Genomic DNA, 51,840 nt, shown 5'->3' on the forward strand with positions numbered 1-51,840 from the left:
GCACGCACTGGATTTAAATCTACATAAGCCATACAAGCAAGTAATGCCCCTTCATCGAGTAGCGCTTGTGATTTAAAGCGTCCTTCCCAAAAGTGCCCCGTGCATTTATCTTCTTTATTGGCTTGTCGAGCAATAGGCTCGTTTAATGCCCGCATAAACCAACTGATATCGATTAAACGCTGTTTATAGACCTGTGCTGTTTCTTCAACCATTTCCATTTCGAATGGAGTTAATGTAGTTAATGTAGTTAATGTAGTTAATGATTGCTCTTGTTGAAATTGACGGGTCAACAGGGTGCCTTTAAACAACTTATGCCAACGGGACAGTACCTCTAGCGTCGTCCAGTTGTTAGCTTGTTCACTATCAACATGAAGGACTAAATGTAAGTGATTATTCATGACAGCATGAGCACATATATCAATAGCAAAGACCTGAGATAATTTAAAAATGCGCTGTTCAATCCAATGACGCCTGTGCTCATAACTGACACCGGTTTCTTTATCAACACCACATAAAAAGGCTTTGCGAACGGTTTGACTGCAAATATGATAATACGGCGTATCAGATAAACTGATTTGTTGTGAACGAGGCTTAGGCATAACAATCACCACACTTATAAGAGGGTAATTTAAGTGTAGTTTATTGTTGAAAAAACAAACAAGTTATTATGGGTGGCTTAATTAGCGGCATTATGAATAATGAAGATGGTTTTCAATTGCCAAAGCTTAGCTCCAGTGTGTTAGAGGCTTACTTTAAGTTAACTGCACTAATGAATAAAAATAAACCATACACCAATACAGGAGAAAATGACTGACCGCAGTTGGTACTGATTTGACGTTAATGCATTGAAAAGGTTAATGTCTATCTAGAGCGAATAGCGGAAGTAGAATAAAGTACCCATAAATGAAGCATATAAACCTCATTGAAGAATTAGATATTGAAAACTATGAAATTGTTAAAGGTGAAAAAGCCTTGAGAATAGCTCATGAGTGGCTTTCTATTTTTCATCCTGAGAAGACACCTTTTAAAGGTATTTTGCGCGGTAAAACTTATATGTGGGATTTGCTAAAGTGTGAACATGACAGAGAAGAAGCTTTAGATCTTTATAACACTCATAATTCACCTAAATATGTTGTGATGGAAGATTGCTTCGGTCATGACGAGCAAGTGGTTTACATTACTAGAAACAAGCCCGAAAATAACAGTAAGCTCTTAGATTTCCATATTTACCCAACAAATCTGGCGTGGAGCATGGCTTTTACGCATGAGGATGGTTGGATTGGTCCAAAGTTTATTAAGCACTCTCAATATGAAAAACTAAATCATAAAAACATAAAGGCTTTGAGGACTATTAGCCAATATAGTTAACTTCTGAATATGAGAGGTATCGTTTCTTATTTCAGATAACTGACTGTCTCTCAATGTCACTCTTGAGTAAATCAGTGATATATCGTAATGTAATCAAGGGCTCACCAACAGGTTAGAGCGATTAGCGGACTGTCGTACTCCATAATTATCATCATATATTTTCAGAGAATCAATAGAGTATAAAATGAAAAACATTTCACCAAAGCATGTTGGTATCTTATTAGGTGTTGCCTATGGAGTTATCATTAGAGTTATTTGGGAATTAGACCAGCTTAATGGTTTTGGCGGATTAGTTACCATTTCATTTATGTTTATAGTGCCATTTGTCATTGGCTTTATACGTATCTATTTCGAATATAAAGTTAAAGATGAACTAACAGCAGGAGAGATGACTGTAATAGCTTGGCAGCCTATATTTGTTTTCTTATTAGCAAGTATAGTAACTTTATTAGAAGGTAGTATTTGTGTATTAATTGCATTACCTGCATTTATGTTCTTTTCCAGTCTAGGAGGCTTAACAGCAGGTTACGGATTAAAACACTTCAAGAATAAGCCGGGTACTTTATCTTGTGTCGCATTAATTCCACTTATAATTGCTCCTGTTGAAATAAATTACCTCCAACTATCAAATGTTTATACTATTGAAAATACAATTATAATTGATGCATCACCTTCACATGTTTGGGGTGAACTTGGCAATGTTAACCATATAGATAAAGATGAATTACCATTTTCATTTACACAGTTAATGGGAGTCCCAGCCCCTGTTTCCGCAAAAATGTCAGGAGCTAATGTGGGTAGTGTTAGAACTAGTATTTGGGAGAAAAATGTGAAATTTAATGAAGTTATTACAGAATGGAGCATTAACGAGAAAATGTCATACCGTTTTGAAATAGACCCCGACACTATTCCTGATACTTCTTTAGATAAGCACGTCAAATTGGGTGGTGATTACTTCTCTCCTTTAACTGGGTTTTATAAAATAAACCATCTAGAAAATGGGAAGAGTGAATTAATTCTCTCTACAACCGTTCAGGATAATACTAACTTTGGTGTGTATTCTAGAATTTGGGGGGAATTTATTTTTAGGGATTTTCATACATCCTTATTAAAACTTATGAAAGCTAGAGCTGAAGTTTAATGTTTTTTACTTCCACTTCTTGCACTATTTTGACGTAAAAAACTGATATTGTTATGGTCTGTAAAGAATGAACAGCGGAAGTTAGGATATAAGGGAATTATGAAAGCTATATTATACGTCGCCATTTTATTATTAAGCATGGGTGCAGTATCAAAAGAAATAAAAGACCCAAGTCACTCTGATTTACTCATTACATATCAAAAATTAAAAGCTAAAGCTGTTGATGGTGATGTAGACAGCCAATATGAAATTTGGCATTTTGCCAAGAACAATCGGCCTAAATTAGATAATAGCCTTCGTGAAGCGTTTAGTTTTATAACTAAAGCAGGACAAGCAGGACATGCTGGAGCACAATTTACTATTGGTTCCATGTATCAAACAGGAACAATGCGGGAAAAGAATAGTGATGTTGCTCTTACTTGGCTTCTTGGAGCGGCTAATAGTGGTCATATAAAAGCGCAACTCCTTACGGCCAATAATTATGCAAATAGAGCTGTAGACGCGGATGATGATGCAGAAAAAAGTAAAAATGAAAAACTAGCTGTATATTGGTATGAACAATCAATTAAAGAGAATGATGTACTCGCTATTAGAGTTTATGGAATATTTCTCTTTGTGCTTGATACATTTTCAGAAAAATCAAAAAATCTTCTAGAACGAGCAGCTAAAGAGAATGATTCTTCTGCGATGTACTGGCTAGGTAAAATGTATGCTCATCGGTGGAGTGACAAAAGAGGGGATATTGAGTTTAATCTTGCTCATTCATGGCTTGAAAAAGCTAAAAAAAATGGGTATAAATCTCAAGAATTTATCGATGGATTGAATGAAATGAAAAAGAACTACCTAGAAAGAATAGCAAAAGAAAATAGCAAATAGCTCAGACATCCTACAGTCCCCTAATGGCTGCTTTTTTATTTCTGCATTAGGTCATGTTTGTGGCAAAATTTTCCATTGAGACTCAATCATCATTTGATGAGTGCTAGTTTCGAACATTATCCGCAGCTACAATTTTCCTCGAAAAAAAACCACTCAATGAGTGGTTTTTTTATGCGTTGAATTTATGGTGAAAAGTCAGACTTATTCAACCATTATACTAAGCTTGTGAGATTAAATGAACGTCGCGTTGTGGGAACGGGATCTCGATATTGTTTTCTTTCAGGGCTAAGTAAATTGCTTTGTAGGCTTTAAATTTAGCATCATAATAATTAGCCGTGGGCGTCCATAAGCGTATCGAAATATTGATAGAGCTGTCAGCAAACTCGCTAATACCAATTTGTGGTTCGCGTGATTCTCCAACGATATTGAGTTCATCTATCGTTTTTTCTAAAATAGTAACCACTTGTAATGGGTCTTCTTTATAGGCGATACCCACCGTTAACTCTAATAATGAGTCATGTTTGGAATTGTGTAATATCTCGCCAACAATATGTTTGTTCGGTATGGTGATCGCAACACTGTCTTGGTCATGAATTATGGTATAAGCCAGAAGAACTTCTTTGACTATGCCGGTAACACCGCGCACCGTTATGGTATCACCAACCACGAAGGGGCGAATAATAATAATATTAAAACCAGCAGCATAGTTAGCTAATAAACCTTGTAAGGCTAAACCTGCGCCAAGAGAAATGGCACCAATGGCAGCTATAAATGGCGTAACACTAATGCCTAATTTACTTAGCGAGATAACGGTTATCATAATGACGATAAGCATTTTGGTGGTACTGGCCAAAAACTGACTTAAGGTGATATCAAGTTTATGTTTTGTACATAGTCTCAATACAACATTGGATATTTTGCCTGCGACGATATAACCGAGCGCGAAAATGATGAAGGCGCCAATTAATTGGAAGGTATAATTAGCAAAAAAATCAACAATGATATTATAAATATAACTTACCTGATCTATTTCTTGTCGTAATAAATCGGTTGGCGCTAGAGAGAGTGTTTTTTCTACTACTGGGCTTTCACTTGCTACTTTTTCAAACATATATTTTCCATGAGTTTTCGGTGTTAGATTATGTGGAGTTCAATTAACAGCATAGCGCTATTGGTTAATGTTAAGGGCGATAAAGCTAATAATATGCATGGTAATAGCCATAAATAAAGACTATCGCTTTATTTTATCTTTTTCACCCAATAGGTTATGCTTAAACTTCAGGTTGAATTCTACCCAGTAACGTATTAAAAAGCACTCAATTATTCATGAATGAACAAACCTCAATATGGCAAAGGGACTATCAATCAGCTGATTTTGCTGAGCTTTGTAATGCGCTATATGAAAGAGAGTTGGGGCAGTTGAGTATAGATCCTCTTTTAACAGCCTCATTGATGCAGGGGCGATTAAAAAGCTTGCCTCATTATATCAAGCGTACGGCAAATTCCATGTTACAGGTGCAAACACCCCTAAAGCTTGATGTGCAAAATGCAACTTGGTCAGCTAAACAAGGTGTACAGATGCCATTAAATGGTCAAGACAGCGAGTCAGTAAAACAGTGGTATTTATCGGCAACGTTGCATCATGGCCTAGTGGTGCCTATTGCCAAAGATTCCACGATATTATTAGACTCTATTGACAGAATTGATCTTGAGCAACAGCGTTTTCGAACCAATCTTCATGGTTGGTTCTCTTTAACCGAGCTTGAACAAAACCAGGCAATAGGGCAGTTACTCAAACCGAATAAGAAAGTGATGACGGCAGCTTGTAGTGGCCATTGTTGGTTAAATGCCCATCGAGCAAACCCTTTAACACCGAGTTTGCGTGAGTTGTTATTATCTTGTGCCATTAACTGGCGTAACTTTAAGCAATCGTTAGCAATTTAATTTTTAAAAATTATAAATGCGTTAATAATGTTTACACCAGCAAACACCCATTTATAATGGCAACCGTACTGGTACTTCTCTGACTAAATTTTAGGCTTTACATTAGGTTTTTATGCGCGCTATAACCGTACTATTACTGGTTTTTTTGATGTTATTACAATACCGACTATGGTTCGGGAAAAACAGTGTGCCTGACTATCTAGCTTTGGAACAAGAAGTTCAACGTCAAGTAGCAGACAATGACAAGCTCAAACAACGTAATAAATTATTATATGCTGATACCGACGATTTGAAATCAGGCGTCGAAGCTATTGAAGAGCGCGCTCGAAATGAGTTAGGGATGATAAAAGAAAACGAAACATTCTTTCGTTTAATACCCTCTGAAAAAAACACCATGCAAATAGACCCGGAATAATAACGTTATGCTAATTAATCCAACAGAGCTCACTCAACAATTTATTGCTGTTGTCCCTGCCGCTGGTGCAGGTAAACGTATGCAGGCAAATTGCCCTAAGCAATATTTAACTATTGATAATAAAACGATTTTAGAACACACCATTGAACGCCTGTTAAGTCATCCGTCGATAAATAAAGTCATTATCGCGCTTAGTGCAAATGATGAATATTACCCACAAACTTCATTGATCAATAATGCTCAGGTTGAAACGGTTATTGGTGGCAAAGAACGAGTTGATTCAGTACTGGCTGGATTAACAGCGATTGACCCTGAGCACTATTCTTGGGTCTTGGTGCATGATGCCGCGAGACCTTGTGTTACTCATGATGATATTTCAACGTTAATTGCTCGTTGCCTAGCAAAAGAAGTGGGCGGATTATTAGCTGCACCGGTGCGAGACACCATGAAACGATCGGTTTTGAGTACGTTAAATGGTCAGCAAGTTTTATCAACGGTAGCGCGAGAGCATTTATGGCACGCGCTAACACCACAAATGTTTCCCGTGCGAGAATTAAAAGCAGCGATTATTAATGGCCTTAATCAAGGAGCTGAACTCACTGATGAATCATCAGCAATTGAACGGGCTAATTTACCTAGTCTGTTAGTTTCGGCAAGCAGTGAAAATATAAAAATTACTCATCCAGATGATCTCGCTTTAGCCGCTTTTTTCTTAGCTAAGCAAAAACAACAGCAACAAAAACCAACATTACAGGAAACACCATGAGAATAGGTCACGGCTTTGATGTACACAAATTTGGTGGCAAAGGCCCTATTGTTTTAGCCGGTGTAGAAATAGATTATCCGCAAGGCTTTATTGCTCACTCGGATGGTGATGTTGCTATCCACGCCTTGTGTGACGCAATATTGGGTGCGCTTTGCTTAGCCGATATTGGTAATCACTTTCCCGATACAGATGGTCAGTATGAAAATATCGATAGTCGAATTTTATTAAAGCATGTGGTCGGTTTAATGATTGAAAAAGGCTATCAACTCGGTAATGCCGATATCACTATCGTTGCACAAGCCCCTAAAATAGCACCACATTTATTGGCGATGCGTACTTGCTTAAGTGAAGACTTACAAGCAGAGCTAGATCAAGTTAATGTAAAAGCAACCACGACTGAAAAGTTAGGTTATGCAGGTCGTAAAGAAGGTGTGGCTGTTCACGCTGTGGTCTTACTGACAAAATCTTCTGCAGCCGTTATAGAGAATAATCAATAAAATGAGCAAGTCATTACAATATTTATATACCCAACCGAATGCAACTGGCCAACTTCGTAGTGAAATGTCTGATTTTAAGGTCTTTGAAAAATTACCTTTTGAACCTTGCGGCGAAGGTGAACATTTATTTATTCACCTGAGAAAAACTGGCGCCAATACGCTGGTTGTTGCCCGAGAGTTGGCTAAATACTTTAAGGTAAAAGAAGGCTTAGTATCTTATGCCGGCTTAAAAGACAGATTTGCTGTTACCGAGCAGTGGTTCGGTATTCACCTACCAGGCAAAGCGATTTATGATTTAAGTGACTTGGCCATTGAAGGTGTTGAAGTTCTTTCCCAACAACGTCATAACAAAAAATTACGCATCGGTGCGTTGTCAGGTAATCGCTTCGAATTAGTGTTACGTAATGTCAGTAATACCGATGATGTCTTACGCCGCTGGGCTGCGGTTAGCCAATTTGGTGTGCCTAACTACTTTGGTGAACAACGCTTTGGTATTAATGGCGGCAACCTTGAAAGAGCGTTGGAGTTATTTCAAGGTAAGAAAGTAAAAGATAAAAAGAAACGAGGCCTGTATTTATCGGCGGCTCGCTCAGAAATATTTAATCAAATAATCAGTACTCGTATTGAAAAAAATCAGTTTGAATCTTTACAAACGGGTGATGTTTTTATGTTAAGCGGTACACAGTCGGTATTTTTGGCTGATGAAATTGACGCAACCATTCGTCAACGCTTTCAAGAAAAAGATATCGACCTAACGGCTGTGCTGTGGGGCGCTGGCGAATTAATGTCGCAAGGTGAATCACAACAGCTAGAGCAGCAGGTTGCCGATGGTTACGCTGACTTTTGCCAAGGTTTAGCTAAGTTTGGTTTAAAGCAAGAACGACGTAGAATTAGGTTGTCGTTAACTGAAGGCAGTATAAAGTCGGTTGATGACACCATAACATTGAGCTTCTTTTTGCCTTCTGGTTGTTATGCAACCACCATTTTGCGTGAATTAATCAGTTATCAAGATATGACAGAGCGAGCGGTAAACTAATGAAAATATTACTCAGTAATGATGACGGTGTTCATGCTTTAGGCATTAAAGTTTTATACGACGAATTAGTAAAAATGGCTGAGGTAACGGTAGTCGCACCCGATAGAAACTGTAGTGGTGCCAGTAACTCTTTAACGCTAATGAACCCGCTACGCATTCAAACGTTAGACAATGGTTTCATTTCAGTAAACGGCACGCCAACCGATTCAGTTCATCTTGGTATCAGTCAGCTGGTTACACCTGATTTGGTTGTTGCCGGTATTAACTGTGGCGCAAACCTAGGCGATGATACTTTATATTCAGGTACGGTAGCGGCGGCAACAGAAGGGCGCCATATGGGAATGCCAGCAATCGCTGTTTCCTTGGTGGGTCAAAGTGAACAAAATTACCAAACAGCTGCCGTGGTTACGGCAAAATTTATTCAACGTTTACAATCTCATCCATTAGCCGTCGATCAAATTATCAATATTAATGTCCCTGATATTCCGCTTAGTGAATTAAAAGGTGTCAAGGTGACACGCTTGGGTAATCGTCATAAAGCAGAAATGATGGAAAAAACGCAAGACCCATGGCAACGTGATATATATTGGTACGGTCGATTAGGCCAAGAGCAAGACTGTGGCGAAGGTACAGACTTTCATGCTATTGCCAATGGTTATGCATCGATAACCCCGTTAACTGTTGATATGACCGCCCATGATAGTTTGGCATCGATCACTCGTTGGGTCGGCGACTTAATCATTTAAGTTACCGTTGAGTTATTGCTAAATTTTAGATAAATCACATGTTAATTTTAAAATAAAAAAAATAAAAAGAGCAGGTTATGAATGTAAGGGTAGGGAGCAATGTGAGCGGTAAATCACGTCGTAGCGGCGAGCTATTAGCGCAAAAATTATACGCAGAAGGGATACGTGATCAGCGGGTGTTGCAAGCGATTGCTCAATCACCTCGTCATATTTTTGTTCCTGAAATTTTAGCGCATAAAGCATACGACAATACGGCTTTGCCTATTGGGCAGGGACAAACTATTTCTCAACCTTATATAGTGGCAAAAATGTCAGAATTATTATTAGCGGACGGTGTCCCTGACAGCATTCTAGAAATAGGGACAGGGTCTGGTTATCAAACATCCATCCTTACACAATTGGTTGCTAAAGTTTTTTCGGTCGAGCGTATTAAGGCATTACAATGGCAGGCGAAACGTCGCTTACAATCAATAGATTTAAATAACGTCTCAATGAAGCACGGTGATGGCTGGCAAGGGTGGAGTAGTAAGTCTCCCTTTCAAGCGATTATTGTTACTGCAGCGCCAACCGAAGTGCCTAAGGCATTACTGGAACAGTTAGCTGATGGTGGGCGCTTAGTGATACCTGTTGGCACAGATACGCAAATACTAAAAGTTATTACTCGTCATGGCGATGAGTATAAAGAACAACAAGTTGAAATGGTTAAATTTGTACCGCTTGTACCCGGCGCGTTAATTTAATTTTTCATCGCTTGATATAAAAAGTTGTGCCAGTACGTTACTGCCATAGCCCTAGATTAGCTGCAGAGTATTGTGGTCTTTGCATAAATAAACTAAACAATATTACTCACTCTTTATTATCTGAAAAAAAGGTATGATTTAATTGAAAATTTTTTCAAAAATGTATGAATGGACACTTCGTTTTGCTGAACATAAATTTGCGCCAAGAATGTTGGCACTATTAACTTTTGCTGAATCTATATTTTTCCCTATTCCCCCTGATGTGCTTCTAGCACCCATGGTGCTGGCTAAACCACACAAAGCATGGTCTTACGCCACATTAACAACGATAGCTTCAATTTTGGGAGGCTCTGTTGGTTATTTACTCGGTTATTATATGTTTGAACCTTGGATACAACCGGCAATTACCGCTATGGGTAAGCAAGACGCTTTTGACGCCGTTGTGCTGTGGTTTCAGCAGTGGGGTGTTTGGGTCGTCTTTATTGCTGGATTTTCACCGATCCCTTATAAATTATTCACAGTCAGTGCTGGCTTCTTACATATGGCTTTTCTGCCGTTTTTAATTGCTTCAGCAATTGGTCGTGGAATGCGATTTTTCTTGGTTGCCGGTATTATTCGCTGGGGAGGGGCCGCCATGGAACAAAAGATAAGACAATGGGTAGATATACTGGGTTGGCTAATTGTTGCGCTTATTGTTGTGGCCTATTTTGTTTTACGTTAAATGAATACAGACAACGCTAGGATGGTTTTTTGATTTTAAATCGTGAAAATTATGCTCTATTAAGCACTAAAAAAATCACTTATGTGGTTTTTTTAGTGCTTAGTTTGTCTGTGGTAAGTTGTTCTTCTAACCATAAACCGGCCCCCGTTGTTGATGTTCAAGGCTCAGTTCCATTAAGTAAGCGTGTTAAAAATAGCTTAAAAGGTCGCGAGTACATCGTTAAAAAAGGTGAAACCTTATATTCTATTGCTTGGCGAGCTAATGTTGATATTAGTAGCTTAGCCACTTTTAATAATCTGGTATCTCCTTACAAAATATTCCCTGGACAAAAATTATTTTTAGTTAAAAATTCGAGCCAAGCCACTAGTAATATAGCGCGCAATGAAAAGCCGAAAAGTAACATACCAACAAGGGTAAAAAAACCTGTTGCATCAAATAAAAAGCAGGCGTATGGTAAAAATGTAAGAGGGCAAAAAGTAAACAATAAAACCTCTGCAAATGGCACAAGTTTTTCTCAAAAAATAAGAAATTGGTTGTGGCCTGCTCAAGGAAAAGTTATTGAAGGTTTTTCTACAGCAAAACAAGGTAACAAAGGAATAAACATCGCAGGTATACGTGGTGACTCGATTAAATCGACAGCTGATGGCGTGGTGGTTTATGCCGGAGATGCTTTACGAGGATACGGTCAGCTAATTATTGTTAAACATAATGATGATTACCTTAGTGCTTATGCTCATAACGATAGTATCTTAGTGAAAGAACAACAGTCGGTAAAAGCGGGTCAGGTTATAGCGAAAATGGGTGATACAGACGCTGAAAGAGTCATGCTTCATTTTGAAGTTCGCTTTCGCGGTAAATCAGTAAACCCTATGAAGTACCTGTCTAAATAACAACAAATAATAATAATAATAAATTGGAGTTAGTGTGCATATTTAATCATTGATAGTTGGCTTTGCTAAATCTTGGGAGATACAGCATGAGTATAGAAAAAGAATTGGTAAGTACTAGTGTAGATAAAAAAGAATCAACTAGATCATCATCTAAAGATAGAGAAGATGTACCATCGAATTTAGACGCCACTCAATTGTATTTAAGCGAAATTGGATTTTCTCCATTACTTAGCGCTGAAGAAGAAGTGTACTTTTCTCGCCTTGCCCTTAAAGGTGATGAACCCTCAAGAAAACGCATGATCGAAAGTAATCTGCGTTTAGTTGTTAAAATTTCCCGTCGTTATAATAATCGTGGTTTACCCTTACTTGACCTTATTGAAGAAGGTAACTTAGGTTTGATCCGCGCAGTAGAAAAATTTGATCCCGAACGTGGATTTCGTTTTTCAACTTATGCAACATGGTGGATACGTCAAACGATTGAACGTGCCATTATGAATCAAACACGCACTATTCGTCTCCCTATCCATGTCGTTAAAGAACTCAATATTTATTTACGCACTTCGCGTGAATTAGTACAAAAGCTTGATCACGAACCTACCGCAGAAGATATTGCTGAAGCGCTTGATGTGCCAGTCGCTAATGTCACTAAAATGCTGCGTCTAAATGAACGTATGACCTCAGTCGATTCACCCTTCGGTGGTGAAAACGATAAAGTATTACTTGATGTTATCCCGGATGATAAAAGTGGTGGTCCAGAAGGTAGCTTGCAAACATCCGACATTAAAAATAATATTATTCACTGGTTAAACGAACTTAACTCTAAGCAACGTGAAGTACTTGCCCGTCGTTTTGGCTTATTAGGATATGAAGCGGCAACATTAGAAGATGTTGGCGTAGAAATTGGTTTAACACGTGAACGTGTTCGTCAAATTCAAGTTGAGGCGCTTAAGCGTTTACGCGATATTTTAAGTCAACAAGACTTATCGATTGAAGCCTTGTTTCAAGCGTAGATATTTTAGCTTCGATAAAACAAAAAACCAGCAATTGCTGGTTTTTTTTATTTAATATTAAGGGCTACATTTTACTTTTAAACTCAAATAATAAATCTAATGCTTGTTTGGGGGTTAAATCGTTTACATCAATTGATGACAATGACTCGAGTACGGGGTGAGTGTTATCAATAAATGAAAGTTGCTCAAAGGGTTGTTGTTCGACATTGATAACAGAAGGAGCCTGTTGTCTTTCCAGTTCAGCCAAGCGTTGTTTAGCCCGTTGAATAACGGTCTTAGGCACACCGGCAAGTTGTGCAACCTGTAAGCCAAAACTCTTACTTGCAGCGCCTTCTTGAACGGTATGCATAAAGACGATGGTATCACCATGCTCAACCGCATCTAAATGAACATTAACCAAGCTTGGTATCTGATCGGCTAACAGGGTTAGCTCAAAATAATGACTAGCGAATAAAGTAAAGGCTTTAGTTTTAATCGCCAGCATTTCAGCGCAAGCCCAAGCAAGAGATAAACCGTCATAAGTACTGGTTCCTCTGCCTATTTCATCAAGTAACACTAAACTTTTTTCTGTTGCATTATGGAGAATGTTTGCGGTTTCTGTCATTTCAACCATAAAGGTTGAACGACCACTCGCTAGGTCGTCAGAAGCGCCAATACGGGTAAATATTCGATCAACCAAACTAATGTTTGCCGCATCAGCAGGGACATAGCAACCAATATGAGCCAATAAAACAATGAGCGCTGTTTGACGCATATAGGTTGATTTACCGCCCATATTAGGACCGGTAATGATCAACATCTTACGTTCATTATTTAAGGTAACTGGATTAGCAATAAAGGGCTCACTAGTCATTAACTCAACGACAGGATGACGACCGGCTTTAATCTCAATACCGTCATTTTGGCTTAGACTTGGTTTAACATAATTTAGGCTTTCTGCGCGTTCTGCAAAGGTATTTAAAACGTCTAGTTCTGCGACAGCTTGAGCAAGTAATTGCAGTTTTTCTAAATCAGGTAACACTAAATCGAACAATTCATCATATAAACGTTTTTCTAAGGCGAGAAACTTACTCTGTGCGCTAAGCACTTTTTCTTCATGTTGTTTTAGTTCATTAGTAATAAAACGTTCGTTATTTTTTAAGGTTTGTCGGCGAATATAATCATCAGGTACATCGTTCGCGGCAGTACGACTCATTTCAATAAAGAAGCCATGAACCCTGTTATAGCCTACTTTTAAGGAACTAATACCGGTACGTTCTTTTTCACGCGCTTCGAGTTGGGCAAGAAATTCAGTTGCTCCATCACTTAAGTCACGTAAGACATCAAGTTCTTCATGATAGCCTTTGGCAATAACGCCACCATCACGGATAAGAACGGGTGGGTTTTCAACTAAAGCATGCTGTAATAAGTCATGTAAGTCGGGTATTGGAAAGCTTTTTGACGCTAATTCAGTGATATGTGCTTGCTGACAAGTTTGTAAATGTTGCTGAAGTTCAGGCAATTGACTTAAAGCATTACGTAAACGAGCAAAATCTCTTGGACGCGCAGAACGTAAGGCAATGCGAGAAACAATACGCTCAATATCACCAAAAGATTTAAGTTGGCTAAATAATTCAGTCGTTAAATCTTGTGACAATAGTTCACTAATTGCATTTTGACGTGCAGTTAATATGTTTAAATCACGTAAAGGAAAATGTAACCAACGTTTTAGTAATCTAGAACCCATTGGTGTCGCTGACTTGTCTAATACCGATGCTAGGGTATTTTCAAAGCCACCTTGTAAGTTTTGCGTGAGTTCTAAATTACGACGAGTTGCCGCATCTAAAATGACACCAGAAGCAGAAGACTCACAAATAATGGCTCGAATGTGAGGAAGCGCACTGCGTTGACATTCTTTTACATATTGAAATAAACAACCAGCGGCCATTAAGCCTAATGATTTATCACCAACACCAAAGCCAGAAAGTTCTTTAGTGCCAAATTGTGTATTTAGTAAATTAGTAGCTGTGTCTAAATCAAACTCCCATTCAGGTCTTCTTCTTAATCCTTGATAGCCTTTTAGTAACTCTGGCGCTGAGAACGATTCACTGTAGAGTAATTCAGCAGGAGATAAACGCTGTAGTTCAGCTTGTAACTGTTCAATGGTATTTGGCTCAGTCAGTACAAAGCGACCACTGGTCATATCAAGATAAGACAGCCCAAAGCGTTGCGATGACTTATTATTACCTTCACTTACCGCAACAATTAGGTTGTCATGCTTATCAAGTAATAATGCTTCATCACTCACCGTACCTGGGGTAATAACTCTAACAACTTTACGTTCAACAGGGCCTTTGCTGGTTGCTGGGTCACCAATTTGTTCACAAATGGCAACAGATTCACCCAATTGTACTAATTTTGCTAGATAATTTTCCACCGCATGATAGGGAACGCCCGCCATAGGTATTGCATTACCCCCTGTCTTGCCGCGAGCGGTTAATGAAATATCGAGCAAATCAGATGCTTTTTTCGCATCATCAAAAAATAACTCGTAAAAGTCACCCATGCGATAAAAAATTAAAATATGAGGGAACTCAGCTTTAATGGTTAAGTACTGGCGCATCATAGGGGTGTGTGAGGATAAGTCTAAGTTTGCTGTCGTCATTTCTATGCGGTAACTCATAAGTTCAATGAAAGAGTAAGGTGGCAATTATGTCATAACTGGCAAATTTAGACTCTATTTATTTAACTAAAGTTTTTACTGAATACGATAATGTTTATGCAATTATTTTACCGTGATAATATAAATAGTAACTTTTTGTCGGGTAATGGCTAAAAGTTACTGTAGCTGTTTATTCTCATTTTTATCAATAACTTAAAAGTCTCCTTATTTTACTTTTTATAATATAATTAAAATAGTTGTAAAAAAGCTTGATACTGTACGGTCATACAGTATACTTGCTTCATCAAAACGAAATCTTAGCAACATCGGCGGAACAAACATGAAAGATGATAAAGAAAAAGCATTAGCAGCAGCATTAAGTCAAATTGAAAGACAATTTGGTAAAGGCTCAATTATGAAGCTTGGTGATAATAACACCATGGATGTTGAAACCATTTCTACAGGTTCATTGGCGCTTGATGTTGCACTCGGTGCGGGTGGTTTGCCACTTGGGCGTGTTGTTGAAATTTATGGTCCTGAATCAAGTGGTAAAACTACGTTAACGCTTGAAGTTATTGCTGAAGCTCAGCGTAACGGTAAGGTTTGTGCCTTTGTTGATGCTGAGCATGCACTTGACCCTATTTATGCTGAAAAGTTAGGTGTTAACATTAACGAATTACTTGTTTCTCAGCCTGATACCGGTGAGCAAGCATTGGAAATTTGTGACATGCTAACGCGTTCAGGTGCTATAGACGTTATTGTTGTCGATTCTGTTGCTGCCCTTACACCAAAAGCAGAAATTGAAGGCGATATGGGTGACTCTCATATGGGATTACAAGCCCGTATGCTTTCACAAGCAATGCGTAAGTTGACAGGTAACTTGAAAAAATCAAATACCATGATTATTTTCATTAACCAAATTCGTATGAAAATTGGTGTAATGTTTGGTTCTCCTGAAACCACAACGGGTGGTAATGCACTTAAGTTTTATGCTTCTGTTCGTTTAGATATTCGACGTATCGGTGCTGTAAAAGCAGGCGACGAAATTATTGGTAACGAAACTCGCGTAAAAGTGGTTAAAAACAAAATAGCGCCTCCTTTTAAACAAGCAGAATTTCAGATTTTATATGGCGAAGGTATTAACAGCTTAGGTGAATTAATTGATTTAGGCGTTTTGCATAACATGGTTGAAAAAGCCGGTTCTTGGTATAGCTACAATGGCGATCGTATTGGCCAAGGTAAAGCAAATGCGGCTAAATCTTTAGCAGAAAAACCTGAAATGGCAAAAGAACTTGATAAGCGTTTACGCGACTTACTGTTAATTAAAAGTGTAAGAGCAAGTGAAAAACCAGCTAAAGAAGAAGAAGCTGTAGAATAAACATTACACATTAAACATAAAAGTTTAAACAATTATTAAGCCACTGTATTTACAGTGGCTTTTTTATATCTAATTAATGACTTTGCTCTCTTATGCCATCGTTCTTTAATAGGCTGATATAGTGTTTTACCTAAGCATCTTTACTGCCCGAATACCTCCCCGTTTTTCTACGTAGCACTCTATTAGGTTAGTTCCACCAATATTTACTCGCTAGGGTTATAGATGACAAATAATATTAACGTAAAAAACATTATAGACGTCTATACGTTTAGATGTTGACATAGCTAAAAATACACGTACCATAAAATGATAATATTTATATATCCGTTATCATTCGTAGTGCTTGAGTTAGTCGAAACCTGTATGTTGATTGGTAGCCATAATATAAGTTAATAAATGAAAGTAGAGAACGAAGTGTTCATGCTTGTTTGACATTATTTGATTAGGTAAACGCTATGCCCATTAAAATTCCAGATTTATTACCTGCTTTGTCTATTTTAGGTGAAGAAAATATTTTTGTAATGTCTGAGCGTAGAGCGGCAAGTCAAGAAATTCGCCCAATGAAAGTCGCTATTCTCAATCTAATGCCTAATAAAATTGAAACAGAAGTTCAAATATTACGGGTATTGTCTAATACACCTTTACAAATAAATGTCGATTTTGTACGTATTCACGCCAATGAATCCAAACATACGCCGAAAGAGCACTTAGATAATTTTTACCGTCTCTTTGATGACATTAAAAATACTCAATACGATGGCTTAATTATAACCGGTGCACCATTGGCGTTAATGGAATACGAGAAAGTAACCTTCTGGGATAAAATTTGTGAAATATTTGATTGGGCTGAAGAAAATGTCACCTCAACAATGTTTTCTTGTTGGGCTGCTCATGCCGCTCTATATCATCACTATGGATTGCGACGACATTTAAGAAAAGAAAAATTATCTGGTGTTTTTCAGCATAGCCCCATCGACCAAAAAGAACAGCTTACCCGCGGCTTTGAAGAATTTTTTAATGTCCCACACTCACGATTTGGATATATTGATAAGTCTGATTACCTGTCAATTCCTGAATTAAAGATTATTGCTGAATCTCCACAAGCAGGCGTTTATGTGGTCGCGAGCAAAAATAAACAACAAGTCTATTTAACCGGACATCCAGAATATGACTCAACCACGCTAGATGAAGAGTTTCAACGTGATCTTAAGGCTGATGTTAATGCAGTTATGCCCAATAATTATTATATTGATGATGACATAACAAAAGTGCCACACAGTTCATGGCGTAGTCATGCCAGTTTATTATTTACTAATTGGTTAAACTATTATGTTTATCAGATCACACCGTACAAGCTAGATGCAACAAATATTAAAGCAATACACCCAGACGCAGAAATATAAACAGTGTCGGATATATCTAGTCATTAAATTAAGTTTGAAAGTAAAAGTAGAGAAATCGTATGAAAAAATCAGCATCATTTAGTCGTCTTGAGCAACAAATACAAAAAAGAATTCTTATTTTAGATGGTGCTATGGGGACGATGATCCAAGCCTATAAATTTGAAGAACAAGATTATCGAGGTGAAAAATTTGCTGATTGGCATCTTGATGTCAAAGGCAATAATGATATGTTAGTGCTTACACAGCCCGAGGTAATTAAAGCTATTCACTATGAATACCTTGAAGCGGGTGCTGATATTCTTGAAACTAATACTTTTAATGCCACGACGATTGCGATGGCAGATTACGATATGCAGTCGTACAGTGCGGCAATCAATTTAGCGGCGGCACAAATAGCCCGTGCAGCAGCGGATGAATTCACCGCTAAAAACCCTGATAAACCAAGGTTTGTTGCCGGCGTTTTAGGGCCAACGAACAGAACATGTTCTATTTCACCTGATGTTAACGATCCTGCTTATCGAAATGTGACTTTTGATCAATTAAAAGATGCCTACATAGAATCAACGAAAGCACTGATTGAAGGTGGCTCAGATATTATTCTTATTGAGACTATCTTTGATACCTTAAATGCTAAAGCGGCTATTTTTGCGGTTGAAACTGTTTTTGATGAATTACAGTTACGTTTACCTGTAATGGTCTCGGGTACTATTACTGATGCATCAGGCAGAACATTGTCTGGGCAAACTACCGAAGCTTTTTATAATTCATTGCGCCACGCAAAACCTATTTCATTTGGTTTGAACTGTGCATTAGGTCCGGTTGAACTAAGACAATATGTGGCAGAATTGAGTCGAATATCAGACTTTGCTGTTTCAGCTCATCCTAATGCAGGCTTGCCTAATGCCTTTGGTGAATACGATTTCAGCGTCGAAGATATGAATGTTCATGTCAATGAGTGGGCTGAGTCGGGATTCCTTAACATTATTGGTGGCTGTTGTGGTACAACGCCAGCGCATATAAAAGGTATGGCGGATGCGGTTGCCAATGTAAAACCTAGGGAAATCAGCGCCAGGAAAATTGCTTGTCGTTTGTCCGGGCTTGAAGCATTAACCATAGAGGAAAGTTCATTATTTGTTAACGTTGGCGAACGAACTAATGTTACTGGCTCTGCTGTATTTAAGCGCTTAATTACCGAAGAAAATTACGAACAAGCCGTCGCCGTTGCCCTGCAACAAGTTGCCAATGGCGCGCAAATTATAGATATAAATATGGATGAAGGCATGCTTGATTCAAAAGCGGCGATGATCCGTTATTTGAATTTAATTGCTGGTGAGCCAGATATCGCGAAAGTGCCTATTATGCTTGATTCTTCTAAATGGGATATTTTAGAAGAAGGCTTGAAATGTATTCAGGGCAAAGGGGTTGTTAACTCAATCAGCTTGAAAGAGGGCGAAGAAAACTTCCGTAAACAAGCTGAACTATTACGCCGTTATGGCGCGGCTGTTATTGTTATGGCCTTCGATGAACAAGGTCAAGCAGACACACGGGTACGTAAGTATGAAATATGTAAACGTGCTTATGAAATTTTAGTCAATGAAATAGGCTTTCCTGCAGAAGACATTATCTTTGATCCCAATATCTTTGCGGTCGCAACCGGTATCGAAGAGCATAATAACTATGCGGTAGATTTTATTGAAGCGGTTGCCGATATAAAAGAAAACCTGCCTCATGCGATGATTTCGGGCGGTGTTTCTAACGTATCATTTTCATTTCGTGGTAATAACCCAGTACGTGAAGCGATTCATGCGGTGTTTTTATATCACGCAATAAAAAATGGTATGGACATGGGCATTGTAAATGCAGGTCAGTTAGCTATTTATTCAGATATTCCTGACGATCTCCGCCTTGCTGTTGAAGATGTTATACAAAATAGCGATGACGATGCAACAGAACGCTTACTTGATGTGGCTGAGTCTTATCGCGGGCAAGCGGGGAGCAAAAACAATAAGGCTGATTTAACCTGGCGTGAGCTACCGATTAAAGAGCGTTTAGAATACTCTTTGGTTAAAGGCATTAATGAATTTATTGTCGAAGATACTGAAGCAGCAAGGCTAGTGGCTGAACGACCTCTTGATGTTATTGAAGGACCATTAATGGATGGTATGAATACCGTTGGCGATTTATTTGGTGCTGGCGAAATGTTTCTGCCACAAGTGGTAAAATCAGCCCGCGTGATGAAACAAGCTGTTGCTCATTTAAATCCATTCATTGAAGCTGAAAAAACTGAAATAAAATCAAATGGTAAAATCTTACTGGCAACAGTAAAGGGTGATGTCCACGATATTGGTAAAAATATAGTCGGTGTTGTTTTACAATGTAACAACTACGAAATTATTGATTTAGGTGTCATGGTTTCTTGTGATGATATCTTGCGTGTGGCGAAAGCCGAAAAGGTCGATGTGATTGGATTGTCAGGTTTGATAACACCGTCACTTGATGAAATGGTGCATGTTGCTAAAGAAATGAAACGTCTTAATTTTGACTTGCCGTTACTTATTGGTGGCGCGACAACATCAAAAGCTCATACTGCCGTTAAAATAGAGCAGCAATATCAACATCCGGTGATATATGTGCCTAATGCGTCGCGTTCAGTTTCAGTCGTTAGTACCTTACTTTCAGATGATAGTGAGAAACGTGCTGCATTTTTAGCGCGTCAAGATGATGAATATGTGCGGGTGCGTGAGCGTCATTATAAAAAAGGACCACGTTCAAGCTTAATATCATTAGAAGATGCACGCGCCAATGCTGCGCCGATAAGTTTTGAAAACTATACCCCTAAAATACCCAATAAACTTGGTATTACGGTACTTGATAATCTTGATTTAAATGTCATTCGAAACTACATCGATTGGACGCCATTTTTCATGACTTGGCAGTTATCAGGCAAGTATCCGCTTATTTTACGACACGAAGTGGTCGGCGAAGAGGCAACTAATCTATTTAATGATGCTAATGCTTTATTAGACGATATTATTAACAGTAAAAAGTTAACGGCAAAAGCGGTTTTTGGTCTGTTTCCAGCTCATCGTCAACAAGACGATTTAATATTGTTTGCAGATGAAAACCGAGATAAGCAATTGATGAAACTACATCAATTACGTCAACAAAGTAAAAAACCAGCAGGGCAGTTTAACCGTTGTTTGGCTGATTATATCGCGGATAAAACCTCAGGTATTAAAGATTATGTTGGTGCTTTCGCGGTATCTGCAGGTTATGGTTGTGATGACCTAGTGAAGGAGTTCGCCGCTCAACATGATGACTACAATAGTATTTTAGTTAAAGCTGTTGCCGACCGATTAGCAGAAGCGAGTGCTGAATATCTCCATGAAAAAATTCGCAAAGAATACTGGGGGTATGCTCCTGAAGAGTCGCTTGCTAATGACGATTTAATTCGTGAAAAATATCAAGGTATCAGACCTGCGCCGGGTTATCCTGCCTGTCCAGAGCATACCGAAAAAGGTTTGTTGTGGGAACTACTCAATGTTGAAGAAAATATCGGCATGGAACTAACCTCAAGTTTTGCCATGTGGCCTGGAGCCGCGGTTAGTGGTTGGTACTTTGCTCACCCAGAATCAAAATACTTTGCGGTCGCTAAAGTCGCTAAAGACCAAGTGATTAATTATGCGACTCGAAAAGGGATGACATTGCCACAAGCAGAGCGTTGGCTGTCAGCTAACTTGGATTATGAACCTGAGTAATTAATAGAGTCATTATCATTTAGTTTATACGGCAACGGCCTTAAATCTCGGTAAAGTAGGTTTAAGGCCGTTGTTCATTTGACTACTCAATGTTAAACGATGATATGTCCTGTGTTGCGTATTAAAAGGTTCTTTCGATAAACCAATAAATAGCGATAACGGCGATAAGCGCACTTAACGGTATCACCACGTATTGTCTATATTGAGGTTTTTTAGCAAACCAGCGCGTCGCTAATAAAGCTAAGGCAACGACCGTTATTTGACCCAACTCAACGCCAATATTAAATGAAATTAAGCTACTGACATACTCACTCTTGGGTAAGCCCAGTTCAACAAGTACTGCTGCAAACCCTAAACCGTGCAGTAAACCAAAAGCAAAGATAATGGGTAAGCGCCACTTTGTTAGTTTGTGATAAAAAATATTCTCAATAGCCACGTAAGCAATTGATAAGGCAATAAGCGGCTCTACAATGCTGCTGGGTAGGTTGATAATACCAAATATACCCAAAGCTAGCGTAATGGTATGGGCAAGAGTAAAGGCACTTACCTGCCAGAGCAGTGTTGATGTCTTAGTGGCTAATAAAAATAGCGCGAGCACAAAGAGAATATGATCAAGCCCTTGCGGCAGAATATGTACAAAGCCCTGATAGATATACTCAACAATATTAAGCAGCTTAATTTCGGTTGTTGAAAGTTTACGTACACCACCCTTGATATCATCAATAGAAAAGTGATGGCTGTTCTGGCCGGATAGCACTAAAGATTTCTCTGAACGGCTGACTGTTAATAAGACATCCCCTAAGATGGGCGAAAATATCAAGGCTGCGTTGTTACTTTTTTGTGGCAATTGACCCTGCGACAATAGCTTAATGGTTTTAGTCGGTGAGTCAGCGCGAAGTCTTGCTTTTAATTCAAATACCGTTAGCCCTGAAAAAGGGGTAACAAGCACACTTTCTTTATCAATAATAAAAGCGCTTTGTTGATTTATTATTTGCAATATTTTTGAGAGTAATTGCTTTATTTCAATTAAAGAGAGGTTTTTTAGATGATTAATTAAATCTGCCTCATCTACTGATGATTTTTGATGACTTTTAATGACATGCAAAACATCAATATCGATACTAAGTTGGTAGTTATTATCTACAAGTAATTTTAGCTCTGCTTGATTAGCTTCATTGGTGTGAGCATTCACTAGTGCAGGTGATAAAAGTAGTAATAGGGCAAAAGTTGTTTGTAAAAGGCGCGTAATCATAAAAGTAATATCAGCTAGTCATTGATAAAAAATAAAGCGACAAATTAACGTATTTAGCATGAAATTAACAGTGGCCAAATTATTATTTCAGTATTGAACTATTAACTTAAAAGTTTATACTGTGTTTGTATACAGTTTAGGTTGAGTTGCCCATAGCGAAAATATGCTTTATTTTTTCACAACGAAATAAGGGACTTTTGATAAACATGATTACTATAATTAAGACATGACTAAAACATGACTCAAAGCCGAAAAATAATACATATAGATATGGACTGTTTCTATGCAGCTGTTGAAATGCGTGACAATGAGTCTTTACGTAATGTGCCACTTGCGGTCGGCGGTACAGGGCCTCGAAGCGTCTTGTGTACGTGTAATTACCAAGCAAGAAAATTTGGTGTTCGCTCGGCAATGCCAGCAATTAAGGCGATGCAACTTTGCCCTGAGCTAGTTATTGTTTCAGGCAGAATGGCTGTTTACCAAGAAGTTTCTGCACAAATAAGGGCGATATTTCAACGTTACACTCAGTTGATTGAACCATTGTCGCTTGATGAAGCCTTTCTTGATGTTACCCATAACAAAGAGTTTAACGGCAGTGCCACGCTTATTGCGGAGCAAATACGTCGTGATATTTTTAATGAACTCAATCTAACCGCCTCGGCAGGTGTTGCTCCTAATAAATTTATTGCTAAAATTGCCAGTGATGAAAATAAACCTAATGGTCAATGTGTTGTTACGCCCGCAGACGTGAGTGGTTTCGTTGAAAATTTACCATTGAAAAAAATTCCGGGTATTGGCCCAAAAACAGCACAAAAATTATTGGGCTACGGCTTCTCGTCATGTGCAGATATACGAGCAAGTTCTGTCGCCGTATTAACACCTATTGTCGGCAAGTTTGCCCCTGCATTGTATCAACGAAGTTTTGGTATTGATCATCGCCAATTAGAAACCGACAGAGTTAGAAAATCATTAGCGATAGAAACCACTTTTTCTCAAGACTTGTCTTGTGAAAAAGAGTGTGAAAGTGCCGTTGAGCTTTTATATGAGAAGCTTTTAGTGAGATTAGAAAAACATCAACATATGGTTATTAGTAAGCAAGGGATTAAACTTAAGTTTAATGACTTTACCCAAACAACAGTTGAGCAGCAAAGCAGCCACTGTGATGAAAACACCTTTAAACAATTACTGTTAAAAGCACTGTTGCGTAGTCAATCTAGGGGAATACGTTTAATAGGATTAACGCTAGGTTTTGCTGAGCATAATAACAAAGAAACACAGCAGCTTTGTTTTAGTTTATAACCGGTACTGACTTGATATGATGTCGGTACCGGTATTTTAGTTTTTATTACTGTGCTTATGCGGGTTTAATGATTTCTTTAACCGCCAATTCTAATTTTGGATCGTTAATATTTGAGCTGGTAGATTTGAAAACAACTTGTCCACTTCTATTGATAAAAAATGTCGTTGGTGTACCTTTTACGCCATATAACTTAGCAACTTTTTCACCTTCAACACCGGTAATAAATTGATAACCTCGTTGAGTAATCGAGTCTTGTGGTTTTGCTCCTTCATCTTCACTAAAACTAATCGCAACAATCTCAATGCCGGTATTTTTATACTTTTCAGTTAGCTCGACTAATTTAGGCTGCAATTTTTTACAATAGGGACACCATGTTGCCCAAAAATGTAAAATCACCGGCTTGCCCTGATAGTCTGCTAATGAAATGCTTTTACCGGCTTGGGTTTTTAGTGTCCAGTCTGGGGCTTGGTTGGCTTTATTGTCATTGGCGTTAACGTTGAACGACAATATGCTAACGAATATTATAATAATTGATAAAAATGCTTTCATGAAACAACCTACTTTTATTTATATGACTAACTACTTTAGGAGACCTTGATTACGGCGAAATTATTTCGAGCTTTTTATTAACAAAAAAGCCTATCGTATTGATAGGCTTTTTGACACTTCATTTAAAAGTATTATAAACCTAACACTTTTTTACCTTGCTTAAAGGTAATATCAACAGGAATATTAGCCGCTTCAATACGCGCTAAGTCTTCTGCTAAATCGGCTTTAATGACACCGCTTTTTGCAACAAGTGCAGCCACACCTTCATAATCACCATTACCTTGTAAGGTTAAAATAAGCTCAGACAACGAATCAATAGCGGCAGTCATCTTATCAATGTTGACAGAGTATAACCCTTGCGAGTTACGGGTAAACGCCCCTTGCTCAGCAAAGTAATTAAACCGTACCATGTTGGCTTTACCGTGAGCAGATGTTGCGCCAAAGCGCACTGAACGGAATATTCCCGCTAAGAAGGTTGTGTAATAATCTTGCAATGTACCTTCTTCAATGGCGCCTTTAATCAGTAACTGGCGGATCATATAAAGCCCAAGAATATCGGCTTTACCTTCTTCTAGTGCCGAAGCATGCTCTTTTAATGATTGGCGTACTGTGCCCTTATCATTAATGGTATTTTTGATACCCAAACCATGGGCAACCTCATGAAACATCGTATTAGCAAAGAAGGCATTGAATGTTACATTTTCACGTTGCTCAGCAACGATTAAGGTACTAGCAATGGGTAACATTATATTATCGAACTTGGCTTGCATCGCATTTTTAAGTTGTAAGCGGCGCGTACCTTTCTCTAACTGTACTTTTTCGTCATTGGGGAGATTAATCGCAATGGTTTTACTACCGGCATTAGAATGACCTGCATAATAAATGACGTCATATGCGTTTAAGTCTGCATCAGAGCCGGGTACTTCTTTTTTATAAGCTTTTTTAACGGGTAAGTCTTTTTGTAATTCGGGTAAATATTCAGCATATTTAGCGAGCTTTTCACTCCAGGCTAAATCTTTAATCAGCACATAAGATTCAAAAGCAGCGCGGTAACCATAAAGCTGATCTTCGTAGGTTTCTATCGGGCCAATAACGACATCAATAGGATTGTTTTTCATATCCATCCAAGCAAAATCAGACGCTTGAAAGTCATCATGACGGATTGCTGTCGCACGTAAATTTAAGTAATTTGCAAATTCTTTATCATCAGCAAAGCTTGATGCTTTTTCTAATATAGCCGCAATACGATTAATGCTACCGCTATAAAGCTCAGAAAAAGCCACTGACGTTAATTGGCCATCGCTGGTACGCTTAACTACCGAATACAAGCCACTCTTGTCAGCAAAGTCTGCTTGCTCAAATTCAGCTTTGGTTAAGTCATTAGGGTAAAACTCTGCGCCAGCCGCTTTTGCTTGATATCCAGAAAGGAAAGGTTTATCGCCATCTAATCTATCCCAAGGACCATAATTGATACGGGCAAATTCACGGACCTTTTCATCATCAATACTAGCAAGGAAGCTTGCTTTGTCTTCACCAAAAGCCTGTTGCCAGAAAAGTTCATCAATAATATCTGAAGCTTCAATAAGCAATACGATCATTTTTTTCTGGTTTTCAGACAAGTGACTCAAATCAGCACTAAGTGTTACTGGCTTATATATGTCTAAACGACTTTTGGCTTCTGCTAATAAAGTAGGCGCTGAACGTGGTTGTTTATTATTTTCACTACAAGCGCTTAATAGGCTAGTGGCAAGCAAAAGGCCAGTAGCGAGTTTTGTTAGTCTCATTTTTATTCTCACGTATTTTTTGAATATGTATATATAACGCAAAGAGATTACCAAAAATGGCAGGATGCGCAAGGTCTTAATCTATGGGATGGGATCAGGTTTTAGTGAGTTTATTTTATTGGCGGGGTAAAAAAATTAAATAATAGGCAAAAAAAAACCAGCATAAGCTGGTTTTTTAATTCAATAACAAAAATTAAAGCGCTTTAATAGCAGCGTTTAAACGACTCTTACTACGAGCAGCTTTATTTTTGTGAATAAGACCTTTGCTTGCAAAACGATCTAAGATCGGTTGTGCAGCAGCAAATTCTTTAGATGCTGTGTCTTTGTCACCAGCTTCAATTGCAGCGAGTACTTTTTTGAATAGAGTGCGCATCATTGAACGACGACTTGCATTATGTTGACGGCGTTTTTCTGATTGAACCGCGCGTTTCTTCGCCTGCTTTGAATTAGCCAAGGTGAACTCCTAAAATATGATTGTATATATAGCCTAAATTTAAGGCGAGGAAATATGCCTTTTTTTAGCTCGATTGTCAAACCTTTTACCGGTTTAATTTACTTAATAACGATGAATTTACCATTATATAATAATTATCATTATTGGTTACTAAATAATGGCGCTATTTTACCTGTTATTTACAGGATTTAAAATAGATTAAAAACTTCTTTGCATTTACTTGTTTATCACAGGTAAAAAGCTGCATAATATTAATGAAAAATTACATCTTGGAATATGATGATTTATATCGATTTATTGGAGCTATGCATTGAGTAAAAAGTTAATAAAATCAGGTCTTATAGTGAGTTTTATGACCTTGATTTCTCGTGTGCTCGGCTTGGTTCGAGATGTTGTTATTGCGAACATTATTGGTGCAGGTTTAGCGTCTGATGTTTTTTTCTTTGCCAATAAAATTCCCAATTTTCTACGTCGATTATTTGCCGAAGGTGCTTTTGCACAAGCTTTTGTCCCCGTGTTGAGTGAATATCATACCAAAGATGAGGCCGATGGGCTGAGTTTGAAAGAAGGTGAAACACGTAAATTAATCGCTCAAGTTTCAGGCACCTTAGGTGTAATTGTTACCATAGTAACGCTTATTGGCATGATAGCCTCGCCGTTATTTGTGATTTTATTTGGTTTTGGTTGGTTTGTAGATTGGCTTAACGATGGTCCCAAAGCCCAACAGTTTGAGTTAGCCTCATCACTACTAAAAATTACCTTCCCCTATTTATGGTTTGTCAGCTTTACCGCACTTGCCGGCGCGATTTTAAATACTTTTGGTCGATTTGCTGTTTCTTCTTTTACGCCCGTTTTACTTAATGTTTGCATTATTGGCTGTGCAATCTACTTGTCACCCTTATTCGACAATCCTGCTTTTGCATTAGCTTGGGGCGTATTTTTAGGGGGCTTAGCTCAGTTCTTATTTCAAATACCTTTTTTAATTAAAGCCGGTGTCTTTGTTAAACCAAAATGGGCTTGGCACGCGAAAGGTGTAAAAAAAATCCGCGAACTTATTGTTCCTGCTTTGTTTGGTGTTTCTGTTACGCAAATTAATTTACTGCTTGATACCCTAATAGCCAGTATCTTAGTCACTGGCTCGATTAGTTGGCTTTATTACGCCGATCGTTTATTAGAATTTCCCTTAGGGTTATTTGGTATTGGTATAGCTACCGTTATTTTACCCAGTTTAGCTAAATTGCATACTAAGCAAGACAAAGAAGAGTTTAGTGAGACGATTACTTGGGGCTTAAAAATTGTTTCTTTATTTGGCTGGCCCGCACTTGCAGGGTTAATGGTATTAGCTCAGCCGATTATTATGATTTTATTTATGCGTGGTGAGTTTTCTCAAGAAACTGTTTTACAAGTCTCTTATGCCTTATTTGCTTACCTTTCGGGTTTAATCAGCTTTATGTTTATTAAAATATTAGCGCCGGCTTATTACGCACGCCAAGATACCAAAACCCCCGTAAAAATAGGTATTAAAGCGATGGCGGCCAATATGATTTTCAATCTGATGTTGGCACCTTTTTTTGGTTATGTAGGTTTGGCCATTGCGACAGCTATGTCGGCAACACTCAATGCGTTAATGCTTTATCATGGTTTAAAAAGTAATAATATCTTTGCATTGTCTAAAACAACGTGGTGGTTTTTTGCGCGGCTTATCTTTTCTGCGGGGATCATGGCAGTGGTTGTTTTTACGTTATCACCCCCGTTTAAAGTTTGGTTAGCGATGGAAACCACCTTGCAAATTCAACAATTACTTATTTGCATTACTTTAGGTATGCTCAGTTATTTTATTTCTATTGCTGCACTGGGAATTCGAGTGAAAGATTTCAAAGTTAAAGTAACTGAAAAATAAATTGATGAAATTAGCTTCAGGTGCTGATTCTTAAGCCTGAGTGATATATAATTTATCGGTTTTTATTCATTAATGGCGACACTTGTCTACTAATGTCAGTCAAATTTAGGTTTTTTAATTAAATGCAGTTAATACGCGGTATCCACAATATTCAAGCTGAAGATCATGGCTGTGTGTTAACCATAGGCAATTTTGACGGTGTTCATTTAGGACATGCTCGCGTTATAAAGGCTTTAATTGCAAAAGCTAAAGAATTGAATTGTACACCAGCAGTGATGATTTTTGAGCCTCAGCCGCAAGAGTTATTTTCTCCTGAGACGGCTCCTGCAAGATTGACACGTTTAAGAGATAAATATTTTCTTTTGAAAAATTTGGGTGTAGAACGTTTGATTTGTGTTAATTTTCATCGAGAATTTGCCAATAAAAGCGCGTCAGAGTTTATCGAACTTTTATTAGTTCAACAGCTAGGTATTAAACATTTAATTATTGGTGACGATTTCCGCTTTGGAAAGAACCGTTTAGGCAATTTTAGTCTGCTAAAACAAGCCGGTGAAAAATTTGATTTTGCTGTTTCTGATACCGCAAGTTTCAAACTTGAAAATTGTCGGATCAGCAGTACCCAAATACGTAATGCTTTAGAGAATAATCAACTAGCTGACGCAGAAAGAATGCTAGGTCGGGCTTACTCTATTATCGGTCGGGTTTTTCATGGTGATAAGCGTGGCCGAAAACTAGGGTTTCCTACCGCAAATGTTTTATTAAAAAGACGAGTTTCACCTATTTCCGGTGTTTTCGTGGTAAAAGTAAATACGGTTAAAGAATGCTTTTATGGTGTGGCTAATATTGGTTCAAGGCCAACAGTGTCTGGTATTAGGCAACAGCTAGAAGTACATATTTTTAACTTCAATGAAGACATTTATGGTCAAACCATTGAAGTGGTTATGCTAAATAAATTAAGAAATGAAATAAAATTTTCATCACTAGATGAATTAACTAAGCAAATATCACAAGATAGTGAGCAGGCAAAAGCCTTTGTTCAAGATTTATAAATAAACAGATACGTGAGTTAATAGTAAAATTAATATCAAGCCAATGTCGATTTTACTATTAACTTATTAGAGGCTAACCACCAGTTAGCGAATATAACAACGGATAATGATTTAAATGAGTGATTATAAACAAACCCTAAACTTGCCAGCTACTTCTTTCGCGATGAAAGGTAACATGGCAAACCGTGAACCAAACATGCTAAAAGAGTGGGCTGAAAAAGATCTGTACGGCCAAATTCGAGCGGCTAAAAAAGGTAAGAAATCATTTATTTTGCATGACGGTCCTCCGTATGCAAATGGTGATATTCACTTAGGTCATTCTGTTAATAAAATTCTTAAAGATATTATTGTTAAATCAAAAACGTTATCTGACTTTAACGCACCGTTTGTGCCTGGTTGGGATTGCCATGGTTTACCGATTGAATTAATGGTTGAGAAAAAAATTGGTAAGCCAGGTCATAAAGTTTCTGCCAGTGTTTTTCGAGAAAAATGTCGTGAATATGCAGCCAAGCAAGTTATTGGGCAGCGTGAAGACTTTAAACGCTTAGGGATTTTTGCTGATTGGGAAAAACCTTACCTCACTATGGATTTTGGTACTGAAGCCAATATCATACGTGCTTTAGGTAAAATAGCTGAGAATGGTCATTTACATCAAGGGTTCAAACCTGTGCATTGGTGTACTGATTGTGGTTCTTCTTTGGCTGAAGCTGAAGTTGAATACAAAGATAAACAATCGCCAGCGATTGACGTAAAATTCACCGTAGTTGACCAAAGTGTTGCTGATAAGTTTGATCACCCTGAAAATCATCAAGGTGAAGGTGAAGTATCGGTTGTTATTTGGACCACTACACCTTGGACACTTCCGGCTAACCGAGCAGTTTCTGTTAATGCCGACGTTGAATACACTTTAGTACAATGTGAAACCGAGCAGGGCAAAGTACGTTATATTTTAGCGTCGGACCTAGTGACAGCATGTATGGACCGTTTTGGAATTGATAAATATCATGCATTAGGGTTTTGTAAAGGTAGCGATTTAGATTTAGTGCAACTTAAACACCCATTTTATGATTTTACTGTACCAATGATCTTAGGCGAGCATGTAACGACTGACTCTGGTACGGGTTGTGTACATACAGCACCTGGTCATGGTGTTGAAGATTTCGTGGTGGGCAAAATATATAACCTTGAAGTAGCTAACCCTGTTGGCGCTAATGGTGTTTATTTAGAAGATACACCATTGTTTGCTGGCCAACATGTTTTTAAAGCCAATGCCAATGTCGTTGAAACATTGAAAGAACATGGCACTTTAGTACATCACCATGCAATAGAGCATTCTTACCCGCATTGCTGGCGCCACAAAACACCCTTAATTTTTCGTGCAACACCACAATGGTTTATTAGCATGGATAAAAAAGGTTTACGCCAAGATTCATTAAACGAAATTGAAAAAACGCAATGGATCCCTGATTGGGGTCAACGCCGTATCGAATTGATGGTTGAAGGTCGCCCTGACTGGTGTATTTCACGTCAACGTACTTGGGGCGTGCCAATGGCATTATTTATTCATCAAGACTCGGGTGCTTTACATCCACGCAGTATTGAACTGATTGAAACGGTTGCTAAGCGTGTTGAAGAAAAAGGCATTCAAGCATGGTTTGATTTAGACGCTGCTGAGCTTATTGGTGATGACGCTAAAGAATATATTAAAGTACCAGACACCTTAGATGTATGGTTTGACTCTGGAACGACTCATTACTCCGTTGTTAATGCACGTGAAGAATTTGATGGCGTTGCAGATTTATACCTTGAAGGTTCAGATCAACATCGTGGTTGGTTTATGTCGTCAATGATTTCATCGGTAGCGATGAATGGTAAAGCGCCTTATAAGCAGGTACTAACACATGGTTTTACCGTTGATACTAACGGTCACAAAATGTCTAAGTCATTAGGCAATGTTATTACACCAAAAGAAATCACCAGTAAGTTAGGTGCAGACATTTTGCGTTTATGGGTAGCTTCAGTTAACTATACGCAAGAAATTACTGTCTCTGATGAAATCTTTAAGCGTCAAGCCGATGCGTACCGTCGTATTCGTAATACCTCGCGCTTTTTATTATCAAACCTTAATGGTTTTGATCCTAAAACTGATTCAGTCGCTTTTGACGATATGGTTGCACTTGACCGTTGGGCTGTTGATAAAGCTGCACAATTGCAAAAAGAAATTGTTAGCGCTTATGATGACTACGAATTTAATGTTGTTGTTCATAAGCTGATGAACTTCTGTACCACAGAATTAGGTGGCTTCTACTTAGATATTATTAAAGACCGTCAATATACAGCGAAAGAAGACAGTACGGCGCGTCGCTCTTGTCAAACCGCTATGTATTTAATCGCTGAAGCGATGACTCGCTGGATGGCTCCTATTTTATCTTTTACTGCACAAGAAATTTGGCAAGCGCTACCGACTCCGTCTGGTGAAACGCGTGACGAATTCGTTTTCACCGGTGTTTGGTTTAATGGTTTGCCTAAGGCAGAAACAAGTAATACTTTAAACAATGATTACTGGAATGAAATTTTACTTGTGCGCACCGAAGTAAACAAAGCACTAGAAAATGCCCGTAAAGAAAAACAAGTGGGTAAAGCGCTTGAAGCAGCGGTTATTTTATATACCAACGCAGAGCTTGCTGAAAAATTACAACAATTAGGCGAAGAACTTCGCTTTGTTTTGATCACCTCTAAAGCTACGGTTGAAGTAGTTGACAGTGCACCAACGGGCGCTTTAGCAACTGAGATTGAAGGCTTATGGTTAACGGTTGCACCAGCAACAGGCACCAAATGTGAGCGTTGTTGGCATGTAACTGAAGACATCGGGGAAGATGAAAAACATCCTGAACTTTGTGGACGTTGTATTACCAACGTAGAGGGTGAGGGCGAGAAACGCCAATTCGCCTAAATATTTGTGTATTCTTTGCTATTTCATCCAAGAATTGCAGAAAAGTACTCAGCTAGTTAACTAGGCTGTGTGCTTTAGCTTTATTCTTGAATGAACTAGCTTTGAATAAGCCAATATTTCATCGATTAGTTTTGTTGAAAAGCCTTAGTCAGACATTCACAAAACATGCTAACTATCTCATTAGTTATATAACAACAACTATTAGCACAGTAGAAATATGAAAATTAATAAACTTTTTACAGAAACGGGTTTTAAATGGTTATGGTTAACCGTTTTATTTTTGATTATTGATCAAGTAACCAAGCAACTGGTTGTTAACTCATTTGATTTATATGAGTCGATGAACATTTTACCTTTCTTTGATTTGAGATATGTACAAAACCCAGGTGCAGCCTTTAGCTTTCTTGCCGACCAAGACGGTTGGCAACGTTGGTTCTTTACCATTATTGCTGCTATTGCCAGTGTGGTTTTTTTAGTGTGGTTGGCTAAAACGCCAAAGAATAATGCACTATTAAGTATCGCTTTAGCGTTTATGCTCAGTGGCGCAGTGGGCAACTTAATTGACCGGGCATTATTTGGCTATGTTATCGACTTTTTAGACTTTTATATTGCCGATAATCATTGGCCAGCCTTTAATGTCGCAGACTCTGCTATTTTTATTGGCGCGGCATTGATGATTTTTGATTCCTTTAAAAATGGTGATTCAGCCAAGAAAACTGAAATTACTAAGACAAAAGTAGACGAGAAATAAAATGACAATGTTAATTACTGATAAATCTGAAGTTATCGCTCATATTACCATGAAATTATCTGATGGCTCAGCGGCAGACAGTACCAAAGTAAACAAAAAGCCTGCTAAAATTATTATGGGTGATGCCAGTATTTCTCCTGCCTTTGAAGCGCAATTGTTAGGCCTTGCCGCTGGAGATTCTAAAGAATTTACCCTCGAAGCAAAAGATGCCTTTGGCGAACCTAATCCAGATAATTTCCATTACGTTGATGCAGATAAATTTGGTAGTGACGTACCAGCAGAAGTGGGCAGTATCATTACTTTCACACAACCTGGCAATATAGAGTTACCTGGTATGGTCAAAGAAGTGATCGGTACATCGGTCACTATTGACTTTAATCATCCGCTAGCGGGACAAGCAGTAACATTTGTTATTGACGTTGTTGAAGTTTTATAATCGTTAACTCTTAGGACTTTTGAGTCTCTCAGGAACAAATTATGGAAATTATTTTAGCTAACCCTCGTGGTTTTTGTGCTGGCGTAGACCGAGCGATTAGTATCGTAGACCGCGCGTTAGACTTATTTGGTGCGCCCATTTATGTACGCCACGAAGTAGTACATAACAAGTTTGTTGTTGATGGCTTAAAAGACCGCGGCGCGATATTTGTTGATGAACTTTTTGAAGTTCCTGACGATAATACCGTTATTTTTAGTGCTCATGGCGTCTCTAAAGCGGTACGTCAACAAGCTAAAGACCGTGGTCTAAAAGTATTTGACGCTACTTGTCCATTAGTGACTAAAGTACATATGGAAGTGTCACGTACCAGTCGTAAAAATATTGAGTGCATTCTTATTGGTCACGCTGGACACCCTGAAGTTGAGGGTACGATGGGACAATATGAGAGTGAGCATGGCGGGATTTATTTAGTTGAGTCTGTTGCTGATGTAGCAACACTTGAAGTAAAAGACCCTACTCAATTGTATTATTGTAGCCAAACGACCTTATCCATTGACGATACGTCAGAAGTTATTGACGCGTTGAGAAATAAGTTCGCTTTAATTAAAGGCCCCCGCAAGGACGATATTTGTTATGCAACACAAAATCGTCAAGACGCGGTACGCACTATTTCTGCACAAGTTGATTTACTGTTAGTTGTTGGCGCCAAAAATAGCTCTAACTCTAATCGCTTACGTGAACTCTCTGAGAAGTTGGGCACACCTTCCTACCTGATTGATACTTTTGCCGATATTCAACCACAATGGCTTGAAAATGTTAATAAAATTGGTGTTACTGCCGGAGCTTCTGCACCCGCAATACTTATCCAGCAAGTTATTGACGCACTAAAAGACTTTGGTGGTCAAGAGGTTATCGAATATCCTGGTCGTGAAGAGAACACAGTATTTGCGGTACCTATAGAATTGCGCTAATCTTAAAATATCAGGTTAAGTGGTTGAATGTAATTTTATCCGTTATATGAGTGCTTAAATTTAAAGCATTTTAATAACAATATTCATGACTTAACCTTATTATTCTGAATAGTAACTATGTACATAGGCTATTCAATAATAGATTTTTAAGGTATGAGTTAATGCGGTTCACGTTAGTGATTTTTAACACATATAAGTTCTCAATCGAATTCTTAGCGCTACGCTTAGTTTCGCTTCTCCTCGCCTTTAAAATTCTATTTGGGTCTGTTTTGTGTTTGTCACTTAAAAGTATACTCATCAATGCTGTTTCTTTTATTTATCTCCCATTCACTCTATATTTTAAAGCATTATTTTTCTGGGTAGTCAGCAATTTTTGTCAGTGTATTAAGGAGTCTCATGGGTAACAGCACACTTAGGACGAGTTATCCTAAAAGAAAACCAGCCCAAGTACAAAAGGGCATGACACTAATAGAGGTTTTAGTCGCTTTAGTTATTTTAGTGACGGGTATTTTTGGTGCGGTTGCCATGCAGGCGTCAGCTAAGAAAGGCAGTTTTGATGCGATGCAACGCTCAGTAGCCTCAGCGTTAGCTCAAGATATTATCGAACGAATGCGCAGTAATGATTCTGATATTCTTACTTTAGAGAGTTATCAAGGTGTTTATGGCGCAGCATTGAATACTCCGCCTGACGCTGACGTTAGGTGTAATTCAGTTGCTTCTTTGTGTACAAGTGCACAAATGACCACCAATGATTTGTATGAATGGGAAGTCAAACTTATGGGCGCTGATGTTACTGCTGGTGGTAAAAATACTGGTGGCTTAGTTGGTGCTGTCGGTTGTATTGATCATAATAAAAATGCAGTTACTGTTGTGATCAGTTGGCAGGGCAGAGTCGCAACGGCTGATGGTTATGATGCCGATAACAATAGTTCTGCAGCTGCAACATTGGCCAACGCCTGTGGTACAAGTACCAGTAAACGTCGACAAGTTACGGTTGAAGCTTTTATATATTAAGGCAAGCAAAGCAATCACTGTTAACGTTCATCGTGATGTTAATGCTTCGAATTATAGATAATATTGATTTTGTTTAGTAAGAGATGATAATGGTTAATGCTCAACGAGGTTTTAGTTTAATCGAAATATTTATATCGCTTGCGGTAGGTTTAATGTTGCTGCTAGGCATATTAAGTGTTTTTGTTGGTATGAAAACGACCACTGTTGAGACCACCAGTTATGGAGAGTTACAAGAAAATGGCAGGTATGCGATTAGCTTACTCAGTGATGACTTATTACGACAAAGCTTTTGGGGCGACTTATCAGGAAACCTCGATGTAAGTGGCTTGGTAAGTTCACCTTTACCATCAACAGTTTCTGGTGATTGTATTGGTGAAGGCGTTAATAATGCCAGTTTCCCTGCAGCTATTGGCCATTTTAGAACCTTGTGGGGGAAAACAGTCAACAATGTCAACTTAATGGGCTGTATTACCAATGCTAAAATTGATTCCGATGTATTGCAATTAAAAAGGGCTGTTTCATCAACGACAGCGCTAGCCGATATTTCTAGTGATAATTACTATATCATTTCAAACCCTAATACGGCTGCGATATTTGCGGGTGGCGCTGCCATACCAACACTAAATTTGGGCCAGATCTGGGAATATCAGCAGCACATTTACTATGTGCGTGAAGACAATCAAGGCACCAATAAAGTGCCGGTTCTAGTGCAAGGTCGATTACAAAATAAAGCTTCGGTGATGAATCTTGATATGGTCGTTGAAGGCATTGAATACATCCGCTTTATGTATGGCGTTGATACGACCAACAACGGTATCGTCAATGCTTTTATTTCTGCAGATAACATGACAACAGCTTACTGGGATAATGAAAGTAATGTACGGATACTTGCCGTTAAGATTTTTGTCTTAGCGCGAAATATATTGCCTGACAGAGATTATGAAAATCTTAACACTTATCAGCTTGGTGATCTTCCTATCAACTTTATCGATGGTGAAGGTAAAGGGGATAATTATCGACGTTTATTATTTAGCTCTACCATCACACTTTACAATGCGAGGGTCGACTCATGGCCATAAAAGTTATAAGAAACCGTTATTTAATTTGTTCTGGTAATTTAAAACTAGGTCACAAACAAAGCGGTGTTGTACTAATCGTTTCACTAGTTTTTTTGATTGCTTTAACCGCTGTTGCTGCTGCATTGATGCAAAATACCACCATTGATATGAAAATGTCTGGAGCAAGTGAAGAAAAAGTGGTTGCTACCCAAGAAGCGGTTAGTACTATTGATGAAGTTATTTATAAAGAAGTCACGCAGATAAGTGGAACCAATGCTTTTGCTTCTGAAATCGCCAAATTTCCACTCTCACCCGTAGTGAGTAGTGCAAGTAATACCAGTGCAGAAATTACACTGGCTAATCCGTATAAGATTGCAGCCGATTGCCCCCACTCTCGAGCAGCTTCTTCCGTACAGGTATTTAAGTGTAATGTACTTAAGGTGCAGGTCACTCGACTGTATGGTCGCACCAACAAAAGCACCATAGAAGTTAATTCTGGTGTATCGCAACAACTACTTAATGTGGGGAACTGATCATGAAAAAATTATTATTATGTAGCGCATTGATATTTACATCTCTTGCTGCTTATAGTGAAGATATTGAACTGTATATTGGTGATGCAGCACAGCGTACCGGTAATAAACCACAAGTACTGATTATTTTTGATAATTCTGGCAGCATGAATAGTTTAGAGTCAGTCGATGAACCTTATGATCCTAATACAGTTTACCCCGCGGTTGGAAGCGATAACTCCTTATCAGATAAATTTATTTATTTTACTCGAGGTGGCATTGATGGCTCTTCTTCCCTTGTTCCCGATAGTCCTGGTGAAAGCCGTCGTTTTCTTGATGCTATTAATAGCTGTGCAACTGCCCGTGAACGTTTAGCATCTGTTGGCTTTTATACCGGACACATTCGTGAATATGCCTTTCAAGGAAACTCAGGTAGCTGGCAAGAAATTCCTGATAACAATGGCGCTAATATTGATGTCATTGACTGTGAAGATGATGTTAATTTAGTGCCTGCAAATCCTGAAGATAATGCAGGTATAAAAAAAAATAACGGTAGTGTCGTTGATTTACCCGATGGTTTTCCCCTCGATGGTGGTGGCTCTAAGCAAAGCCCGGTCTATTACACGGAAAATGCGAGTAACTCAAATGTTATTTGGTCGGGTGAGGTTGTTACACTTTATACCGACAACTATTTGCGTTGGGCAAACAGTGAAACGCTTGAGCAGGTTAATCGCACCCGTTTAGAAATAGCACAAGATACCGTTACTGATTTAATTGAATCGGCACCTTCTGTTGATTTTGGTTTACAAGTTTTTAATTATAATCATTCTGGCGAATTTGTTCGCGATGGTGGCAGAGTCGTTTTTGGTATTCAAGAAATGACCGCAGCAGCTCGCGCTGAATTAGTAAATATTATTGATTTAGAGATTGATGGTGAAACGAATACCCCGCTTTGTGAATCTCTTTATGAAGCGTCACGTTATTTTAGTGGCCAGTCGGTGGATTTTGGCAATAACGACTCTAATTCTGGCAGTAGCTACAAAGGTAATACACCGCCAAGAGATGACTCAATTGAAGATGATGAGGGTGTTTATCAATCACCCTTTAATTCATGTACTAATGAAGTTTATGTGATTATGATTACAGATGGTGAACCGACTAGGGATCTTGCCGCTGACACTTATATTCAAAGCTTACCTGATATCGGCCTACCGTTTGACGTTAACGGTACTAATAACTATTTAGCGGCACTTGCGGGTTGGATGCACACCCATGATTTACATAGCACCTTACCTGATGTGCAATCATCAACACTCTTTACGATAGGGTTTGGCCAAGATGCTATTGATGATGCGGGAGCGTTATTACGTGAAGCTGCAAAATTGGGGGGTGGTCAATATTACCCGGCTAAAGATCCCAGTGCCTTACTGGCTTCACTTCAATCGGCATTAACCAATATTTTGGAAGTGAATACCAGCTTTACAGCTCCTTCGGTTGCCTCAAATAATTTTGATAGAACCGAAACTTTAGATTCAGTTTATTATGCGATGTTCGTTCCTGATCATGGTGCAAGGTGGCAAGGAAATTTAAAAAAACTTAAAGTGACCGATGGCCAGCAAGTCGATAGAACGGGTGCTGGTGCTATTGATGATAATGGCAATATTTCAAAAAATGCCAAAACCTTTTGGAGCACAGATACCAATCCAGATGGTAACGATGTTAAAAAAGGTGGCGTAGCTGAAATGTTACGTACTAAATCTACACGCGTTATTGTCAGTGATATTGGGGTTAATGGTGCCTTAATGCTACTAACACGAACGAATGCCGAAACATCCTACGGTGACGAAGCGACGCTAGCAAGTGAATTGGATACTGAAATTGATGACATTGATGGCATGCTCAATTGGGCCAAGGGAATTGACGTTGATGATGAAGACAACGATAGTTCAATCACAGATATCCGTAGTGATGTTTTTGGTGATCCACTGCACTCTAAACCACTAGTTATTAATTATGGTGGTGCAAGTAATGATCAAGATATTCGCATAATCGTTGGCACCAATGCGGGTGTTTTACATATGTTTGACGATAACGGTGAGACGGTTGATGAAAACTGGGCTTTTATGCCTAAAGAATTTTTCTCAAAAATAAAAGCTTTACGTGAAAACTTTACTTCATCAGGTAAATCATACGGCATAGACAGCCCTGCCGTTTCATACTTGCTGGATGTCAATGGTGATGGGTCTATTGATAGTACAAGTGGTGATAAGGCATGGATATTTTTTGGTTTACGTCGTGGCGGTTCTTCATATTATGCTATGGATGTTAGTGACCCCGATACTCCTAAGTTATTGTGGCACCTAGATGCAAGCTCACCAGGATTTAGCCATTTAGGACAATCATGGTCGCAACCTAAAATAGGATTTTCAGCGCTTAATATAGAAAATGGTACACCAAAACCTGTACTCTTTTTCGCTGGCGGATATGACACAACTAAAGATAACTTAACCGTTGGTGCAGATGATACCTTAGGCCGAGCTGTTTATATGGTCGATGCAGAAACAGGTGTACTAAAATGGAGTTTAAGCCCTGATGCAACGAGTGCAACTAATACTCAATTTACTGAGATAACTGATAGCGTGCCTTCTAGCCTCGCTATCTTAGACAGTGATTCTGATGGTTTAACCGATCGTCTTTATTTTGGCGATACCGGTGGAAATTTTTGGCGTGTTGATATGCCAGGCAATGCTCCCTTTAGTGGAACATCGCCGTGGACTGCTTTTAAATTAGCTGAGTTGGGTGGAACAACTCATGCGACAGATCGCCGTTTTTTTAGCGAACCTTCAATTGCTAGAACGTATATTTCAGACACGATAGAAACTACATCAGTTGATGCTAATGGTACTAGTTCAACCGTGGTAACAAAACAGGAAAGACCCTATGAAGCGATACTTATTGGGAGTGGCGACCGATCAACACCTGCGGCCAATGATACTGACGATAAATTTTTCATGATTAAAGATGCCAATATTGTAACCACATCATTTGTTGCTTCACCTACGCACCCACAATTGGCAATACCCGCTGTTATCTTAGCAACAGATCTTTACGACTACACTAACAACCCGTTTGGCCAGGCATTGACTGCCGAAAATTTGCAGACACTCGAAATAAACGTTGGCAATAAAAAAGGTTGGTTTATGGATTTCGTTGGCGATGGTGAGAAAAATACGGCCTCAGCCATCGTTATTAATGGCGTTGCTTACTTCACTTCATTTACCCCTGCCGCGGTCTCTGCAGATCCTGACAGTTGTGAATTAAGTGATGGTTCGGGTATTTTATATGCGGTGGACTTAGCGCTTGGCACGACTGTCTATGACTGGAGAACATGGGAAATAGCGGCCGGTATTCCTGATACTCCTTCAATTATTATTACTAAAGACCCAAAAGCGCCTCAAGAACCTTGCGAAGGCGATTGTCCGCCTGTTGAAGAGGAAGCAGAAGTGATTGCCACGATAAAACTATTAGCAGGGAAAATTATTCCGTTAGGCGTTAGCCTAGAAACGTCAAGAATTTACCTTTATGTAACGGAGTCAAATTAATGATAGTGAGTAAAAATAAAGGGCGAGTTAAAGGTTTTACTTTGCTTGAGCTAATGATATCGGTTGCTGTAGTGGGCATTCTAGCTTCGATTGCTTATCCGTCATATATTGATAATATTTCAAGGGCAAATCGTAGCGAGGGCCAACGTGAATTGTTGCGCTTAGCAAGTTTGCAAGAGCAGTATTTTATTGATCATCGAGCATACACCACAGATATGAAAAAATTAGGTGCGTCTGCAGACCCTTATATTACAGACTCGGGCTTTTATAGCATTGATGCTGTGGTAGTTGGGGTAACATATACCCTTAAAGCTACGGCGAGAGGTACGCAAGCGACTAATGATTCTTCTTGTTTAACCTTATCGGTAACCGATAGTGGTCAGAAAACAGCAACATCAACCAATTGCTGGGAGTAATATGATGAAATTGTTATTTAAGCATTGCTTAGCGCTCAACTTACTTTTTGTAAGCCTACTTGTTATAAGTATTGATAGCGTGGCAAAGACGACAGACAAATCGACAAAAATTAAGATTAAATGTCATGTTGAACTAATGGGCGGTAACGACATTATTCATTTTGGCATTATTGGTTCTAATAAACTGGCAAAATATCCTGATTGGTTAGTCGGTAAAAAAATAGCGACTGGCTTTTCAAAGCAAAAGCAGCAAGTTCATCAAGTAAAAGAGTGTGTTAAATCAAATGATGATTTTTCCAATGATCTTTCAAAAAAATTAGATGAAAACACTGCTCGTTAAAGAGGAGACTTAACTGCAAGTAATTTCATTGCCTGAGCGGTCTTCATCAATGCCGTCGCTATCTGTGTCTGAGGTAACGTATGAACGTCCAGAGGTAGTTACTGTAATACCTCTTGACTTGGCCGGGTAGTCTTTTGGACAATATTTAAATGGGCTAGCACTAACGCCACCTGTGATGTTGCCTGTAGGTCTGTATATAATGCTATCTTGGCCGTACTGAAGTTTGTCATTAGTTTTTATTTTAGCCTTTACTGCAACTATTCTTTCGTCAGAGGCGGGTTCATAAGTTTTATCGCCATCTATATCAATAAAAACACTGACTTCGTTTTGCCAATTAGTATCACAACTATTACTTGCATTAAGTGGGCACAAGGTAACCGATTGTTCTGCATTTATGGCGGTATTTCTTGCTGTTAATAGTAGTCTTTGTAAATGAGAAATTTCATTGTCGACGCGTGTTTCAACTAAAAAACTATTGAAGTTTGGTAGCGCTATCGCCATTAACGTTGCCCCAATAGCGATAGTTATCATCAATTCAACGAGTGTAAAGCCCTGTCGCTTGTTGTTTGATTGCAAATAATCATACTTCATAATATAAGCCTTAATTTCTTGTTATACCCATGAGAGCACCTAGTTAGTCTTATGGGGATTACATCATATTCAAAACTGTGTGAGAATATTTCAAGATAATTAAGTTATATCACTTAAGTCACTCTTTCGCTAGGTTGCTGTTATCGATATCAGAGCTTGTTATTATTAAAATGATAACAAGCTCTATGCTTTTTAAAAGCGCTTGTTGTCATAGATTAGTGACAGCGAATGATTCGACCGCTACGATTTTCATCGGCTCCATCCATATTTTGGTCGCTCGATAAATAAAACCGCCCAGCGCCTGAAATGATAATTCCTCTTGATTTATTACTGTGTGATTTTGGACAATAGCGGAAAGTACCATTACCTCCCCACACTGCGAGCCGTCCACTGGGTGCGTAAATTAATGCTGTTCTGCCTTGAGCATACTGTAATTTATCGCCTGACTTTATGGCTGATTTTATTTTTATAATCACTTCAGCACTTGAGGCATCAAGCGCTTTGTTCTTATTATCATCATAGAATACAGTCAGCGTTTTATGCCATTCGTTTGAGCACTGACCAGAAGGGGTAAGTGGACAAACAGTAACAAAACGTTCCTGATTAACCGCATGATTTCTTGTTAATAATAATAGGCGATGTAAGGCTGTGATCTCTTTATCAACACGTATTCTTATCCTTAAATCTGCAAACGTAGGAACAGCTATAGCGGTAAGGAAAATTAATATAGCTAGCGTGATTAAGGTTTCAATGAGAGTGAAACCCATTATTTTAAACGATAAGTATGACATAACATTAAGCCGTCCGTTGGCTAGAGTAGATGTATTACTAGGTATAGCTGTTAACGTTAAATTTACAAGTTTAGCGCTTACAAGTTAAATTTAATCGTAAATTGTTGGAATAGGTAATCGCTTATGTTGGGTTTTTTGATAAATATTAATGATAAGTGCTTGCACCTCTGCTGCTACTGGTTTGCCTTCCAAGAAATCATCTAACTGCTCATAACTGATACCTAATGCATCTTCGTCAGTTTTTCCTGGATCCAATTCTTCAAGATCCGCGGTTGGAGCTTTATTAATTAATAAGTCTGGCGCACCTAAATTTTCTGCTAATAACCGTACTTGGCGTTTAGATAAACCAAATAAAGGCGCTAAATCACAGGCACCATCGCCCCATTTAGTGAAAAATCCAGTAATGTTTTCTGCTGAATGATCTGTCCCTAAAACCAGTGCGCCAACAATACCGGCAATATGATATTGCGTTACCATTCGGCTTCTAGCTTTGGCATTACCTTTTGAAAAATCGATTTTTTCATCGTCTGCCGATAAGATATTTGCTTGGTTAAGCGCGTTAAGCGTTTCAATGTGAATGCCATTAACGGCATTCAATATATTGGTTACTAAACTATGTGTCGGTTGAATAAAGTCCAAAGCGAGCTGGGCATCGTCTTCATCTGCTTGCACGCCATAAGGTAAACGAACCGCAATAAATTGATAGGATGATGTCGAATTATTATTAGCGATTCTTTCTTCAGCATTGAGCTCATCAATAGCAAGTTGTGCAAGACGTCCACAGGTAGAAGAGTCGACACCGCCACTGATGCCTAGCACTAAATTTTTGAGTCCGGCAGCCTTAAGTGTTTTTTTGATAAATTCAATACGGCGTTTTATCTCAAACACAGCATCTATTTGAGGTAAAACTCTCATTTCATTTATGATCAATTGCGGATCCATTCAACTTCCTTTGATAGTTATTTGATAAGTTAAATTATCCTAGTGTAACGTATACCTGTGATACTTCAATATATAGGTAACCGGTATTGGCTAGTTTAATCCGTATCTGAAATTTAAATGACTTACAACAAATATAGCGCTTGGGTTTATTTGATATAATTGTGTACAATTCAAAGTATATTTCGCGGTTAATGGATAACAACAATGAAAAAAATAGAAGCAATTATCAAACCATTTAAAATGGATGATGTGCGTGAAGCATTAAGTGAAATTGGCATCACAGGTATGACTGTTTCAGAAGTAAAAGGTTTTGGCCGACAAAAAGGGCACACTGAGCTCTATCGTGGTGCAGAATATATGGTTGATTTCTTACCGAAAGTAAAATTAGAAATTGTTGTCACCACAGAACAAGTTGAGCGTTGTGTTAATGCTATTATAGAAACAGCGCAAACCGGTAAAATTGGTGATGGAAAAATATTTATCACTGATGTTGAGCGGGTGATCAGAATCCGTACGGGTGAAGAAGATGAAGCCGCTATTTAATTTTATCAGTTAATCCCATCATAAAAAAAGCCCATTGAGTATTATATCTCAATGGGCTTTTTATTAATTTAAACCTTATTATTGATAAGGCAAATTTTATAGCTTTTATTTCAATGCTAATAAACAGTTAAAACTTAACGAGTTAAAAACTTATTATTTGGATAATTTGCTGCTAAGACTTGCTTCGCATTAATTTTTAAATCCATTAAATCTAACTTGTCGTAACACTCAATCATAATCTCTAAGGCTTGTTCCACTTCCTGGCTAGGCGAGAAGTATTCAACAATGTACTTACCACGATTTGCTGCTGAGGCCCAAGCATCACGTTTCATATAAAAACGAGCTACTGTTAATTCATACTTAGCTAAACGTGATTTTATACCAATCATACGTTTGCGTGCATCAGCGGCATATTTGCTTTGCGGTAGCTCAGTCAAAATCGTTTTAAAGTCTTTGAATGCTTCGCGAGCAGCTGTTGGATCTCTGTCTGAACGATCAATGCCTGCTAATTCTTGAAAAAGGTTCTCTTCAGTTGAAATATTGATTAACGCTCGCATGTAATAAACATAATCAAGATTGACATGATCAGGATTTAAACGCAGGAAACGATCCGCCAAAGCAATACCTTGAGCTGAATTACCACTCTTATAATAAGCGTAAATTAAGTCTAATTGCACTTGATGAGAGATAGGACCAAATGGAAAGCGTGAGTCAATTGCTGATAAAATCTGGATAGCTCGTTGATATAAGCCACTATCAAGCGCAGTTCTAGCATCGGTGAACAATGCTTGTGCTGACTTGTCTGGTACTTTTTCAATGTCGGTTTTGTTTGATGATGAACACGCCGCTAGCCCTAATGAAAGCACTAGTATTATCATTTTTATTGTCAAATTTTGCATAGACTTTGTTATCACTACTTTGTTTTAGTTAAAGGTATTAGTTAAATAAATATACGCCCTTTGCAAATTACTTAATGTAATTAATAGAGCAAAGAGGTAAAATAAACACTGGCATTCTAACCTAGCATACTTGCCTTGCACAGCGCTAATTCATAGTAAATTTATAGAGAGTTAAATAGAAATTTTAATGGCTGAAATAATTCAACATACAGATACGGTTCCTGAAACTTGTTTAGGTAAACGATTCGACCAAACATTAGCTGAGATGTTCCCTGAATATTCTCGTTCTCGCATAAAAGAATGGATCTTAGCAGGTCACGTTACTTTAAACGGCGCTATTTTGATAATACCACGCGAGAAAATGTTTGGCGGGGAAGTGATCAAAATATCAACTGAAGTTGAAGGCGACGTGCGATTTGAACCACAAAATATTCCTTTAAATATTGTTTATGAAGATGACGATATTATAGTTATTAATAAACCTGCTGGTTTTGTAGTTCACCCAGGTGCAGGTAATCCTGATGGCACGGTACTTAATGCTTTATTGTATCATTGCCCACAGCTTGATGTTGTCCCTCGTGCCGGTATCGTCCATAGACTAGATAAAGACACAACGGGTTTGATGGTTATTGCTAAAACAATTGCAGCGCAAACAAACTTAGTCGATGCTATACAAGAGCGTGAAATAACGCGTGAGTATGAAGCGATTGCTAATGGTCTAATGACAGCTGGTGGTATGGTTGATGAACCTATAGGTCGTCATTCAACCAAAAGAACACACATGGCTGTTAGTCCTTTTGGACGTCCATCGGTAACGCATTATCGTGTAATGGAAAAATTCCGTTTACACACACGTTTAAGATTACGTCTTGAAACGGGTCGTACACATCAAATTCGTGTTCATATGGCGCATATAACCCATCCATTGATTGGAGATCCTAACTACGGTGGTCGTCCACGTCCTCCTAAAAATGCGACAGAAGATTTGCGGGATTTATTGCGTAGTTTTAAGCGCCAAGCATTACATGCGGCAATGTTGTCATTATTTCACCCTATAACGGGTGAAGAAATGACTTGGCATGCACCTATTCCAGAGGATATGGTTAATTTAACAAATGTTTTGCGTGAAGATTCGAAAATCAACGCAACAGACGACTATTTATAACAGTCTCTACAATATAGAATGGCCAGTACTTAATGTACTGGCTTTTACTACGACAAGACTCCATCCTCAAAAAAAATCGTTATCCTCTAATCATAGCTATTCTTCAGTATACGGCCAATTTAACTTGGGCGAACATGTTGGTGATGACTTGGTTAATGTCAATAAAAATAGAGCTTCGTTACTCGCATACTTACCGCTTAATACAAAAATTCAATGGCTTGAACAAGTTCATGGTAATAAAGTTGTGACCATAGAATCTTATTCAAAAACGCCTTTAGTAGCTGATGCGATAATCACTCGGCAAAAGAATATTGCTTTAGCCGTGATGACTGCTGATTGTTTACCGATATTATTAACTGCGATAGACGGCAGTGAAATTGCTGCAATCCATGGTGGTTGGAAACCCTTAGCTAAAAATATTATTACCAATACCGTCAATAATATGAAAACAGACAATGAAAATATCATTGCTTGGTTGGGGCCTTGTATTGGTGAATATGCTTTTGAAGTAGGGCAAGAAGTAAAGTGTGCCTTTGAAAGTCAGTCAGAAAAATTTGTATCGGCTTTCACTGCTATAAATGAACCATTAGCGCTGGAAAAACATAAAGGTAAATACCTAGCCAATTTAGCAATGATAGCAAGAATCCAACTAAATACGCTCGGTATTAATAAGGTTCATCATTTAAACCATTGTACCTATTCTAATGAACAGCAGTACTACTCTTATCGACGAGATACCATTACCGGACGAATGGTTTCCATCATTTGTCGAAAATAAGTTTAAAAAACAAACTAAATCTTATTTCAAATCAAAAGCTTTTCATTTTGTTCCTTGAAAAATTTCAATTATATCCTTATCTATAAGGTATAAAAGAATATTTTTCTTTGTTAGGCAGGAGAGCCTCATGCGTTTAGACAGATTAACCCAAGCATTTCAAGTCGCTATTTCAGACGCACAGTCAATAGCATTAGGTCGGGATCATCAATTTATAGAACCCGTGCATATCATGTTAGCGCTATTAAATCAGAACGCGAGTAGCATTATACCCTTATTGAAAAGTGCAGGAATTAATGTTCTTTCACTGCGATCACAAGTCGAGACGGTTATAGAACAACTTGCGCAAGTTTCTGGATCGGGTGGCGACGTACAACTTTCTTCTGCTATGGGGAACTTACTTAACCTCTGCGATAAGTTCGCACAAAAAATGGGTGATAAGTATATATCTTCTGATGTTTTTATCCTTGCCGCTATTGAAGACAAAGGAAAACTAGGCCAAATATTAAAGTCGCTTGGGGCAAGTGAACAACGTGTTCAAGATGCAATATTACATGTGCGTGGCGGTCAAAAAGTTGATGAGCCTAATGCTGAAGATGTTCGACAAGCACTTGATAAATATACGGTGAACCTAACAGAGCTTGCCGAGCAGGGCAAACTAGATCCCGTTATTGGCCGAGATGATGAAATACGTCGCACGATACAAGTTTTACAACGTCGTACGAAAAATAATCCGGTATTAATTGGTCAGCCAGGTGTTGGTAAAACAGCCATCGCCGAAGGGTTAGCACAACGTATCATTAATCATGAAGTTCCTGAAGGGTTAAAAGGTAAGCGGGTATTGTCATTGGATATGGGTGCTTTGGTTGCTGGCGCTAAATATCGTGGTGAATTTGAAGAACGTTTAAAGGCGGTATTGAGTGAGCTAGCCAAAGAAGAAGGGCAAGTCATTTTATTTATTGATGAACTTCATACCATGGTCGGTGCAGGTAAATCTGATGGCGCGATGGATGCTGGAAATATGTTAAAACCAGCACTTGCCCGTGGTGATTTACATTGTGTCGGCGCGACAACATTGGACGAATATCGTCAATATATTGAAAAGGATGCAGCCTTAGAGCGTCGTTTTCAAAAAATATTAATCGAAGAGCCTAGTGTTGAAGATACGATTGCCATATTGCGCGGTTTAAAAGAGCGTTACGAACTTCATCACAGTGTTGATATTACCGATCCAGCCATAGTCGCCGCTGCTACTTTGTCACATCGTTATATCAGTGATAGACAATTACCTGATAAAGCGATTGATCTTATAGATGAAGCGGCTTCTAGTATTCGTATGCAAATAGATTCTAAGCCTGAAGACTTAGACCGATTAGAGCGGCGTATCATTCAACTGAAATTAGAACAACGGGCATTAGAGAAAGATTCAGATGAGGCTTCTAAAAAACGTTTAGGACTGATCTCATTGGATCTTAGCGTTTGTCAGACTAATTTTGATGAGTTAGACGAGATTTGGAAAACTGAAAAGGCTGCTTTACATGGTACACAGGCTATTAAAACAGATTTAGAACAAGCTCGGCTTGACTTAGAGGCTGCCCGACGATTGGGCGATCTTAACCAAATGTCAGAATTACAATATGGCAAAATACCGGAATTAGAAAAACAACTCGACTTAGCAAGCCAAGCAGAAATGCAAGAAATGACGTTATTAAAAAATAAAGTCACTGAAGTTGAAATTGCTGATGTATTAAGTCGAGCAACGGGTATTCCTGTTTCTAAGATGCTTGAAGAAGAATGCGATAAGTTACTGCAAATGGAGGATAACTTGCATCAGCGAGTTATAGGACAAAACGAAGCGGTTATCAGTGTTTCGAATGCTATCCGACGTTCAAGAGCTGGGCTTGCCGATCCAAGCCAGCCGATAGGATCGTTTTTATTTTTAGGTCCTACTGGTGTGGGTAAAACCGAACTTACGAAAGCATTAGCCCATTATCTTTTTGACAGTGAAGATGCACTTATTCGTGTCGATATGTCTGAATTTATGGAAAAACATTCAGTTTCTCGGTTAGTGGGGGCTCCTCCCGGATATGTAGGGTATGAAGAAGGGGGCTATTTAACTGAAGCTGTTCGACGCAAACCTTATTCTGTTATTCTTCTTGATGAAATTGAAAAAGCGCACAGTGATGTTTTTAATATATTATTACAAGTGCTCGATGATGGACGTTTAACGGATGGTCAAGGGCGAACTGTTGATTTTAAAAACACTGTTATCATTATGACTTCTAATATTGGCTCTGATCACATTCAAAAATTTGCTGATGACGGTCAGTATGAAGAAATGAAATCTAAGGTAATGTCAGAAGTGAGTTTACATTTTAAGCCTGAGTTTATTAATCGCATTGATGAAACAGTTGTTTTTCATCCATTAATATCACAACAGATAGAAAAAATAGCAGCAATACAAATTGACGGTCTAAGAGATCGTTTAGCAGACCAAGATATTAAGCTATCAATTAGCCAAGAAGCACTTGCGCTGATTTCTTTGGCTGGATTTGATCCCCTATTTGGAGCAAGACCGTTGAAAAGGGTAATTAGACAAAAAATTGAAAACCCATTAGCTCAAAAAATATTGTCAGGAGCCTTTAAAAACAAGGCAGAGATAAGTATTGAAGTCAGTGACGGTGAATTAGTTTTTACGCACTAACTAATTTGTATCATGGCATTTCACTTAAAGACGCACAGTAAACTTCTGTGCGTTTTTGGTTTATCGCTAATTGCTGTTGTTTCTCTGTTTTTGTTAATATCTGTTTACTACCTTTTTCATCCGTATATTGGACCTTATCAAAAGCCATTAACATGGCAATATTTTCTTGTGCCTCTAGACATTTTTCAGGTCTGTTTATAGTCGCCGTGAGGTTATCTTGATTTTGTTGAGAGATCACATCGTCATCAGAAACTAGCGGGTTGGTAATAATGTCTGCGCGACTAGTTACACTTGACTGATTAGACACTAAAAATTGGGTGTACTCATCACCAACAGGTTGATGCTGACTAAAATGAACAACATTGTTTTCATCTACCCAACGATAGACCATTAGTTCACTCGCCGAACAAAAGCCAAAATAAAATATCAGCCCAAATAACAGAATACGAAAACTCATTGGTCACCTATTAACTATAGAAAAAAAATCCTAATACTTTATATAACAATACAATTGGGACTTTACAAATTATAACGAGGAATTATTATGCTATTACTCTCTAATATACCCATGATAGTTTTTTATGTTAGATTTGATTAACTATACCTATATATTTTTAAACAAGCGTTGTAACAATAATGAATGATAAAAAAACAAATACCAGTACTCCTTCGAAAGGTATTTACCTATTACCTAACCTATTAACAACCGCAGGACTTTTTTCTGGTTTTTTTGCCATAGTTTCCTCAATGAATGGTCATTTTATTAGTGCAGCTGTAGCAATATTCATTGCCATGATATTTGATGGTTTAGATGGGCGCGTTGCTCGGATGACAAATACACAAAGTGAATTTGGTGCCGAATATGACAGTATGGCTGATATGGTCTCTTTTGGTATAGCCCCCGGACTTGTCGCTTATAATTGGGCGTTATCGAGTTACGGAAAATTTGGTTGGTTAGCCGCTTTTGTCTTTGTTGCCTGTGCAGCACTTCGTTTAGCACGTTTTAATACGCAGGTTGGTATTGCTGATGCACGCTTTTTCCAAGGTTTAGCAAGCCCCGCGGCCGCGGCAGTTATTGCCAGTTTGGTCTGGGTTGGTGCAGAATATCAAATAAATGGCCAAGACTATGGCATTGTTGTTGGCATTATTACTATGCTTGCAGGATTATTGATGGTCAGTAACTTTCGTTACAACAGTTTTAAAGAAGTCGATTGGAAGGGGAAAGTTAATTTTTTTGTGGTTTTGCTCATTGTACTCGCCTTTGTCATTATCGCTTCTAGCCCAGAGAATGTTTTACTTATCGTATTTGGCTTCTATGCTTGCTCGGGGCCGTTTACGACTATCCGCTCTGTTAATAAGTTAAAATTAGAAGATGTCGTCGGTGATGACAAAGATGAAGACTTTAATACGGTTGATAACTCGAAAGATAAATAACAGCAGTAATTAACTATCTGTAGCACCAGCTTTGTGAGCAAAAGGCATTAGTTGTTTGATTAAACCACAATAAAAATACAGTTTGTACGTTAATCGAGCGAATAAGCATTTATTTCAAAGTTATTACAAAAAAGGGTTGACGCCCAGCGAGAAATGTCTAGAATGCGCTCCAGTTCCAAGGGGTTCAGTCAAAATGAACTACGAAAGAGCTGTTTTGATAAGTTATCTACATCACTTTAGAGTAAAGTAGTTAACTTAACGTTTTATAGATAAGGTTTGAATCTTCGAAAAGAACTTCAAATTAAATTAAATAAAACGTTGACAT

Annotated in this window: 45 protein-coding genes and 1 pseudogene; 34 read left to right on the plus strand and 12 right to left on the minus strand. The window is 38.4% G+C overall.

From position 1 onward, the window contains the following. Positions 1 to 599, minus strand: a pseudogene (locus tag H4J75_RS16405) (transposase); the annotation flags it as partial. A 304-nt stretch (positions 600 to 903) separates the two neighbouring features. Between H4J75_RS16405 and H4J75_RS16410 the strand changes: the two are divergent. From H4J75_RS16410 to H4J75_RS16420, 3 genes are all read left to right on the plus strand, one after another. Next, complete coding sequence (locus H4J75_RS16410; RefSeq protein ID WP_182222722.1) at positions 904 to 1,368, plus strand: hypothetical protein; 465 nt, start codon at positions 904 to 906, stop codon at positions 1,366 to 1,368. 184 nt (positions 1,369 to 1,552) lie between these two features. Further along, positions 1,553 to 2,509 carry a hypothetical protein gene (locus H4J75_RS16415; protein ID WP_182222723.1) on the plus strand — a complete coding sequence of 319 codons (957 nt, stop codon included), beginning with the start codon at positions 1,553 to 1,555 and terminating at the stop codon, positions 2,507 to 2,509. 99 nt (positions 2,510 to 2,608) lie between these two features. Further along, on the plus strand, positions 2,609 to 3,385 hold the full coding sequence (locus tag H4J75_RS16420) for a tetratricopeptide repeat protein (RefSeq protein ID WP_182222724.1): 777 nt from the start codon (positions 2,609 to 2,611) through the stop codon (positions 3,383 to 3,385). Positions 3,386 to 3,602: 217 nt separating this feature from the next. Here H4J75_RS16420 and H4J75_RS16425 read toward each other — a convergent pair whose 3' ends face one another. Next, positions 3,603 to 4,496, minus strand: coding sequence for a mechanosensitive ion channel family protein (locus H4J75_RS16425; RefSeq protein ID WP_182222725.1), 894 nt, complete (start codon positions 4,494 to 4,496; stop codon positions 3,603 to 3,605). A gap of 215 nt (positions 4,497 to 4,711) precedes the next feature. Here H4J75_RS16425 and H4J75_RS16430 point away from each other — a divergent pair, with 215 nt between their 5' ends. From H4J75_RS16430 to rpoS, 10 genes are all read left to right on the plus strand, one after another. Continuing rightward, positions 4,712 to 5,329, plus strand: a complete 618-nt coding sequence (locus H4J75_RS16430; protein ID WP_182222726.1) for a hypothetical protein — start codon at positions 4,712 to 4,714, stop codon at positions 5,327 to 5,329. A 112-nt stretch (positions 5,330 to 5,441) separates the two neighbouring features. Further along, positions 5,442 to 5,744, plus strand: coding sequence for a cell division protein FtsB (ftsB, locus tag H4J75_RS16435; protein ID WP_070374505.1), 303 nt, complete (start codon positions 5,442 to 5,444; stop codon positions 5,742 to 5,744). A gap of 7 nt (positions 5,745 to 5,751) precedes the next feature. Further along, positions 5,752 to 6,510: a 2-C-methyl-D-erythritol 4-phosphate cytidylyltransferase gene (gene ispD, locus H4J75_RS16440; protein ID WP_182222727.1), complete on the plus strand. Its 759-nt coding sequence runs from the start codon at positions 5,752 to 5,754 to the stop codon at positions 6,508 to 6,510. Beyond that, on the plus strand, positions 6,507 to 7,007 hold the full coding sequence (ispF, locus tag H4J75_RS16445; protein WP_070374503.1) for a 2-C-methyl-D-erythritol 2,4-cyclodiphosphate synthase: 501 nt from the start codon (positions 6,507 to 6,509) through the stop codon (positions 7,005 to 7,007). The genes ispD and ispF overlap by 4 nt, the downstream gene beginning before the upstream one ends. A gap of 1 nt (position 7,008) precedes the next feature. After that, on the plus strand, positions 7,009 to 8,043 hold the full coding sequence (gene truD / locus H4J75_RS16450) for a tRNA pseudouridine(13) synthase TruD (RefSeq protein ID WP_182222728.1): 1,035 nt from the start codon (positions 7,009 to 7,011) through the stop codon (positions 8,041 to 8,043). Then, positions 8,043 to 8,789 carry a 5'/3'-nucleotidase SurE gene (gene surE / locus H4J75_RS16455; protein WP_182222729.1) on the plus strand — a complete coding sequence of 249 codons (747 nt, stop codon included), beginning with the start codon at positions 8,043 to 8,045 and terminating at the stop codon, positions 8,787 to 8,789. Before truD ends, surE begins: the two co-directional genes overlap by 1 nt. 77 nt (positions 8,790 to 8,866) lie before the next feature. Then, a complete protein-coding gene (locus H4J75_RS16460) occupies positions 8,867 to 9,529 on the plus strand; it encodes a protein-L-isoaspartate(D-aspartate) O-methyltransferase (protein ID WP_070374500.1) in 663 nt (220 codons plus the stop codon). Positions 9,530 to 9,671: 142 nt separating this feature from the next. Then, the gene (locus H4J75_RS16465) at positions 9,672 to 10,250 is read left to right on the plus strand and encodes a YqaA family protein (protein ID WP_182222730.1); all 579 of its coding nucleotides are present in this window, start codon (positions 9,672 to 9,674) and stop codon (positions 10,248 to 10,250) included. 29 nt (positions 10,251 to 10,279) lie between these two features. Then, positions 10,280 to 11,140: a peptidoglycan DD-metalloendopeptidase family protein gene (locus H4J75_RS16470; protein WP_220465347.1), complete on the plus strand. Its 861-nt coding sequence runs from the start codon at positions 10,280 to 10,282 to the stop codon at positions 11,138 to 11,140. Between the two features lie 86 nt (positions 11,141 to 11,226). After that, complete coding sequence (gene rpoS / locus H4J75_RS16475) at positions 11,227 to 12,150, plus strand: RNA polymerase sigma factor RpoS (RefSeq protein WP_182216949.1); 924 nt, start codon at positions 11,227 to 11,229, stop codon at positions 12,148 to 12,150. Positions 12,151 to 12,214: 64 nt separating this feature from the next. Here rpoS and mutS read toward each other — a convergent pair whose 3' ends face one another. Further along, positions 12,215 to 14,794: a DNA mismatch repair protein MutS gene (mutS, locus tag H4J75_RS16480; protein ID WP_182222742.1), complete on the minus strand. Its 2,580-nt coding sequence runs from the start codon at positions 14,792 to 14,794 to the stop codon at positions 12,215 to 12,217. A 337-nt stretch (positions 14,795 to 15,131) separates the two neighbouring features. Here mutS and recA point away from each other — a divergent pair, with 337 nt between their 5' ends. The 3 genes from recA to metH all read left to right on the plus strand — a co-directional run bounded on the left by recA (position 15,132) and on the right by metH (position 21,330). Continuing rightward, positions 15,132 to 16,169: a recombinase RecA gene (gene recA, locus H4J75_RS16485; RefSeq protein ID WP_182216951.1), complete on the plus strand. Its 1,038-nt coding sequence runs from the start codon at positions 15,132 to 15,134 to the stop codon at positions 16,167 to 16,169. A 455-nt stretch (positions 16,170 to 16,624) separates the two neighbouring features. Beyond that, positions 16,625 to 17,572 carry a homoserine O-succinyltransferase gene (gene metA, locus H4J75_RS16490; RefSeq protein ID WP_182216953.1) on the plus strand — a complete coding sequence of 316 codons (948 nt, stop codon included), beginning with the start codon at positions 16,625 to 16,627 and terminating at the stop codon, positions 17,570 to 17,572. 59 nt (positions 17,573 to 17,631) lie between these two features. After that, a complete protein-coding gene (gene metH / locus H4J75_RS16495) occupies positions 17,632 to 21,330 on the plus strand; it encodes a methionine synthase (RefSeq protein WP_182222731.1) in 3,699 nt (1,232 codons plus the stop codon). A gap of 121 nt (positions 21,331 to 21,451) precedes the next feature. Here the strand turns inward: metH and H4J75_RS16500 are convergent, their stop codons facing one another. Further along, the gene (locus tag H4J75_RS16500; protein WP_182216957.1) at positions 21,452 to 22,582 is read right to left on the minus strand and encodes a HupE/UreJ family protein; all 1,131 of its coding nucleotides are present in this window, start codon (positions 22,580 to 22,582) and stop codon (positions 21,452 to 21,454) included. A 237-nt stretch (positions 22,583 to 22,819) separates the two neighbouring features. On the opposite strand from H4J75_RS16500, the gene dinB reads away from it, so the two are divergent. Beyond that, a complete protein-coding gene (gene dinB, locus H4J75_RS16505; protein ID WP_182216958.1) occupies positions 22,820 to 23,881 on the plus strand; it encodes a DNA polymerase IV in 1,062 nt (353 codons plus the stop codon). 55 nt (positions 23,882 to 23,936) lie between these two features. On the opposite strand, the gene H4J75_RS16510 is transcribed toward dinB, so the two are convergent. The 3 genes from H4J75_RS16510 to rpsT form a co-directional block, all read right to left on the minus strand. Continuing rightward, complete coding sequence (locus tag H4J75_RS16510) at positions 23,937 to 24,431, minus strand: peroxiredoxin (protein WP_182216960.1); 495 nt, start codon at positions 24,429 to 24,431, stop codon at positions 23,937 to 23,939. Between the two features lie 131 nt (positions 24,432 to 24,562). Next, positions 24,563 to 26,215, minus strand: a complete 1,653-nt coding sequence (locus H4J75_RS16515) for a dipeptidyl-peptidase 3 family protein (RefSeq protein ID WP_182222732.1) — start codon at positions 26,213 to 26,215, stop codon at positions 24,563 to 24,565. Positions 26,216 to 26,408: 193 nt separating this feature from the next. Continuing rightward, positions 26,409 to 26,669 (minus strand): 30S ribosomal protein S20, encoded by a 261-nt coding sequence (rpsT, locus tag H4J75_RS16520; protein ID WP_070374488.1) that lies wholly within the window; start codon positions 26,667 to 26,669, stop codon positions 26,409 to 26,411. Between the two features lie 310 nt (positions 26,670 to 26,979). On the opposite strand from rpsT, the gene murJ reads away from it, so the two are divergent. The 12 genes from murJ to H4J75_RS16580 all read left to right on the plus strand — a co-directional run bounded on the left by murJ (position 26,980) and on the right by H4J75_RS16580 (position 41,671). After that, positions 26,980 to 28,569, plus strand: coding sequence for a murein biosynthesis integral membrane protein MurJ (gene murJ, locus H4J75_RS16525; protein WP_182222733.1), 1,590 nt, complete (start codon positions 26,980 to 26,982; stop codon positions 28,567 to 28,569). A gap of 122 nt (positions 28,570 to 28,691) precedes the next feature. Continuing rightward, positions 28,692 to 29,618 (plus strand): bifunctional riboflavin kinase/FAD synthetase, encoded by a 927-nt coding sequence (ribF, locus tag H4J75_RS16530; protein ID WP_182222734.1) that lies wholly within the window; start codon positions 28,692 to 28,694, stop codon positions 29,616 to 29,618. Between the two features lie 115 nt (positions 29,619 to 29,733). Beyond that, positions 29,734 to 32,571: an isoleucine--tRNA ligase gene (ileS, locus tag H4J75_RS16535; RefSeq protein WP_070374485.1), complete on the plus strand. Its 2,838-nt coding sequence runs from the start codon at positions 29,734 to 29,736 to the stop codon at positions 32,569 to 32,571. A gap of 217 nt (positions 32,572 to 32,788) precedes the next feature. Then, the gene (gene lspA, locus H4J75_RS16540; protein ID WP_182216965.1) at positions 32,789 to 33,322 is read left to right on the plus strand and encodes a signal peptidase II; all 534 of its coding nucleotides are present in this window, start codon (positions 32,789 to 32,791) and stop codon (positions 33,320 to 33,322) included. A gap of 1 nt (position 33,323) precedes the next feature. Further along, a complete protein-coding gene (gene fkpB, locus H4J75_RS16545) occupies positions 33,324 to 33,758 on the plus strand; it encodes an FKBP-type peptidyl-prolyl cis-trans isomerase (RefSeq protein WP_070374483.1) in 435 nt (144 codons plus the stop codon). Positions 33,759 to 33,799: 41 nt separating this feature from the next. Beyond that, complete coding sequence (gene ispH, locus H4J75_RS16550) at positions 33,800 to 34,729, plus strand: 4-hydroxy-3-methylbut-2-enyl diphosphate reductase (RefSeq protein WP_182216966.1); 930 nt, start codon at positions 33,800 to 33,802, stop codon at positions 34,727 to 34,729. A 396-nt stretch (positions 34,730 to 35,125) separates the two neighbouring features. Continuing rightward, complete coding sequence (pilV, locus tag H4J75_RS16555) at positions 35,126 to 35,743, plus strand: type IV pilus modification protein PilV (RefSeq protein ID WP_182216967.1); 618 nt, start codon at positions 35,126 to 35,128, stop codon at positions 35,741 to 35,743. 89 nt (positions 35,744 to 35,832) lie between these two features. Continuing rightward, complete coding sequence (locus H4J75_RS16560; RefSeq protein ID WP_182216968.1) at positions 35,833 to 36,822, plus strand: PilW family protein; 990 nt, start codon at positions 35,833 to 35,835, stop codon at positions 36,820 to 36,822. Next, a complete protein-coding gene (locus H4J75_RS16565) occupies positions 36,813 to 37,334 on the plus strand; it encodes a PilX N-terminal domain-containing pilus assembly protein (RefSeq protein ID WP_182222735.1) in 522 nt (173 codons plus the stop codon). The genes H4J75_RS16560 and H4J75_RS16565 overlap by 10 nt, the downstream gene beginning before the upstream one ends. A gap of 2 nt (positions 37,335 to 37,336) precedes the next feature. After that, positions 37,337 to 40,915: a pilus assembly protein gene (locus H4J75_RS16570; RefSeq protein ID WP_182222736.1), complete on the plus strand. Its 3,579-nt coding sequence runs from the start codon at positions 37,337 to 37,339 to the stop codon at positions 40,913 to 40,915. Beyond that, positions 40,915 to 41,331 carry a type IV pilin protein gene (locus tag H4J75_RS16575; protein ID WP_182222737.1) on the plus strand — a complete coding sequence of 139 codons (417 nt, stop codon included), beginning with the start codon at positions 40,915 to 40,917 and terminating at the stop codon, positions 41,329 to 41,331. Before H4J75_RS16570 ends, H4J75_RS16575 begins: the two co-directional genes overlap by 1 nt. 1 nt (position 41,332) lies before the next feature. Continuing rightward, positions 41,333 to 41,671, plus strand: coding sequence for a TapY2 family type IVa secretion system protein (locus H4J75_RS16580; RefSeq protein ID WP_182222738.1), 339 nt, complete (start codon positions 41,333 to 41,335; stop codon positions 41,669 to 41,671). Between the two features lie 9 nt (positions 41,672 to 41,680). Here the strand turns inward: H4J75_RS16580 and H4J75_RS16585 are convergent, their stop codons facing one another. The 3 genes from H4J75_RS16585 to nadE all read right to left on the minus strand — a co-directional run bounded on the left by H4J75_RS16585 (position 41,681) and on the right by nadE (position 43,995). Continuing rightward, a complete protein-coding gene (locus H4J75_RS16585; protein WP_182216990.1) occupies positions 41,681 to 42,262 on the minus strand; it encodes a GspH/FimT family pseudopilin in 582 nt (193 codons plus the stop codon). Between the two features lie 215 nt (positions 42,263 to 42,477). Then, positions 42,478 to 43,053 (minus strand): GspH/FimT family pseudopilin, encoded by a 576-nt coding sequence (locus H4J75_RS16590; protein ID WP_182222739.1) that lies wholly within the window; start codon positions 43,051 to 43,053, stop codon positions 42,478 to 42,480. 90 nt (positions 43,054 to 43,143) lie between these two features. After that, positions 43,144 to 43,995: an ammonia-dependent NAD(+) synthetase gene (gene nadE / locus H4J75_RS16595; RefSeq protein WP_182222740.1), complete on the minus strand. Its 852-nt coding sequence runs from the start codon at positions 43,993 to 43,995 to the stop codon at positions 43,144 to 43,146. A 204-nt stretch (positions 43,996 to 44,199) separates the two neighbouring features. Here nadE and glnB point away from each other — a divergent pair, with 204 nt between their 5' ends. Further along, positions 44,200 to 44,538 (plus strand): nitrogen regulatory protein P-II, encoded by a 339-nt coding sequence (gene glnB, locus H4J75_RS16600; RefSeq protein WP_070374471.1) that lies wholly within the window; start codon positions 44,200 to 44,202, stop codon positions 44,536 to 44,538. 134 nt (positions 44,539 to 44,672) lie between these two features. On the opposite strand, the gene H4J75_RS16605 is transcribed toward glnB, so the two are convergent. Beyond that, positions 44,673 to 45,437 carry an outer membrane protein assembly factor BamD gene (locus H4J75_RS16605; protein ID WP_070374470.1) on the minus strand — a complete coding sequence of 255 codons (765 nt, stop codon included), beginning with the start codon at positions 45,435 to 45,437 and terminating at the stop codon, positions 44,673 to 44,675. 187 nt (positions 45,438 to 45,624) lie between these two features. On the opposite strand from H4J75_RS16605, the gene rluD reads away from it, so the two are divergent. From rluD to clpB, 3 genes are all read left to right on the plus strand, one after another. Then, complete coding sequence (gene rluD, locus H4J75_RS16610) at positions 45,625 to 46,602, plus strand: 23S rRNA pseudouridine(1911/1915/1917) synthase RluD (protein ID WP_182216975.1); 978 nt, start codon at positions 45,625 to 45,627, stop codon at positions 46,600 to 46,602. Then, entirely contained in the window at positions 46,562 to 47,380 is an 819-nt protein-coding gene (gene pgeF / locus H4J75_RS16615) for a peptidoglycan editing factor PgeF (RefSeq protein WP_182222741.1), read from the plus strand. The genes rluD and pgeF overlap by 41 nt, the downstream gene beginning before the upstream one ends. Positions 47,381 to 47,507: 127 nt before the next feature. Continuing rightward, the gene (gene clpB, locus H4J75_RS16620) at positions 47,508 to 50,081 is read left to right on the plus strand and encodes an ATP-dependent chaperone ClpB (protein WP_182216978.1); all 2,574 of its coding nucleotides are present in this window, start codon (positions 47,508 to 47,510) and stop codon (positions 50,079 to 50,081) included. Between the two features lie 10 nt (positions 50,082 to 50,091). Here the strand turns inward: clpB and H4J75_RS16625 are convergent, their stop codons facing one another. Continuing rightward, positions 50,092 to 50,538 carry a DUF4124 domain-containing protein gene (locus H4J75_RS16625; protein WP_182216980.1) on the minus strand — a complete coding sequence of 149 codons (447 nt, stop codon included), beginning with the start codon at positions 50,536 to 50,538 and terminating at the stop codon, positions 50,092 to 50,094. A 179-nt stretch (positions 50,539 to 50,717) separates the two neighbouring features. On the opposite strand from H4J75_RS16625, the gene pssA reads away from it, so the two are divergent. Beyond that, the gene (gene pssA, locus H4J75_RS16630) at positions 50,718 to 51,515 is read left to right on the plus strand and encodes a CDP-diacylglycerol--serine O-phosphatidyltransferase (protein WP_182216982.1); all 798 of its coding nucleotides are present in this window, start codon (positions 50,718 to 50,720) and stop codon (positions 51,513 to 51,515) included. Positions 51,516 to 51,840: the final 325 nt, after the last annotated feature.

It is taken from the genome of Colwellia sp. BRX10-1 (genome assembly GCF_014077545.1).
Taxonomy (GTDB): domain Bacteria; phylum Pseudomonadota; class Gammaproteobacteria; order Enterobacterales; family Alteromonadaceae; genus Colwellia_A.

Coding starts and splice junctions, on each gene's coding strand:
- H4J75_RS16410 (WP_182222722.1), top strand. CDS start 904: ATGAAGCATATAAACCTCATTGAAGAATTAGATATTGAAAACTATGAA.
- H4J75_RS16415 (WP_182222723.1), top strand. CDS start 1,553: ATGAAAAACATTTCACCAAAGCATGTTGGTATCTTATTAGGTGTTGCC.
- H4J75_RS16420 (WP_182222724.1), top strand. CDS start 2,609: ATGAAAGCTATATTATACGTCGCCATTTTATTATTAAGCATGGGTGCA.
- H4J75_RS16425 (WP_182222725.1), bottom strand. CDS start 4,496: ATGTTTGAAAAAGTAGCAAGTGAAAGCCCAGTAGTAGAAAAAACACTC.
- H4J75_RS16430 (WP_182222726.1), top strand. CDS start 4,712: ATGAATGAACAAACCTCAATATGGCAAAGGGACTATCAATCAGCTGAT.
- ftsB (WP_070374505.1), top strand. CDS start 5,442: ATGCGCGCTATAACCGTACTATTACTGGTTTTTTTGATGTTATTACAA.
- ispD (WP_182222727.1), top strand. CDS start 5,752: ATGCTAATTAATCCAACAGAGCTCACTCAACAATTTATTGCTGTTGTC.
- ispF (WP_070374503.1), top strand. CDS start 6,507: ATGAGAATAGGTCACGGCTTTGATGTACACAAATTTGGTGGCAAAGGC.
- truD (WP_182222728.1), top strand. CDS start 7,009: ATGAGCAAGTCATTACAATATTTATATACCCAACCGAATGCAACTGGC.
- surE (WP_182222729.1), top strand. CDS start 8,043: ATGAAAATATTACTCAGTAATGATGACGGTGTTCATGCTTTAGGCATT.
- H4J75_RS16460 (WP_070374500.1), top strand. CDS start 8,867: ATGAATGTAAGGGTAGGGAGCAATGTGAGCGGTAAATCACGTCGTAGC.
- rpoS (WP_182216949.1), top strand. CDS start 11,227: ATGAGTATAGAAAAAGAATTGGTAAGTACTAGTGTAGATAAAAAAGAA.
- mutS (WP_182222742.1), bottom strand. CDS start 14,794: ATGACGACAGCAAACTTAGACTTATCCTCACACACCCCTATGATGCGC.
- recA (WP_182216951.1), top strand. CDS start 15,132: ATGAAAGATGATAAAGAAAAAGCATTAGCAGCAGCATTAAGTCAAATT.
- metA (WP_182216953.1), top strand. CDS start 16,625: ATGCCCATTAAAATTCCAGATTTATTACCTGCTTTGTCTATTTTAGGT.
- metH (WP_182222731.1), top strand. CDS start 17,632: ATGAAAAAATCAGCATCATTTAGTCGTCTTGAGCAACAAATACAAAAA.
- H4J75_RS16500 (WP_182216957.1), bottom strand. CDS start 22,582: ATGATTACGCGCCTTTTACAAACAACTTTTGCCCTATTACTACTTTTA.
- dinB (WP_182216958.1), top strand. CDS start 22,820: ATGACTCAAAGCCGAAAAATAATACATATAGATATGGACTGTTTCTAT.
- H4J75_RS16510 (WP_182216960.1), bottom strand. CDS start 24,431: ATGAAAGCATTTTTATCAATTATTATAATATTCGTTAGCATATTGTCG.
- H4J75_RS16515 (WP_182222732.1), bottom strand. CDS start 26,215: ATGAGACTAACAAAACTCGCTACTGGCCTTTTGCTTGCCACTAGCCTA.
- ribF (WP_182222734.1), top strand. CDS start 28,692: ATGCAGTTAATACGCGGTATCCACAATATTCAAGCTGAAGATCATGGC.
- ileS (WP_070374485.1), top strand. CDS start 29,734: ATGAGTGATTATAAACAAACCCTAAACTTGCCAGCTACTTCTTTCGCG.
- lspA (WP_182216965.1), top strand. CDS start 32,789: ATGAAAATTAATAAACTTTTTACAGAAACGGGTTTTAAATGGTTATGG.
- fkpB (WP_070374483.1), top strand. CDS start 33,324: ATGACAATGTTAATTACTGATAAATCTGAAGTTATCGCTCATATTACC.
- ispH (WP_182216966.1), top strand. CDS start 33,800: ATGGAAATTATTTTAGCTAACCCTCGTGGTTTTTGTGCTGGCGTAGAC.
- pilV (WP_182216967.1), top strand. CDS start 35,126: ATGGGTAACAGCACACTTAGGACGAGTTATCCTAAAAGAAAACCAGCC.
- H4J75_RS16560 (WP_182216968.1), top strand. CDS start 35,833: ATGGTTAATGCTCAACGAGGTTTTAGTTTAATCGAAATATTTATATCG.
- H4J75_RS16565 (WP_182222735.1), top strand. CDS start 36,813: ATGGCCATAAAAGTTATAAGAAACCGTTATTTAATTTGTTCTGGTAAT.
- H4J75_RS16570 (WP_182222736.1), top strand. CDS start 37,337: ATGAAAAAATTATTATTATGTAGCGCATTGATATTTACATCTCTTGCT.
- H4J75_RS16575 (WP_182222737.1), top strand. CDS start 40,915: ATGATAGTGAGTAAAAATAAAGGGCGAGTTAAAGGTTTTACTTTGCTT.
- H4J75_RS16580 (WP_182222738.1), top strand. CDS start 41,333: ATGATGAAATTGTTATTTAAGCATTGCTTAGCGCTCAACTTACTTTTT.
- H4J75_RS16585 (WP_182216990.1), bottom strand. CDS start 42,262: ATGAAGTATGATTATTTGCAATCAAACAACAAGCGACAGGGCTTTACA.
- H4J75_RS16590 (WP_182222739.1), bottom strand. CDS start 43,053: ATGTCATACTTATCGTTTAAAATAATGGGTTTCACTCTCATTGAAACC.
- nadE (WP_182222740.1), bottom strand. CDS start 43,995: ATGGATCCGCAATTGATCATAAATGAAATGAGAGTTTTACCTCAAATA.
- glnB (WP_070374471.1), top strand. CDS start 44,200: ATGAAAAAAATAGAAGCAATTATCAAACCATTTAAAATGGATGATGTG.
- H4J75_RS16605 (WP_070374470.1), bottom strand. CDS start 45,437: ATGCAAAATTTGACAATAAAAATGATAATACTAGTGCTTTCATTAGGG.
- rluD (WP_182216975.1), top strand. CDS start 45,625: ATGGCTGAAATAATTCAACATACAGATACGGTTCCTGAAACTTGTTTA.
- clpB (WP_182216978.1), top strand. CDS start 47,508: ATGCGTTTAGACAGATTAACCCAAGCATTTCAAGTCGCTATTTCAGAC.
- H4J75_RS16625 (WP_182216980.1), bottom strand. CDS start 50,538: ATGAGTTTTCGTATTCTGTTATTTGGGCTGATATTTTATTTTGGCTTT.
- pssA (WP_182216982.1), top strand. CDS start 50,718: ATGAATGATAAAAAAACAAATACCAGTACTCCTTCGAAAGGTATTTAC.